Source organism: Streptomyces sp. NPDC058086, from assembly GCF_042885015.1.
Lineage (GTDB): Bacteria > Actinomycetota > Actinomycetes > Streptomycetales > Streptomycetaceae > Streptomyces.
The window spans coordinates 1-55,931 of the sequence record NZ_JBHVST010000008.1 but is presented as its reverse complement, the minus strand read 5'-3'; the positions used below and the strand labels follow the sequence as shown (position 1 = coordinate 55,931).

The window sequence follows — 55,931 nt, the reverse complement described above, 5'->3', positions numbered from 1 at the left end:
CGCCGGACGTGATGCGCCGGGCCGCCGAGCGCTGCGGACTGCCCATGGTGGTGCTCCACCGGCCCTTCCCGTTCGCCGAGCTGACGGAGGAGGTCCAGTCCCGGCTCGTCCGCAGCAAGTTCGCGGCCGTGAGCCTCTCGGAGGCGGTACGGACCGCGCTCACCGGGCTCATCACCACGGGCGCGCCCCTGCAACGGATGCTCGACGAGATCGCCGTGCACGCCGCGTGCCCGGTCGTCGTCACCAACCTCGCCCACCGCGTCCTCGCCACGGCGGGGGAGCGGTCCGCGGTTGACGACGTGCTGCGGGACTGGGAGCGCATCGCCCGGCAGGCAGGCGGCAGCGAGGGCGACGGCTGGATCCGCGCCGAGCTGGGCGGGCGCGGCGAGAGATGGGGCCGCATCGTGCTGTGCGGCTACCGGGGCGATGCCGCCACCGGGCGGCTGCTCGCCGACCGTGCCGCCGAGGCCCTGGTCCTGCACCGGATGCTGGGTGGCTCCGTGCACACCTGGGAGGAGGAGTCCGCGCAGAGCCTGCTGACGGACCTGGTGAGCGGGGTCGTACCCGCGCGGCAGCTGCTTCCGAGGGCCAGGGCGGCCGGGCTGCCCGTCAACCGGCGGGCCTTCGTGCCGCTGGTGGTGCGGGACGGCGAACCGAGCCAACTCGATCGCGTGCTACGTCTGCTGGGGCTGCCCGGACTGGTCGCCGAGCTCGCCGACGGGGCCACCGCCGTGCTGCTCAGCCTCGCCCGCGATCTGGACGCGGAGGCGCTGGCCGCCCACTTCGCGCTGCGACTGCGCCATGAGACCGGCATCCGTACGACCGTGGCGGCGGCCGCGCCCCGTACCGCCTGGGACGACGTCCCCGGCGGCCTGCGCGAGGCCCTGCACGTCGCCGAGGCCGCCGCCGACGCACCCGCCGACCAGGACCAGCCGGTGCTCGTACGACTGCGTGACGTCCATCTGCGGGGCCTCATACGGCTGTTGCGCGACGACCCGAACGTCCAGTCCTTCGCCGAGCGGGAGTTGGACGGGCTGCTGTGCGGGGCCGATGCCGAGTCGGAGCTGCTGCCCGTGCTGCGGACCTACCTCGCGACCGGTCGCAACAAGTCCCGCACCGCGCAGCTCCACCACGTCAGCAGGCCCGCGCTCTACCGCCGGCTGGAGGCCATCGAGGCCCGGCTCGGCGTCGACCTCGACGACTTCGAGCAGGCCGCCTCCGTACACATCGCACTGCTCGCACACGACGCGCAACAACGGTGAAACACGGGACGGCTCAGGTGAAACATGGGACAACGCGGGGGTGACACCGTGGAACGGCACAGCGTCTCAGACGTGACACGGTGCAACTCAAACCATCCCTCAGGGCTTCCTAGGCTCCTCGCACACCGAGCGACCGGAGGTCCCGATGAGCAGAGTGATCCGCGCCGCCGTCTTCCAGACTGCCTGGACCGGCGACAAGGAGTCGATGATCCAGGTCCACGAGCAGGCGGCCCGCGACGCGGCCGCACAGGGCGCGCAGGTGATGTGCTTCCAGGAGCTCTTCTACGGGCCCTACTTCTGCCAGGTCCAGGACAAGGCGTTCTACGAGTACGCCGAGCAGATCCCCGAAGGCCCGATCGTCCGGCGCTTCCAGGCGCTGGCCAAGGAACTGGGCATCGTCCTCGTCCTGCCGATGTACGAGGAGGAGCAGCCCGGCGTCCTCTACAACACGGCCGCCGTGATCGACGCGGACGGCTCGTACCTCGGCAAGTACCGCAAGCACCACATCCCGCAGGTCGAGGGCTTCTGGGAGAAGTTCTACTTCCGTCCCGGCAACGCCGGCTGGCCGGTCTTCGACACCGCCGTCGGCAGGATCGGCGTCTACATCTGCTACGACCGGCACTTCCCGGAGGGCTGGCGTGCGCTGGGCCTCGCGGGCGCCGAGATCGTGTTCAACCCGTCGGCCACCTCGCGCGGACTGTCCTCCTACATCTGGCAGCTGGAGCAGCCGGCGGCGGCCGTCGCCAACGAGTACTTCGTGGGCGCCATCAACCGCGTGGGCGTGGAGGAGCTGGGCGACAACGACTTCTACGGAACGTCGTACTTCGTCGACCCGGAGGCCCAGTTCGTCGGGGAGGTGGCCAGCGACAAGGAGACCGAACTGGTCGTCCGCGACCTCGACATGGCCAAGCTGCGCGAGGTGCGCGACCGCTGGCAGTTCTACCGGGACCGCCGTCCCGACGCGTACGAGCCGCTGACCGCGCCGTAGCCCGGCGGGGCCCTGGAGTCCGCCGGGTTTCCCGCGCCCCCCGAAAGGGGCGCGGGGCCGTGGCATCGGGCGGCTTTGCCGCTTGGGCGCGACCAGCTACGAGTGACCCGCAGTTTTCAGCGCACGGCAGGAGAGAGAGGGAGCATGAGCAGCCGTACCGTCATCCGTAATGGCCTCGTCATCACCGCGTCCGACGAGATCCACGCCGACGTCCTGATCGAGGACGGCCGGGTCGTCGCCCTCGCCGCGACCGGCACCCCGGCGGCCGAGTCGTGGACGGCCGAGAAGACCATCGACGCCACCGGCAAGTACGTCATCCCGGGCGGCGTCGACGCCCACACCCACATGGAGCTGCCCTTCGGCGGCACCTTCGCCTCGGACACCTTCGAGACGGGCACCCGGGCCGCGGCCTGGGGCGGCACCACCACCATCGTCGACTTCGCGGTGCAGAGCGTCGGCCACTCGCTGCGCGAGGGCCTCGACGCCTGGAACGCCAAGGCCGACGGCAACTGCGCCATCGACTACGCCTTCCACATGATCGTCTCCGACGTCAACCAGGAGACGCTCAAGGAGATGGACCTGCTGGTCGAGGAGGGCGTCACCTCCTTCAAGCAGTTCATGGCCTACCCCGGCGTCTTCTACAGCGACGACGGCCAGATCCTGCGCGCCATGCAGCGCTCCGCCGAGAACGGCGGCCTGATCATGATGCACGCGGAGAACGGCATCGCGATCGACGTCCTCGTGGAACAGGCACTGGCGCGCGGCGAGACCGACCCGCGCTACCACGGGGAAGTCCGCAAGGCGCTCCTGGAGGCCGAGGCCACCCACCGCGCCATCAAGCTCGCCCAGGTCGCGGGCGCTCCGCTGTACGTCGTGCACGTCTCGGCGCAGGAGGCGGTCACCGAGATCGCCCGAGCGCGTGACGAGGGCCTGAACGTCTTCGGCGAGACCTGCCCGCAGTACCTGTTCCTGTCGACCGACAACCTCGCGGAACCGGACTTCGAGGGCTCGAAGTACGTGTGCAGCACGCCCCTTCGGCCCAAGGAGCATCAGGCCGCCCTGTGGCGGGGCCTGCGCACCAACGACCTCCAGGTCGTGTCGACGGACCACTGCCCCTTCTGCTTCGTGGGCCAGAAGGAGCTCGGCCGGGGCGACTTCTCGAAGATCCCCAACGGCCTTCCGGGCGTCGAGAACCGCATGGACCTGCTCCACCAGGCCGTCGTCGACGGGCACATCTCGCGCCGCCGCTGGATCGAGATCGCCTGCGCCACCCCGGCCCGGATGTTCGGCCTGTACCCGAAGAAGGGCACCATCGCGCCGGGCGCCGACGCCGACATCGTCATCTACGACCCGCGCGCCGAGCAGGTCATGTCGGTCGAGACCCACCACATGAACGTCGACTACTCGGCGTACGAGGGCAAGCGCGTCACCGGGCAGGTCGAGACCGTGCTCTCGCGCGGCGAACCGGTCATCACCGAGCGGGAGTTCACCGGACGCGCCGGTCACGGCGTCTACACCCCCCGCTCCACCTGTCAGTACCTTCTCTGAGCGACTAGGAGTGGCGCCATGGACTTCGGACTCGTCCTGCAGACCGACCCCCCGGCCTCCCGCGTCATCGACCTGATGAAACGCGCCGAGGGCAACGGCTTCACGTACGGCTGGACCTTCGATTCGGCCGTGCTGTGGCAGGAACCCTTTGTGATCTACAGTCAGATCCTTGCGAACACCCAGAAGTTGACGGTCGGGCCGATGGTCACCAACCCGGGCACCCGCACCTGGGAGGTCACCGCCTCCACCTTCGCGACGCTCAACGACATGTACGGCAACCGCACGGTGTGCGGCATCGGGCGCGGCGACTCGGCGATGCGTGTCGCCGGCCGCAAACCCAACACGCTCGCCCGGATCAGCGGCGCGATGAAGGTCATCCGTGCCCTCGGCCGGGGTGAGGAGGCCGACCTCGGCGGCACCGTCGTCAAGTTCCCCTGGGTCAAGCCCGGTGCCGAACTCCCGGTCTGGATGGCCGCGTACGGTCCCAAGGCCCTGAAGATGACCGGCGAGGAGGCCGACGGGTTCATCCTCCAGCTCGCCGACCTCTATCTCACCGAGTACATGGTCAAGGCCGTGAAGGACGCGGCCGTCGAGGCGGGGCGCGACCCCTCCGAGGTGAAGATCTGCGTGGCCGCGCCCGCGTACATCACCGAGGACGACTCGCCGGAGGCCCTCGCCCACGCGCGTGAGCAGTGCCGCTGGTTCGGCGGCATGGTCGGCAACCACGTGGCCGACCTGGTCTCCAAGTACGGCGAGCACTCCGCCGCCGTGCCCGAGGAACTCACCGACTACATCAAGGCGCGCGAGGGCTACGACTACTCCCACCACGGGCGAAGCGACAACCCCGACACCAAGTTCGTGCCGGACGAGATCGTCGACCGGTTCTGCCTGATCGGCACGGCCGAGCGGCACATCGAGAAGCTGAACGCGCTGCGCGCGCTGGGCGTGGACCAGTTCGCGGTGTACGACATGCACGACGCGCAGGAGGCCGTGATCGACGCGTACGGGGCGAAGGTCATCCCGGCCGTCAACGGCTGACAGCTCCGCTCCGGGCGGCCGGCCTCCGGCCGCCCACCGCACCACCGGCCATACCCTGGCCACCGCTCCCCCTCCCCATACGTCCCCTTCCCTCCGTCCGGGGAAGGGGATCACCGCACCACCGCACCCGCACAACCCCCCACGGCGTCACCCGCACGGCCTCTCCCGTCACTCCTCATTTGATTGGCCTGCCCATGACCGAGACCGTCCCCAGCGAGGGCCCGCCCGTCGCTCAAGTCACGCTCACCGACGGCCGGGTGGAGATCGCGCCCGACACGCCCGCGCCCAGCGGCCCCTACGCCAACGAGGACCTGCTGCCGGTCCCGGTCGAGAAGCGCACCTGGACCACGTACAACTTCTCGGCGCTCTGGGTCGGCATGGCCCACAACACCGCTTCCTGGACCCTGGCTTCCGGCCTGATAGCCGTCGGCATGGACTGGAAGCAGGCCGTGTTCACCATCGCGCTGGCCAACCTGATCGTGCTGGTCCCGATGCTGCTCACCGGGCATGCCGGGCCGAAGTACGGCATACCCTTCCCCGTCTTCGCCCGCGCCTCCTTCGGTGTCCGCGGCGCCAACCTGCCCGCTGTCGTCCGGGCGTTGGTGGCCTGCGGCTGGTTCGGCATCCAGACCTGGATCGGCGGCGAGGCGATCTACTTCCTCGCCGGGAAGCTCTTCGGCGACAGCTGGGCCAACGCCTCGAAGGTCGGCGGCTACGCCTGGACCATGTGGCTGTCGTTCGCGATCTTCTGGGTGCTCCAGGTCGCCATCATCTACCGGGGCATGGAGACGATCCGCCGCTTCGAGAACTGGGCGGCGCCCTTCGTGCTCGTCGGCGCCGGTGCGATGCTGTGGTGGATGAGCAGCAAGGCGGGCGGCTTCGGCCCGCTGCTCGACCAGCCCTCGAAGCTCGGCTGGGGCGGCGACTTCTGGAAGCTGTTCTGGCCCTCGCTCATGGGCATGATCGGCTTCTGGTCCACGCTGTCGCTGAACATCCCCGACTTCACCCGGTACGGCAAGAGCCAGAAGGCGCAGACCTGGGGCCAGGCGCTCGGTCTGCCGACCACGATGACGCTCTTCGCCTTCCTGTCGGTCATGGTCACCTCGGGCTCGCAGGCCGTGTACGGCCAGGCCATCTGGGACCCGGTCCAGCTGGCCGCCAAGACCGACAACGTCTTCGGCCTCCTCTACGCGCTGGTCACCGTGCTGGTCGCGACCCTGTCTGTGAATATCGCGGCCAACCTGGTCTCGCCGGCCTTCGACTTCTCCAACCTCGCACCGCGCAAGATCAACTTCCGCGCCGGCGCACTCGCCACCTGTGTCCTCGGCGTGCTGATCTTCCCCTGGAAGCTGTACTCCGACCCACAGGGCTACATCTTCACCTGGCTCGGCCTCGTCGGCGGTCTGCTCGGCACCGTCGCCGGCATCCTCATCGCCGACTACTGGATCCTGCGCCGCACCAAGCTCGACCTCGCCGACCTGTACCGCACGGGCGGCCGCTACTGGTACGACGGCGGCTGGAACTGGCGGGCCGTCGTCGCCTTCGTCACCGGAGGCGTCCTGGCCGTCGGCGGCGCCGACTTCCATCCGCTGATCGACGGGCGGCCCATCCCGGCGCTGAAGTCCCTGGCCGACTACGGCTGGGCGGTCGGACTCGGTACGTCGATGGTGCTGTACCTGGCCCTGATGCTGCTGCGGGGCAAGGAGAAGACCGCCGTCTGACACGTGAGGGAAGGCGGCCGTCGGAGAACGGCTGATGGAGAACAGCTGTCGGATCAGCGACGCGGTTGGAGAACGGTCAGCCCTTCTGGCCGTTCTCCAGCGTCGCCACCACGTCCTTGGCGGCCTTGATGGCCCCCTTGTTGATCTCGTCCGTACTGGGCGCCTTCTGCGTCTCGAAGTTGCTGCCGTTGTACGTGACGACCACCAGCGCGTTGGACGCGCGGACGATCACCACCCCCTCACGGGTCTGCTGCTTGTCCGTGGTGGTGAGATTCACGACGGAGTAGGCCGAGTCACCGAGGCCGGGAACCGCACCTCCGCCGCTCTTGTCCGCGACGCGCCCCGTATAGGACTTCTGTGCCGCTTCGTCCGAATCCTTGATCTCGTACGAGACGTCCAGCCAGTGGTAGTCGAAGCCCTTGAGCGCGTTCCAGGAACAGGTGCGGCGCACCGTCCTGTCGGTCGACGGAATCTCCTGGCCGGCCGTCTTGGCGCCCGGGACTAGGGCCTTGACCGTCTTCTCCGTCACGCCGGTGCAGGGCGCGGGGGCCGCGGTGTACGTCTTCGCGACCGCCGTCGCCGCGGGGCCCGACGGGGACTGTGTCGCCTGGGGCGACTTGTGGTCGGTGGCGGCCGGAGTCGTCGTCGACGTGCCGGACGACATGGCCCAGCCCGTGCAGGCGAGGACCGCGACCGGCAGCAGGCGCGCGGTGAGGGCGAGTGGCAGAGGAAGAGAATGCACGGCGCACTTCTCGTGGGGGACGGTGCGGAGGGAGTCCACACTGCGGACGGAACGCCAGTCTCACATGACTCCCTGTGGGGCGGAAGTGCCAACTCACTCCGTGGCTGTGTGGTGACTGTGCCTCATTGGGGACCGTCCGTGCGCCACTTCGCCTTCACCAGCCACACCGCCGCCCGGAGTCGAACACCGCGATCCGTCTCATAAGGGCGCAAGGTGTCCTGCAGGGCCGCGCGCGTGTCGGCGTCGACCGTCCGGCCGGGCGCGCGGGAGAGGATGAAGCGGACGGCGTCCGCGGCGTCGCGCCCCCATGTCGTCTCCGTCGCGACCGGAGTCACCGTCACGTCGTCCCACCCGTGCAGAACCTCGCGGATGCGCGCCGGGTCGGACAGGGAGGCCATGGCGGCCTGGACGGCGACCGTTGCGGCGTCCGGTTCGTCCAGGAGTTCTCCGAAAAGGCTCAGGGCGCGTGACTCCTCCGCCTCGGGACCGGCGTGCTGCGGACAGACGAACGCGAGCCGCCCTCCCGGCCGCAGCGAGCGCGACAGGTTCCGGAACGCCGCCGCGTGGTCCGAGAAGAACATCACCCCGCCCCGGCTGATCAGGACGTCGTATCCGGCGGCCGGGAAGGGGTGGATCTGGGCGTCGGCGAACTCGTACGCGACGTTGGTGACCCCCTCCGCGGCGGTCGTCGCCCGGGCCCGGTCGAGCAGAGGTGCCGAGATGTCGACCCCGACGGCGTGCCCGTGCGCCGCCAGCCGGCCCGCGATCCGGGTCGTCGCACCGGCCCCGCAGCCGACGTCCAGGACGCGGTCGCCCGAAGCGATCGCCGCCGCGTCGAAGAGCGCGGTGTTCAGACCCGACACGAGCGTGTCATAGCGCTCGTGGTGGCTCGCCCAGTGGTTGCCGAGAGTGCCGTTCCAGGCCCGCGCCTGAGCAAAGTTGGCGATCTGTGTCATGAGGTCTCCTCGGCCGTGCGGGCGGGAAGCGTGCTCTCGATCCGGTCGACGGCGGCGAACGCGCCGTACGCCACCAGATGCACCAAACAGTGGTCGGTATGGACGGGTTTACGCCAGGCCGTCACGTCCTCGTCCGTGATCCGGTACGGGGCCAGCGCGGCCAGCAGCGCGAGCCGCGCCCCGGGCCGCGAACGGTCGGGGAGTCCGTCCCACGCGAGTGGCGGGTGCGAGCCGTCCCAGTCCCGGAGCGTCTCCCGTACGAGGATCCGGTCGGCCTCGTCGAGAAGGCCCTCCCCCTCGGTGGCGGCGGCCCGCAGCGCGGCGTAGGCAGGGCCGACGGTGGTCCCGCGCGCCCAGTCCGGCCCGGGCCCGGGGTCGTCGAGGAGTTCCAGGCCCGCACCCGGCGCGGGTCGCCGCCGCACCGTCCGGGCGACGGACCGCCCGGCCAGACTCCGCACCGCCCGGAACCGTTGCGCGTTGCCGGGCAGCAGACTCTCGGTGAGCAGCGCCGACACCACGCGGTTGATGAAGTGGAAGGACAGCGCCGTGCCGATGTACGCGGGGGCGTGTGCGACGGGGAAGGGATACGGCGCCAACTCCGCCGCCCCCGGGATCCGGGTCGCCCCGCCCCACGCCAGCACGCGCGCGTGCTCCTCGTCGGCAGGGGTCCCCCCGCGCGCCACCGTCTCCGCGAGCCGGTGGTCCCCGGTCGCGTGCAGCAGCATCGTGTGCGCGTCGACGCAGAACGGGCACCGATTGGCCACGGACACCCCGAGCGCCGCGAGTTCCTTCCCCGTCCGGCTGCCCGCGCCCGCGATCAGCGACTCGCGCATCAACGCCCAGGCGGAGGCCATGAGATCGGGAGCGGGCGAGAGCACGACGAAGGTCACCGCGCGCTCGATGCCGAAGTCGTCGGCGAGCTGGGCGTAGACGCCCGCCACACGGCCCGTGGCCGACTTGGGCGGAGACGGGGTGGTGTAACGGAAGGGACTTGGCATGGGGCGCCTCCTTGTAGGGAAAGTGCGCGGGGCCGCCGGCTCGGCCGCCGTTGCCACCCTCCTCCGGGGATCCGTCCACGGTCGTCGTCCACCGGAAGACAGTCCGGTCTACGCCCACCCGGCCCGCGCGCGCCGTGATCTACTCCAGGCGGAGTACGCCGGGCCCCCTCCACAGGTCTGACGCCACTGTCCGAGCGGCCGTCTATCGTGCGGAACATGGCGCTGGACCAGGTCACCCGCAGGCACCTGGCCGACGCGGCCCTCGGGGTCGTGGTCGGTGCCCTCGTCATGACCGCGGCCGCGGTGGGCGACGGCGCGACTCCCGCCGACTACGCGCTGATCACCGTGGGCTCCCTCGCCCTCGCGGCCTACCGCCGCGCCCCGCGCAGGGTACTCGCGGTCAGTACGGTCACCTCGACGGCGTACGTCCTGCACGCCCACCCGGGCACCCTCGCAGCCCTCCCCGTCCTCGGCGCCGTCCACACGGCGGCCCGAGCGGGTCACCGAGGGGTGGCGGCGCTCGCGAGCGCCCTGTTCCTGGCGGCATTCGTGACGACGGACCTCACGGCGCGCGGAAGCGCCGAGCGCTCTCTCTTGCTCGCCGGCTGGTTCCTGTGCGCCCTGGTGACAGGCCTCGCGGACCGCAACTGGCAGGCGTATCTGCGCCAGACGGAACAGCGCGCGATGGAGGCGGAACGCACGCGCGAGGAGGCGGCCCTGCGCCGCGCGGGCGAGGAACGGCTGCGGATCGCCCGCGAGTTGCACGACTCGCTCACGCACAGCATCTCGATCGTCAAGCTCCAGGCGGGCGTCGCGGTCCATCTCGCCCGCAAACGCGGTGAGGAGGTCTCGCCCGCGCTGCTCGCCATCCAGGAGGCGGGCGGCGAGGCGATGCGCGAACTGCGTGCCACTCTGGAGGTGTTGCGCACCGATGAGCCGACCGGCACCCCCGCGCTGCTCGTGGAGCGGGCCCGCGCGGCCGGCCTCGCCGTGGAGCTGACGGTGAGCGGCGAGGAGCGTCCGCTCACGGCGACCGTGGACCGTGCCGCGTACCGCATCGTCCAGGAGGCCCTGACGAACGCCGCGCGCCACGCGGGCCCCGCCAAGGTGGCCGTCCAACTCGACTACAGCGTGGACGACCTGACGATATCCGTCGACGACGACGGCGGCGCCGACCCGTCCCGTCCGCCCACCCCGGGCATCGGCCTCACCGGCATGCGCGAACGCGTCATGGCCCTCGGCGGCACCCTGCACGCCGCACCGCGCACCGAGGGCGGCTTCTCGGTGCGCGCCGAACTGCCGCTGGGCATACCGGAGGAGGTGCCGTGATCAGGGTCGCGCTCGTCGACGACCAGGCGCTGATGCGCGCCGGTTTCCGCGCCCTGCTCGACGCCGAGGACGGCATCGAGGTCGTGGGCGAGGCCGCCGACGGCGAGCAGGGCCTCGCGCTGGTGCGCGCGTCCTTGCCGGACATCGCCCTCGTTGACGTACAGATGCCGGTGATGTCGGGCATCGAGGCCACCCGCCGTATCGCCGCCGACCCGGAGCTGTCCGCCGTACGCGTCGTCATGCTCACCAACTACGGCCTGGACGAGTACGTCTTCGAAGCGCTGCGGGCCGGGGCCAGCGGCTTTCTGCTCAAGGACACCGAGCCCGCCGACCTGCTCCAGGCCATCGAGGTCGTCGCACGGGGAGAGGCGCTGCTGTCCCCGTCCGTGACCCGCACGCTGATCGGCGAGTTCGTCGCCCGGCCCCCGGACCGGGCCACCGCGCCCGGCCTGGAGTGCCTCACGCGCCGCGAACGCGAGGTCACGGCACTCGCCGCGCGCGGTCTGACCAACGAGGAGATCGCCGCGCACATGGTCATCAGCCCGTTCACCGCCAAGACCCACATCAGCCGGGCGATGACGAAGCTGGGCGCCCGCGACCGGGCCCAACTGGTCGTGTTCGCCTACGAGTCGGGCTTGGTGACGGCGCGGGGGAGTGCGAACTGAGGGGTGCGTCGGAGGTGGTCCAGGCGGCAGGGAGCGCAGGGGTGGCGTGGGATGATCGCTCGGTGATCGCGACAGACCTGGGACCGTTACGCGCCGCCGCCCTCGCCGGTGCGCTGACGCTCGCCTTGAGCGGCTGCGGTCTGTTCACCGAACCCGCCCACAAGCCCAAGGCGGCCCGCTCGCCCGCCGTCACGGTCCAACAGGCGCACGGCTGCCCGCCGTCCGGGGTACGTCTCGGCACCGGCCCCGTCGACGGGGCCATGGGATTGAGGGCCATGACCCTCACCCTCACCAACTGCTCCGAGCGGCCGTACGAGGTGAAGGGCTACCCGGCCATCCGCGTCCTCGACGAGAAGGGCGCCCCGCTCACGGGCGTGCGGACCGTCGAGGGGACGGACGAGGTGTTCATGGCGCCGCAGGATCCCGGTGCGGCGCCGCTCACGCTCGCCCCGGGCGCGAGCGCGCGGGCGGGCCTGTACTGGCGGATGGCCGCCGAGGACGGCACGTACCTCCGGGTCGTCCCGCAGCAGGGGCGCGAGGCCCTGAACGTACGGCCCGCGGAGCCCCTCGACATCGGTCCGCAGAACACGCTCGGGACGACGGCGTGGGTGTCCGTGTCCTGAGAGAACCGGGCCGACTGTTCCTGAAAGACCCCGACCGGCTGTCCTTGAAGACCCGACCGGCCGCTCCTGGGAGCGCCCGTCCGGCTACGGCACCCTCGCCGTCCACTCCTCGGACCCGAACTTCGTCCGGGCCAACTCCTCGGCACGGTTCAGTTCCTCCGCGGTCACCTTGCCGTCCGTCAGCCCGTACCGGCCGCGGAACGAGTCGATCATCCGCCCGATGACCGCCTCGCGCGCGAGCCCGGTCTGCCGGCGCAGCGGATCCACCCGCTTCTTCGCGCTCCTGGTGCCCTTGTCGGAGAGCTTCTCGCGGCCGATGCGCAACACCTCGACCATCTTGTCGGCGTCGATGTCGTACGACATGGTCACGTGGTGCAGCACTGCGCCGGGTCCGCCGCCCGGCCCGACCATCCGCTTCTGGGCGGCGCCCGCGATCTTCCCCTGCTCCGTGGCGATGTCGTTCAACGGCTGGTACCAGGCCTTGATCCCCATGTCGCCGAGCGCGCCGAGCACCCAGTCGTCCAGATACGCGTAGCTGTCCTGGAACGACAGTCCCTGGACGAGCGCCTCCGGCACGGAGAGCGAGTAGGTGATGGTGTTGCCGGGCTCCACGAACATCGCGCCGCCCCCGGAGATCCGGCGCACCACCTCGATGCCGTGCCGCGCGGCGCCCTCCGGGTCGACCTCGTTGCGCAGGGACTGGAAACTGCCGATGATCACCGACGGGGCGCCCCACTCCCACACACGCAGGGTGGGCGGGCGGCTGCCCGCGGCGACCTCGGCGGTCAGGACCTCGTCCAGGGCCATGTGCAGCGCCGGGGACTGCGGGCCCTCGTGGATCAGCTGCCAGTCGTAGTCCGTCCAGTCGGTGGCGTGCGCGAGCGCCCGGCGCACCGCGATTCCGATGCCCTCAGAGGTCAGCCCGTACATGACGGTGCCCTCGGGGAGCGCGGCGTCGACGCGAGCCGCGAGGCCCGTCGCGTCGGTGTCCGCCGGGGCGCCGTTCAGCGCGTGGTTCACGGCGTCCAGCGCCTCGTCCGGTTCGAGGAAGAAATCGCCCGCCACGCGCGTGTGGCACAGCACTCCGTCCTCGACGTCCAGATCCACCACGACGAGCTTGCCGCCGGGAATCTTGTACTCACCGTGCACCGATGCGCCTCCGTTCCGTCCCAGGAGCGGCAACGTCCACCTGCGGTGATTGATTCCGGTCGGCGCGGGCCCAGCTCCGCGGGGTTGGACATGTTCGACATAACCGATCGACACCCTGATCGTGATGGCGTTGGCTGGACGGCATGCCAGAACTGCGTACCGATCGTCTCCTGCTCCGTCGGTGGCGGGAGTCCGACCTCGGACCGTGGGCGGCGATGAACGCCGATCCCGAAGTCCGAGAACACCTGGGGGAACTGCTGACGCGGGAGCAGAGCGATGCCGTGGTGGCCCTCATGCGGGCCCAGTTCGACGAGCGAGGCTTTGGATGGTGGGCGCTCGAAGCACGGGAGACCGGTGAGTTCGTCGGCCGCGTCGGCTTGGACGAGGTGGGCGAGGACATGCCGTTCGCGGGGGTGGATGTCGGATGGCGGTTGACGCGCTCGGCGTGGGGTCACGGATACGCCACCGAGGCCGCCCTGGCCTGCCTGGCCTTCGGCTTCGAGACCCTGGGGCTGTCGGAGGTCGTTGCGTCGACGACCGTCAACAACCTTCGTTCCCAGGCGGTGATGCGCCGGATCGGCATGACCCGGGACCCGGCGGACGACTTCGAGGATCCGAGCGTGCCCGAAGGGCCACTTCGCCAGTGTGTGCTGTACCGGATCCCCGTCCTCAGGGTCCTCGGAGGTGGGTCATGACTCGGGATGCCGATCGCACCGGAGGAGATGGCCGGCTGGAGGCTGTGCGGTGAGATGGTCGTGCCGCGTGGGGCTTTTGGCCACGTAGTGAACGTACTCGCGCTCCAGTCGGAAACCGGCGGTCCAGGCGAGCAGGCGGCTGGGGCGATTGTCGCGGGAGCAGGACCAGCTCGCGGTGTGGCCGCGGGCGGCGATGTCCGTGCACAGGGCGGTGACGCAGGCGATGGCGAGGTGTTCGCGCCGGTGCTCGGGGACCGTGACGCAGGCGATGTCCTCGTATGTGCTGCTCAGCAGGTAGGCACAGGCGACGGTGAGGATGCGGCCTTTGTGGAGGGCGGCCCAGCCGAGACCGGAGGCCGCGAGAGCGGTCGGTCCGCCCCATGTGCTGTGGATCCACGCCATGTCGGTGCCGAGTTCGGCGAGGGCGGGGGCGTGCTCGGGTGTCAGCCGCCGCACTGTCACGCCCCACGGGAGACGGGGTGTCGAGGACGGCGGCGTGCGCTGTACGTACACCATGCGCTCCCACGGGGTGACCTGGCCGAAGGTGGTGGCGAGGGCGGGGAGAAAGCGGTCGGGTGCGTCGATGCAGCAGTCGGCCAGCGGCGTGAGGTCGCCGGCGCCGAGGGCATCCGGGTCACCGCGCAGCAGGGCGTGACCGGCACAGCGTACGGCGACGGTGCGTGGGTGTACCGCCCGGTCGGCCCACCATTGCCCGGTCCCGGTGGCCAGGGCGTGCTCGGCGAGGGCGGCCGGGCCGGGCGCCGCGGCGGGGAACCACCGGGAGAGGGCGGGAATTTGGTGGGGGAGGAGCTGGATCACGGGGTTGCCTTTCACCGGGTGGGGGCGACCCCGGTGTGTGGTGGGGTCGCCCCTGGGACTCAGCGCTGACCGGCCTTGCGGCCGTGGTTCGCCTTGTTCTTGCGGCGGGCCTTCTTCTTGCGGGTGCGCTTGGACATGGGCATCAACTCCGGGGCGTGAAAGGGAGGTTCAAGCGGTGCGGCCGACGAGCAGGTCGGCGAGTTTGTTGAGGCGCTTGATCGTGCGGTCCTCGGTGGCGGCGGGGGCCGGTGCGACGCGTTCGCCGCGGTCGTAGTAGGCGCCGTTGACGATTTCGACGTCCGGGTCGCAGAGGCGGACCACGTAGGCCGCGCCCTCCGCCGGCGTGGCGCCTTCGTGGGCGTACAACGGCCGCAGTGCCGTGTCGCAGACGCCGGGGTGGACGGAGACCGCGGCGACACGGGGGTCGGCGGCGAAGACTGTGAGGGCCAGCTGCGACTGGGCGTAGGCGGCGAGCCGGGAGTAGCGGCGGGCGCGGTTGGGGTCGCTCCACTGGATGTTCGCGGTGCGGTGCAGGGACGACGAGACGTTGACGACTCGGCCGCCGGGGTCGCTGGTGAGCGCCGGTTCCAGCAGGCACGTCAGGAGGTAGTGGGCGAGGAAGTTGACCTGGAAGGCGATCTCGTTGCCGTCCGTGGTGACGGTGTGCCGCTCGGGCGCCGCGATCCCCGCGTTGTTGACGAGTACGTCGAGGTGCGGGTGCTGGGCGACGACATGGTTCGCCAGGGACTCGACCTCGTCGAGGTGTGTGAAGTCGGCTGCCACAGGGCGGAGTCGGTCGGCGTCGAGGCCTGCCGTGGCGATCAGACGGTCGGTGGCGGCGCGCGCCTCCTCGGCGGTGCGGCCGTGCAGCAGCACGGTGGCACCGCGTTCGGCGAGCTGTCGGGCGGTCTCCAGGCCGATGCCGGAGGTGGCCCCCGTGACGAGGACGGTGCGGCCGGGAAGAGGGGAGACGTCGTGGTCAGACATGGTCCATCCAGGGTTGCGGGCACGTCGGCGGCCCCTGCGCGGGGACGCCGGACATGTGCGGATACGAAGGACGGGGCGCCGGAACGAATCACGGCGCCCCGAGGGCTACGGACGACGCGTCGGCGTCAGCGGAGAGCGGACGCGGGCGTTTCCGGGCAGCGAGGCGCACGACGGGTCGCGCCGGGACTCGGCGGCCGGTCGAAGAGAAGCCATGCGCTGTTCACAGGATCCATGGAAGCCGTCCCGCAAGTCCCGGACAAGCACGACTCACCTTCCCTTACACGCCCCTGACGTGCACGGACGTTTCCTTGACGGGCTCCGCTCGGCCGGCAGGAGCCTTTCCGCCTGTGCTTTGCCACGGCCCTCGGCGACGGCCTCCGCGAGGTTGGCGAAGATCACCGTCAGCCACAGCCAGGCACTGATGACCCAGGTGAAGACGGCGGGGTGGAGTAGCGCGGACAGGGTCGTGAGGACGGCTCCCACGGACACGACGAACAGCACCGGGTTCTTCACCAGGACCCGCGGGTGCAGTTTGCGCAGTGCCTCGGGGAAGGACTGCACGAGCTGTGCGGGTTCGAACAGACCGCTCGGTGCCCGGCGTCTCGCCCCTCCCTCCGATCCGGGCCGGGGGGCGCGCTGAGGGCGGGACGGCGGGGGTTGGTGGGGAGCGGCGGGAATCATCGGGACCTTCGTGCCTCGGTGGGGAACCGGGCCCACGCGCACAGGGGCACGCCGGCGACCGGTCGGGCTGACAGAGCGTGTGGTGGCCGCCGGGCTCTGCGGTGCCGGGGTCACGGCACCGCAGAGCTGAGCACGGGCGTCGGCGGCGCGATGACGACGAGAACGCCGCCGCGTGCTCGGCCGCCGGGAGGCCATTCGGATGCCTTCGGGCGAGGAAGGCATCCGAGGGTGCTTCCGGGGTGAAGCCGTCATGCCACTGACGTCCGAGGCCTCTCCGGCGGCCGAGGGGAAATCTAGCCCGGCCGCACCCGAGAACTGCCTGGTCGAGCGTGGAATTTGCGCCTCTCTTACGGCCGGTCGAAGGGCGCCATCAAGGCCCCGTCAAGGTCACCTGAGAAAGCGTCAGGAGAACATCAACGGACGACTCCGGTGTCCGAAACCGGTTCCAGACTGAGCGGCGCGGGGACACGGGCGACCGTTCCGTGGCGTGATGTTGGAGGGCTCGTGACTGTCACGGCCGACACCACGCGTAGTCCTGAGGCGGGGGCCCGGGATCAGCGCACAGCCACAGCACGGACCGGTCGCCCGGCCCGGGGGTGGACCCGGCCCGCGGCCCGGAGGGGGGCCGCGGCCGGGTGGCCCGGGGCGTCGCCTCCGTCGCGAGACCGTGGCCGCGTGGGCCGCTCTGCGCCGCCGCTACCGGGCCTCCCTGCCCGCGCGGCCGCGTGTCCTGCGCGTGGCCATGGTCTCGCTCGCCGCCGCGCCGGCCCTGTCGCTCACGCCGGCCGGGCTCGCCACGACCAGCATCTGGAACACTGTCGCCCGGGTGCCACGGGCGGTGCTCGGCGTTGGCGTGCTCGACGCGGATCCGGCGGGGACTGCCGGCGCCTCACCTCGTGCCGGCCGTACCGCTCGGGCGGTGGCCCGTCGTCATCGTCGAGTCGCTCGGGTTTCCTGGGCGGCGCCCAGACCTGGTCGGGGAACTCGTCGGCCAGGCCCAGGCAGCCGTCGTCGACCTCGGCCCGTCGGTCCTCGACGTGGACCGCTCCCGGAGCAGCCCGTTATCGGGAGACGACGACAACCCGGCTGAACAACCGGCCGGCGAGGTCGGCCCCGGTGATCGCACCGCTCTCGTCGCGGGTGAAGAAGCCGCGTTGCCCCTTCAGGCCGCCGCCGGTGACGATGTACTCGTCCGCGTCGCCGGGCAGCAGGCCGAGACCGGCCGGCGGAAGATCGGGTGGCAGTTCGGTGTCCGCCGCCGCGCGGATCTCCGGCTTGATCCCGCATTCGATCGTCAACCCGGGCCCATCCGTGGCGATGGTGAGCGTCATCAAGTCGTTCGCGTAGCTCCCGACGGCTTCCCGGGCCCGCTCCTCGTCGTGGGGAAGCGGCTCCGGGTCCCGGTCCACGACCCCGAGGTAGTGTTCGAGCGCCCACCGGACGGCTGCCTGGTTGAAGGCGAGGCCGCCTTCCGGGCCCGCGTTGGACAGGGCGACAGCTGCGAAGTCGCGTTCGGGCACGATCAGCAGTTCGGCGAACTGGCCGTTGGCCGATCCGCCGTGCCCGATGGTGCGAACGCCGCCCACGTCGCGCAGGAACCAGCAGATGCCGAACGCGTCGCCGAGCGTGCTGCCCCGCAGTTCGACCGTCTGCTCCCGCATCTGCAGCAGGGCCTCGGCGGGCAGCACCTGGGCACCGTCCTGTGCGCGACCGTCACCCAGATGGAAGCTGGCCCAGCGAAGCATGTCCGCGGCCGAGGACGCGCCGCCCCCGCCGGGGTTGTTGCCGCGGCTGTCCTTCCACTTCCGCGCGACGGCCGGCGTCCCGTTCTCGCTGACGTTGTGCCCCACCGCGAACCGCCGGGTCATGACGTCGTTGGTGGCGAAGGAAGTGTGCGAAAGGCCCAACGGCTCGAACAGCAGCGAGGCGATGGCCCGCTCGTAGGTCAGGCCCGTGACCGTTTCCATGATCCGGCCGGCCAGGTTGTACCCCATTTGGCTGTAGGAGGCCCGGGTACCAGGTGACGCGATCAGATCCGACTCGGACATCCTCGCCACATACGCCGCCAGGGCATCGTCCCCCTCGCCGGTGTCGACACTCATCCTCCAGTCAAGGCCCGCGGTGTGGTTGAGCAGTTGCAACACGGTGATCTCCGCCGCGGCCCGCTCGTCCCGGAGCGCGAGCTCGGGAACGTACCGGCGTACCGGCGCGTCCAGCTCGACCCGCCCGTCCGTGACCAGGCGCATCAGCGCGGTGGCCGTGAAGGACTTCGTGACCGAGCCCAACACGAACAGCGTGTCCTGATCGACGGGCAGCGGATTTTCCGCGCTTGTCACGCCGTGGCACCCGTAGACCTCCCGGCCGTCCGCCCAGACCCCGACGGCAACTCCGGGCACACCGAACTTCGTGGCCGTCGCCTCGACGAACTCCGACAGCGTCTCCTGCTCATGGCCCATGACAACTCCCTCATCGAGGAAGGGGAGGGGGTTCCCCCGTCTTCAGCCACGATCCTTGCCCGTCCACGGCGTCCCCCGCCAGGAGATCGGGGATGCTGAATCACCCACCAGCCCGAACCCCCGGGCCGGCACACCCCGGGATCATTCGCGGGGCAGCCCGCGGGCGCCCGCGAGTCGTGCCTCCTCCAAGTCCGGCGGGCCGCTACAGCAGGCCGTCGGCGATGGTGCCGAGGGACAGCGCCGGAAGGAAGTTGAGCAGTGCCAGGATGACGGCCGCGGCGGTGGCCAGGACGACGAAGTTGACGCCCTGGGCGCGCAGCGTGCCGACCGTGACGACGCCCGGCTGCTGCTTGGCGAGGCGTCCGGCCAGGGCCAGCACGGCAACCATCGGGAGATACCGCCCTGCCAGCATCGCGAACACCATCAGCAGGTTGTGGAAGTCGGTGGCGCCGTTGAAGCCGGCCATCGCGCTGCCGTTGCTGTTGGTGTTGCTGGTGTAGGCGTAGATGAGTTCGGTCAGGCCGTGTGCTCCAGGGTTGCCCATGGAGGTCTGGCCGTCGTCGAAGGCGAGCGCGACGGCCGTGCACGCGAGAATCACGGTCGGCGGGATCAGCGCGTACACGACCACCCACCGCATCTCCCCGTACCCGATCCGCTTGCGCAGGTATTCGGGCGTGCGGCCGACCATCAGACCGCCGATGAAGACGGCCACCAGGACCACCATGATCAGGCCGTAGAGCCCGCTGCCGGTGCCGCCGGGGGCGATCTCGCCGAGCATCATCGCGGACAGCAGCACACCGCCGCCGAGGCTGGAGAAGCTGTCGTACGAGGAGTTGGCCGCGCCGTCCGCGGAGCCCGTGGCCCCCACGCCGAAGAGCGTCGAGCCGGGGATGCCGAAGCGGGTCTCGGTGCCCTCGTACGGTCCGCCGACGGCCTGGGTGACCGTGCCGGTGTGGGCGCTCTGCGCGAGCGTGCCCGCGGCGAGGAGCAGGCCGAAGAGGATGCCGACGACCGTGAGCAGGGTCCAGCTCTGCTTCAGGCTGCCGATCATCCGGCCGAACATGCGCACGCAGGCCGTCGGGATGAGCAGCATCAGCACGATCTCGAAGGCGTTGGTCCAGGCGCTCGGGTTCTCGAAGGGGTGGGCGCTGTTGGCGTTGAAGACGCCACCGCCGTCACCGGTGAACAGCTTGATCGGTTCCCAGGAGCCCACAGGACCGTCGAGAATCGTCTGCTTGCCGCCCGCGACCGTGGTGAAGGTGTGTCCGCCGCCGAGGCTCTGGATGACACCGCCCGCCATCAGGATCAGGCCGCCGACGACCGCCATGGGCAGCAGGATGCGGAAGATCGTGCGCAGCAGGTCGACCCAGAAGTTGCCGAGGTCGTCCGTGGACCGCCGGACCAGGCCCCGGACCAGGGCGAGGGCCACGCAGATGCCGACCGCCGCCGACGCGAACGCCTGCACGCCCAGGCCGGCCATCACGGCGAGATGTCCGGTGGTCGACTCACGGGCGTAGTTCTGCCAGCTGGTGTTGGTGGTGAAGGAGACGGCGGTGTGCAGCGCGAGCCGCCACGGCATGCCCTCGTGCCCCGTCGACCAGGGCAGCTTGCCCTGAAGGGTGAACAGGGCGAAGAGCGCCGCGACGCTCATGACGGAGAAGGCGAGCAGCGCGGTGAGGTAGTGCCGCCAGGTCTGCTCCTTGTCCGGGTCGATTCCGCAGACGCGATAGAGGGTCTTCTCGCCCCTCCAGTGCTTCCCGCCGTCGAGGGCGCGGGCCATGTAGTCGCCGAGAGGGACGTGCAGCCCCACGACCACGGCGAGAATGATCGATGCCTGGATCCAGGCCGCCATGATCAGGCTCCCTGCTTCGGAGACGACGCGGATGTCGCGGTCGTCGGGTACTTGCGGTCGAGCGCGATGTTCAGCTCGACGACGTCGACGCCCGGCTCACCGAGCACACCGAGCGCACGCCCGGTGGTGTACTTCGCGATCAGCCCCCGTACGTCGGCCACGCTCGCGCCCCGCTCATGTGCGACCCGGGGAGCCTGGAGCTTCGCGTACGCCGGACTGATGTGCGGGTCGAGGCCGCTGCCGCTCGCGGTGACCGCGTCGGCGGGGACGACCGGGTTCGTCGGGGCGTCGCCACGAACGGGGACGGTCACGGCGTGGCTGTAGTCCGCGCCGGGCTTCGCGCACGTGACGCGAACTCCCTTGTACGTGGGGAGGAACGGCTGCGCGGGGCAGGCCTGGCCGAGGCTGACCACCTTGGTGATACGACCGCTCGTGCCGCCCTCGTGGAAGACACCGAGGACCGCGCCGACACCGTCGTCCGTACAGTACGGGCGCGAACCGTCGACGCCTTCGAGGTCGCCGACCGCCTTGCTGCGCCCGCACACCAAGGTGAGCAGGCTCGGCTTGTCCAACGCGTCGACGACGGACTCGGGGCCCTGGTTTCCGGCTCCGGACGCCGTGGCGTCGTATCCCGTACCGGCGTTGGAGGGCCGGGACTGGAAGTACTTCTTGACGGGGTTGCCCTTGGCGTCGGTGAAGGACTGGCCGATGAGCGAGGATCCGGCAGGTTCGCCGTCGGCGCCGGTGACCTCCGACGTGCCGTCGAGGCCCGGGACTCGGGCCGCGGCCACCATGGCCAGCGGATAGGCCAGGCCGGTCAGGAGAGTCAGGACGAGGACCACCCGGAGCGCTGCGATGTGCTGGGCGAGCCAGTGCGGGATGCGTGTCATGGTCAGATCCCCGGGATGAACTGGACGAGGGCGAAGTCGATGAACTTGATGGCCAGGAACGGGGCGACCACGCCGCCGAGTCCATAGATCCACAGGTTGCGGGTGAGCAGGGCGGAGGCGCTGCTCGGCCGGTAGCGGACACCGCGCAGGGCGAGCGGGATCAGCGCCACGATGACCACCGCGTTGAAGACGACCGCGGAGAGGATCGCGGACAGCGGCGAGTGCAGGGCCATGATGTTGAGCCGGTCGAGGCCCGGGTAGACCGCGGCGAACATCGCGGGCAGGATCGCGAAGTACTTGGCGATGTCGTTGGCGATCGAGAAGGTCGTGAGCGCGCCCCGGGTGATGAGGAGTTGCTTGCCGATCTCGACGATCTCGATGATCTTCGTGGGGTCGGAGTCGAGGTCGACCATGTTGCCGGCCTCCTTGGCGGCCGACGTGCCCGTGTTCATCGCCACGCCGACGTCCGCCTGCGCGAGCGCCGGTGCGTCGTTCGTGCCGTCGCCCGTCATCGCGATGAGGTGACCGCCGGCCTGCTCCCGCTTGATCAGCTCCAGCTTGTCCTCGGGCGTGGCCTCGGCCAGGAAGTCGTCGACTCCCGCCTCCTCGGCGATCGCCTTGGCGGTCATCGGGTTGTCGCCGGTGATCATCACCGTACGGATGCCCATGCGGCGCAGCTCGTCGAAGCGTTCGCGCAGGCCGGGCTTGACGACGTCCTTGAGGTGGACGACACCGAGTACTTCGGCCCGGCCGTCGTGCGTGGACTGCGCCACGGCCAGCGGCGTACCGCCCGACGCGGAGACCTGCTGGGCGGTCGCCTCCAGCGCGAGCGGGACCTCGCCCGCCCTGCTCGCGCACCCACGCCGCGACCGATGCCGCCGCGCCCTTGCGCAGCCGTTGCCCGCTGGGAAGGTCGACTCCCGACATGCGGGTGGCGGCGGTGAACGGCACCCACTCGGCGCCGTTCGCGACCCGCTCGGTCAACTCGTGCTTCTCGTAGGCGAATTCGACGATGGAGCGGCCCTCCGGCGTCTCGTCGGCCAGGCTGGATAGGAGCGCGGCCTGCGCCAGTCGCTCCATGGGGACCGCCCCGACCGGGAGGAACGCGCTCGCCCGCCGGTTGCCGAAGGTGATCGTGCCGGTCTTGTCGAGCAGCAGGGTGTTGACGTCACCGGCCGCCTCGACCGCCCTGCCGGACATGGCCAGGACGTTGCGCTGCACCAGCCGGTCCATGCCCGCGATGCCGATCGCCGAGAGCAGCGCGCCGATCGTGGTGGGGATCAGACAGACCAGCAGCGAGACGAGGACGATGGCGGTGACACCGTTCGCGGTCAGCGCCGCGGTGTCGTGCGCGGCGGCCATCGCGTCCTTGGAGAAGATCGCCATCGGCTGCAGGGTCACGACCGCGACCAGGAACACGAAGGTCAGCATGACCAGCAGCAGGTTCAGCGCCAGCTCGTTGGGGGTCTTCTGCCGGTTGGCGCCCTCGACCAGGGAGATCATCCGGTCCAGGAAGCTCTCCCCGGGCTCCTGGGTGATCCGTACGACGAGGTGGTCGGAGAGCACCCGGGTGCCGCCGGTGACCGCGCTGCGGTCGCCGCCCGACTCGCGGATGACCGGCGCGGACTCACCGGTGATCGCCGACTCGTCGACGCTCGCGGCGCCGTGGATGACGTCGCCGTCGCCGGGGATCAGCTCCCCGGCCGGTACGGACACGATGTCGCCGCGCCTCAACTCGGAGGCGGCGACGGCCTCTTCGAGGTAGGCGTCCTGAGTCGCCCCGGGCTCCCAGCCCGCGAGCCGCCAGGCGGTGGTCTGCTGCCGGGACCTGCGCAGCGAGTCGGCCTGTGCCTTGCCGCGGCTCTCGGCCACGGCCTCGGCGAGGTTGGCGAAGACCACCGTCAGCCACAACCAGCCGGTGATCAGCCAGCCGAAGAGGCCGGGGTGGAAGACCGCGATGCCGGTGGTGAGCGCGGCACCGACCTCGGTCACGAACATGACCGGATTGCGGAACAGGGTCACCGGATTCAGCTTGCGCAGCGCCTGGGGGAGCGCGCGCCACAGCTGCGTCGGATCGAGCATTCCGGCGCCGACCCGGCGCGGCTGCCCGGCGCCGGGCGGAGCGGAGTCCGGTACGGGCGCGGGCCGGGTCTCGGCGGGAGCGGACATCAGAAATTCTCCGGCTTGAGATAGGGGGTATTCAGTGATCTTTCGGACTGCCCGCGGTGGACAACAGGCAGTCCTCCGCCGAGGGGGAGTTCGGCGGAGGTCCAGGGAAGGGACTCGGTGTTACAGCCCGACGTCCCGGCGGCTCATGTCGTCCAGCGACTCACGCCGTACGAGCACCCGCGCGATGCCGTCCGACACCGCGACCACCGGCGGGCGGCCGACGAGGTTGTAACCGGAGGCCATGGACAGGTGGTACGCGCCGGCCGCCGGGACGGCCAGGAGGTCACCGGGGCGTACGTCGCCGGGGAGGGCGACCTCGTCCGCGAGGATGTCGCCCGCCTCGCAGTGGCGTCCCACGACGGTGACGAGGCGGGGTGGCGCGGAGGAGGGGCGGCCGATGAGCCGGGGGGCGTACCGCACTCCGTACAGCGCGGGCCTGGGGTTGTCGCTCATACCGCCGTCTACGGCGACGAACGTACGCCCCGCTGTCCGTTTGACCGCGAGGACCCGGTAGACGGCGACGCCCGCGGGTCCGACGATCGCCCGCCCCGGCTCCAGGGTGAGCCGGGGCACGGGCAGTCCGGCGCGGGCGCAGCCGTCCTCCAGCTCGGCGCGGACCCGCCCGGCCAGGACGGAGACGTTCAGGTGTTCCTCGCCGGGGCGGTAGGCGATGGCGTGGCCGCCGCCGATGTTCAGCTGGGGGAGGGCGATGCCGTGCTGGTCGCGGATGCGGGCCAGCAGTCCGACCATGCGCCGCACCGCCGCGACGTATGGTTTCACGGCGGCGACCTGTGAGCCGATGTGGCAGTGCAGGCCGACGAGTTCGAGATGCGGCTGGTCGAGTATCCGGGTGACGGCGTGCTGCGCGGAGCCGTCCGTGAGCGACAGGCCGAACTTCTGGTCGTCGGTGCCGGTGCGTACCTTGGCGTGTCCGCCGGCCGCGATGCCGGGTACCACGCGCACCATCACCGGCTGGCGGGTCCCGGCGGGTGTGATCGCGGCGAGCCGGGCGATTTCGGAGGTGCTGTCCACGACGATGCGTCCGACACCGAGCCGAAGGGCTGTGCGGAGGTCCTCGGGGCTCTTGGCGTTGCCGTGCATCACGATCTTTTCCGGCGGGAAGCCGGTGGTGACGGCGAGCGCGAGTTCCCCGGCGGAGCAGACGTCCAGGCCCAGGCCCTCTTCCTGGACCCAGTGGGCCATGGCCCGGCACAGGAACGCCTTGGCGGCGTAGACGATGTCGGCGTCGGGGAACGCGGTGCGATACGTACGGCAGCGCTCGCGGACCTCCTGCTCGTCGAGGACGTAGACCGGAGTCCCGAAGCGGTCGGCGGCCTCGGCGAGGGAGACACCGCCGACGGAGACGTCCCCGTGGGGTTCGGGGCGGGCGGAGCGGGGCCAGACGGAGAGGCCTTCGGCGTCTCGCGCGTCGGCGTGGGCTGCTTCGCCGGATCTGTCGGCCCCGGGTGCCGGGTGCAGTTCCTGAGCGGGCAGTTCCTGAATGGACATGGTGCCTCCTCAGCCGATCAGCAGGTTCAGGCACGCGACGACGGCGGCGGCGCCGGTCACCCGCAGGGCGCCGACGTGCTGGGGATGCCAGCGGCGCCAGGAGTTCTCGCGCTCACGGGCCGTGGCCGCGGTGCGGTCGGCCGAGGGGGCGGAGAACTGCGGGTCGACGGTGAGGGCGGTGACGCCCAGAGGCGCGGCGAGGGCGCGCAGCGCGGGTTCGGAGAGCCTGATGGAGGCCTGGTCCGGGCCCAGTGTTGCGGTGAGTTTCGCCGCCGAGGTGAAGCCGACGGCCGTACGGCTGCCGAGGGGGGTGCGGAAGAGCCGGGCCGTACAGCCCGCGGGCCCCGACCGGACAGGGACGAAGAGAAGTCCGGCCGGGACGCGTTCACCAGGCTCGGGGTCCTCGGAATGCTCGACTGGAGACATGTGCGGCTCCTTGAAGAAGGCGACGTGCGCCGCTCGGTCGGATCGGCCGGGCGCTTCGATGAAGCTATGCCCGCCCGAGCGGGTACGGGGGCCCTCACTGACGGATGCTTGACGGGAAGCCCCCGACCCATAACGCGACGCTGATGGGCAGGAGGATGCCTGGTCAGCGGCGCGTCCGAGGCTGCGGGCAGAACCGCACCGGGGCAGCACCGATGCAGCACTGAGGCAGCACCGGGGCCGCCCTCGGCCGCTGCCGGGCAGGACGGGAGCGGCCGAAGGCGTGTCGGCGCGGGATCGTCAGGCAGATCATCGAGGTGTCACGGCACGGCAAGGCACCCGGCGCAGTGGTCCACAGCGCGTACGGGCGCGTACGGGCGCGTACGGGATCGAGTCGGTTACGTCGTGTGACGCAGTTGCCGCCGACCGGGCAGTCGCGGTTGCCCCGGACTCCGCGAAGTATCCACACGGGCAATCCAAGGGGCGTCACCGAAGATTTCCGTGTGATGCTTCACAGCCGCCGGACGCGCAGCACGCCGGTCAGCATCGGGAGGGTGAACTCGCCGCGGGCGGTCTCCGGTCCACTCGCGAGGAATGCGCGGATCCGGCCCAGCGTGGCCTCTTGTTCCTGTTCTGGCATTACCAGCACCCCCGCGCGTGTCGCGATGGTCGCGACGAGGGAGTCGGCGGTGCGGCGCTGCCCGTGCGGGAACTCGGCCTGCTCCGGCGAGCCGAACCGGGCGGCCACGTCGGTCTTTGGAAGGTGCATGTCTGCCGTCTCGGCGCGCCAGCTGGTGGGCGTGTCACGCGGGCCGATGGCCGCGCTCCCGCTGACCCGCGCGAGCCCGGCAACCCACTCGACCCGGTCGTCCATGACGTTCCACAGACCGGCCAGGATGCCGCTCGGTGCGAGGACCCTGGCGATCTCGGGTCCCGCGACGGCCATGTCGAACCAATGCATGGCGTTGCCGGCCAGCACGGCATCGACGGACGCGTCCGGCAGCGGTATCGCCTCGGCACCACCCGACAGGGCACGGACGGCCGGCAGCGAGCGGCGCAGCTCGGTCAGCATCGCCGGGTCGGGCTCGACTGCAATGACTTCGGCACCCACCGCGACCAGCGTGGCGGTCAGCTTGCCGGTTCCGGCGCCGAGGTCGAGCACTCGCGGGCCGGGAGCGGGCTCGAGCGCCCAGCGCACCGCGGCCTGCGCGTAGTCCGGACGGTGCTCGGCGTATGCGACCGCCGCTGCGCCGAACGACGAGGCGTGCAGCAGCCGTTCATCCTGGTCCACGCGGTTACGCTATCGGCGCTGCCAGCTGTCGGCCACCCCGTCTCACCACTACGGCGACGGCCACCCGATCGGGTCGAATCACGGCGGCGGTCGCCGGTACCAGCGGACACGCCCCGTGCGCCGGGCCCTGCGCGAGTACGCGTGCAACAAGCCGAGGTGCGACGAGGTTCCACAGTGGGAATCAGCCCGCGCGCTCATCTCGCCTACTTCGGATCGCGGTTGAACGACGCCGTCGACCAGCGGTAGCCGAGCACGGTCAGGCCGACGCACCAGGCGATCGCGATCCACCCGTTGTTGCCGATCTCGGTACCGAGCAGCAGCCCGCGCAGGGTCTCGATGGCCGGGGTGAACGGCTGGTACTCGGCGATCGGCTGGAACCAGCCCGGCATCGCGTCGACCGGGACGAAGGTGCTGGAGATGAGCGGCAGGAAGATCAGTGGCAGCGCGTTGTTGCTGGCCGCCTCGGCGTTCGGGCTGATCAAGCCCATCCCGACCGCGATCCAGGTGAGTGCCAGGGAGAACAGCGCGAGCAGCCCGAACGCCGCCAGCCAATCCGGGGCCGTGGCGTCGGTGGACCGGAAGCCGATGGCCACGGCGACGGCGCCGACGAGGACCACGCTGGCGATGCACTGCAGCACGCTGCCGACGACGTGCCCGATGAGCACGGACCCGCGGTGGATCGCCATCGTGCGGAAGCGGGCGATGATGCCCTCGTTCATGTCGGTGGCCACGGACACCGCGCTGCCGATCGTGGTGCCGCCGATGGTCATCATCAGGATGCCCGGGACGAGATACGCGATGTACGCGGAGCGGTCCGCCCCGCCGTCCCCGATGCCCGCGCTCATCACGTCGCCGAAGACATAGACGAAGAGAAGCAGCAGCATGACCGGTGTGAGCAGCAAATTCAGCGTCAGGGACGGGTAGCGCCTCGCGTGCAGCAGATTGCGCCGCAGCATCGTGGACGAGTCGCGCACGGCGAGGGAGAGGGCGCTCATCGGACAGTCTCCTTGGACTGGTTGGGCTGGCTGGGCACGTTGGTGGCGCCGGTCAGGGCGAAGAACACGTCGTCGAGGTCGGGGGTGTGCACGGTCAGCTCGTCCGCCTCGATGCCGGTCGAGTCCAGCCGGTCGAGGAGGGAGCGCAGCTCGCGCTGGCTGCCGTCGCTGGGGATCTGCAGCGCCAGTGCCTCGTCGTCCCTGGTGGCCTCGCGCAGGGCGGAGGCGGCGGACTGGTATGCCGCAGGATCGGTGAAACGGAGCCGGACGTGTCCGCCCGGGATGAGCCGCTTCAGCTCCTCGGCGGTGCCCTCGGCGGCGATCCTGCCGTCGTTGAGCACGGCGATGCGGTCGGCGAGCTCGTCGGCCTCGTCCAGGTACTGGGTGGTGAGGAAGACGGTGACGCCTCCGGAGACCAGCTCGCGGATGATCCCCCACATGTTGTGGCGGCTGCGTGGGTCGAGGCCGGTGGTCGGCTCGTCGAGGAAGATGATCCGCGGGTCGCCGACGAGGGTCATGGCGAGGTCGAGGCGGCGCTTCATGCCGCCGGAGTAGCTCTGGGCGGGCTTCTTGGCGGCCTCGGTGAGGTCGAAGCGCTCAAGGAGTTCGGCGGCGGTACGGCGGCCCTCGCTGCGGGAGAGGTGGTGCAGGTCCGCCATGAGGAGCATGTTCTCCTCGCCGGTGATCAGGCCGTCGACGGCGGAGAACTGCCCGGTGACGCCGATCGCGGCACGGACCCCGTCCGGTGACGTGGCGACGTCGTGGCCCGCGACCTGGGCCTGGCCGCCGTCGGCGGTGATGAGCGTGGACAGGATCTTCACGGCGGTGGTCTTGCCGGCGCCGTTGGGCCCGAGCAGCGCGAACACGGAACCGGCCGGGATGCGCAGATCAATGCCGTCGAGGACGGTCTTGTCGCCGTACGACTTGCGCAGGCCGACGGTGGAGACGGCGGCAGGCGACGGCTGACCGTCACTCCGCCTGGATGTGGGCATGACAGATGAAGGCATGGAGTCCTCCCGTTCGGAGGCTGAAGTGACTGGGGAGCGTGCAAGTTCGCGGGGCCGGCGCTCAGGCTTTGGCACGGAGGATGTCGATGTTGCCCCAATTGGTCCGGGCGCGGATCTTGACGGTGTCCTCGGTCTCCGCCGGGGCCTCGGACGCGGGGAGCGCGTTGTGCACCTGCCCGCGGTTGGAGCTGACGTCGAGCCAGGCGGCCGTGCCCTCGCGGATACCGACCTCGATGGGGCCGTTGGCGGTCTCCAACTGGACGGTGCCGCGGGCGACTTCGGCGACGCGAAGGCCGCCGTTGGTGGTGGTGCCGGTGACCGAGGCCTCGGCGCGCGCGATGTCGATGGCGCCGTTGGCGCCGCTCACCCGCAGCTCGCCGGTGACGGTGCCGACGGTCGTGGCGCCGTGCGAGTTCTTCAGGACGGCGGGGCCGTCGACGAGGTCGACGCGCACGTTACCGGTGCTGCTGGTGATCTCGGCCACGCCTTCGACCCGTTCCACGGTGACCGAGCCGTGCGACGCCTTCAGGTGCAGCGGGCCGGTGGTGTCCAGGCGGACGTCGCCGGCCGAGGTCTTCACCCGGACCTCGCCGAGCCGGCCCTCGCCGAGTACACGGGCCCCGGCGCTGGTCACGTCGATGTTCGAGCCCGCGGGCAGTTCGACCGTCACGTCTACGGTGCCGCCGCGCCCGAGCAGGTTGGCCTTGGGGGTCGTGACGGTCAGGACGCCGCTCGCGCAGGTGACCTCGGTCTGGTCGGCCGTCCGTACGTCCAGGTCCTTCTTCGGGTCGCGTGGCCGCACCTCGACGACGGTGTCGAGGCGGTCGCCCGCGGTGAACCCGATGGAACCGGCGTACACGTAGGCGGTGACCGAAATCGGTTCGGGAGTGTCGAAAGAAGGCATGGCTGTCCCGTCCTCATGAGTCCTTGGGACGTCCCCGCTGGTGGGACGTGGTGTGAGTGAAGTGGTGCGGGCGCGGGCGCGGCTAGCGCACCCAGCCCGTGAAGCTCTGTCCGTTGGTGCGGGTCGTCTCCGTCGTACGCGGCCGCGTGCCGCCGTCGACCGCGGCCGACACGGCGCGCACGAGCCACGCGTTGACCGACAGGCCCTCGCGGCTCGCTGCCTCCTCGGCACGGGCCTTGAGGTGGGCCGGCAGGCGCAGGTTGACGCGGGCGGTGCCGCCCTCGTCGCCCTCGGCCGGGGCCGGGGTCTTGAGTGGTTCGAGGGGCGCGGTCGGCTCCGCGGGGGCGCCGCCGTCGGCGGGCGGCAGCGTCACCACGAAGTCGGGGTCCAGTCCGCGCAGCCGTACGTCTACCGAGCCCGGGGCGAGTTCACGGGTGATCTCGTCCATCGCGGCGGAGAGCACGTTGAGCATGGTCAGCCGGGTCGCCGACTCCAGGGGAGCGGTGAGCCTCTCGGCCAGCTCGCGGGCTTCGTCGCCTCCGGCTTCGGCGGCCACCGCGAGTTCGCGGCGGAGGTTGTCGACATACGGAGTCAAGTCCATGACGCCATCATGGCACCATTGTGGCGCCACGCGCAACTCCGGATGGCACCCTGTGTGGGGAGGCCTTGAGAGAAGCCGCCCTACCTGCGGAAACGTGAAGAGGGTATCCCGAGCCACTGTGGTGCCATGCGTGCTCATGCGCTTTTGGAAGCGTGGAATGGCACCGGATGGCACCGGATGGCACCGGATGGTGTCAAGCGGTGCCACCTGCGCTCGCCAGGGCCGGCCTCATTCCCCCGCGTGTCAAGGGGGCGAGACCTTGGCAGTGGCAGGCGGCACCGAGGGACGGGTTCCATGTGCCGAGGCGCGCGTACGCATTCCTTGTGCTGGAGGCGGGAAAGGAGGGACGCGGGGCGATCGATAGCCTGCTGGGGGAGCGGAGCGAGGAGAGGTCTGACCCGAACTCCCCAGATAGCTCCCCAGGATCGGTCCTGAGCGCCGGTCGATCTGGCGGATGAGCGGAAACAGCGAGGTGAGAGGCCGTATGTTCACGACCCGCCCCACCCTCCAGGGCACCTTCGGCATGGTGTCCTCCACGCACTGGCTCGCCTCGCAGTCGGCGATGGCCGTCCTGGAGGACGGCGGCAACGCGTACGACGCCGCCGTCGCCGCGGGCTTCGTGCTGCACGTGGTCGAGCCGCACCTCAACGGACCCGCCGGCGAGGTCCCGATCATCCTCGCCCCGGCGGGCGGCGAGGTGCGTGTGCTGTGCGGGCAGGGCGTCGCGCCCGCCGGGGCGACGATCGCCCACTACAGGGGACTCGGTTTGGATCTCGTACCCGGCACCGGGCCGCTCGCGGCCGCCGTGCCCGGCGCCTTCGACGCGTGGATGCTGCTCCTGCGCGACCACGGCACGAGGTCCCTCGCCGACGTCATGAAGTACGCCATCGGATACGCGGAGGACGGACACCCGCCGGTGGAGCGGGTCGGCGAGACCGTGGAGTCGGTGCGCACACTCTTCGAGACGGAGTGGACCACGTCGGCCGAGGTGTATCTGCCCGGCGGGAAGGCGCCGCGTCCCGGCGAACTGTTCCGCAATCCCGCCCTCGCCGCGACCTGGCGCCGGCTGCTCGCCGAGGTCTCCGGGGAGTCCGGTCGCGTGGCGCAGATCGAGGCGGCACGCCGCGTCTGGCGCTCGGGCTTCATCGCCGAGGCCCTGGTGCGGCAGGCCCGGCGGCCCACCATGGACACCAGCGGAAAGCGCCACACCGGCACCCTGACAGCCACCGACATGGCCTCCTGGTCCGCGAGCTACGAGGCGCCCGCGACGTACGACTGGCGCGGCTGGACCCTGTGCAAGGCGGGCCCCTGGAGTCAGGGCCCGGTCCTGCTCCAGCAGCTCGCCCTGCTCCCGCCCCGGCTGCCGCTGTACGGCTCCGCGGAGTACGTCCACCTGCTCGTCGAGGGCTGCAAGCTCGCCATGGCCGATCGTGAGGCCTGGTACGGGGACGCGGCCGAGGTGCCCCTCGACGACCTGTTGTCGCAGGAGTACAACGCCGAGCGGCGCGCCCTCATCGGCCACAAGGCCTCCAGCGAGCTGCGTCCCGGCAGCCCCGGAGGGCGCACCCCGACGATCAGCGGCCACGCGCGCGAGGTCGCCGCCGGGGAGCCGGGGTTCGACGCGCTGGCGGTGCCGGGCGCGGGCGAACCCACCGTCGCCAGGGCCGCGGGGGAGCCCGAGGTGGCCCGGGACGGCGGCACCCGGGGTGACACCTGCCACCTCGACGTCGTGGACCGCTGGGGCAACATGGTCGCCGCCACCCCCAGCGGCGGCTGGCTCCAGTCCAACCCGGTCGTCCCCGAGCTGGGCTTCCCGCTCGGCACCCGGCTCCAGATGGCCTGGCTGGACGAGGGGCTGCCCAACTCCCTCACGCCCGGCCGCCGTCCCCGTACGACGCTGACACCCTCGCTGGCGCTGCGCGACGGAGTCCCGGTCATGGCGTTCGGAACCCCGGGCGGCGACCAGCAGGACCAGTGGCAGACCCACTTCTTCCTGGCCGTGGCGCTGCGCGCCGAGGTACGCGGCGGGCTCGACCTCCAGGGCGCGATCGATGCCCCGAACTGGCACAACGACAGCTTCCCGGGCTCGTTCTACCCGCGCGGCATGCGCCCCGGCAGCCTCACCGTCGAGTCCCGCACGGACGAGGCGGTCGTCGAGGAGCTGCGCCGTCGCGGCCATGACGTCCAGGTCGCCGAGGCCTGGTCCGAGGGCCGGCTGTGCGCGGTCGCCCGGGATCCGGAGACGGGTGTGCTGTCCGCGGCGGCGAATCCGCGGGGGATGCAGGGGTACGCGGTGGGGCGCTGATCAGCACGCTCCGGGAATTCACGGCGATTCCACCCGGAGTACACCGGAGGGGTGGGGATTGTCAGTGGCGCGTGTTGTCATGGAGCCATGATCGAAGACATCGAAACCATCGACGAGTTTCTCGCGCACCGCACGTCCGACGTCGAAGAAGCGGTCCGGCAGGCGGCCGCCGCCGAGATCATGCCGCGTTTCAGGCAGCTGACCGCGGACGAGATCGACGAGAAGAGCGGCCCGCACGACCTGGTCACGGACGCCGACCGCAAGGCCGAGGAGTACCTCACCGAGGCGCTCGCCAAGCTGCTGCCCGGCTCGGTCGTGGTCGGCGAGGAGGCGGTCCACGCCAATCCGGCGACGTACGAGGCGATCCAGGGACAGGCCCCGGTCTGGATCGTGGACCCGGTCGACGGCACCCGCCAGTTCGTCCACGGCGACACCGGTTTCTGCACGCTCGTCGCGCTCGCCGTGGGCGGGGTCGTCCAAGCGTCCTGGACTTATGCCCCGGCCCGCGACCAGCTCGCCGTCGCCGTGCGCGGCCGGGGTGCCCGCCTCGACGGCGAACTGCTGCGCCCCGGTGCGCCCACGCCCGGCCGTGACCTCGAGATAGCCACCTCCCACCCCGACTACACCACCGACGAGCAGAAGCGCGCTCTCCTCGGACTGCGCACCGAGGGCGTGCGGCCGCGTCCCTGCGGTTCGGCGGGGCTGGAATATCTGGCCGTCGCCCGTGGCGAGTTGGACGCGACGGCCTTCTCCTGGGAGGCGGCCTGGGACCACGCGGCGGGCCTGCTCCTCGTCGAGGAGGCGGGCGGCGCCCACCTGACCCTCACCGGCGAACCCTTCCGCATCACGGGAGGCAACACGCTCCCCTTCACGGCGGCCCGCGACGAGGCCACGGCCCGACGGGTACGGGGGTTGCTGACCGCCGGCCTCTGACCCCACCGATGCCCGCATGGGCTTGGTCGGGGCCAAGCAGTACGAGCTTGCTGCCGCCGACTGCAACGGGAGCCCGACGGTTTCCGGGAGCGGCGTGAGGCGGTCGGTTCCGAGAGCGGCGGGCGGGTGCCTGGGCCGACGGCGGCGCGCGACGGCCGGTCATGCGGATGGCATGGGGCTGACCGGGTCGACGGCCACGCGAGTGGCCGCGTGTCCCGGGGGTGCCTGAGGGCCCGAGGGCCGTGCGGGGCCGGCCCATCCCGAGGACGGCGAGAGGCCCGAGGGGGCCGACGGCCGCGTGAGCCGGCCGCCGCTCAAAGCGCCGGGAGCGCGACGATACCGATGGCTGCGCGGGGGCAGCCGCCTGGCGCCGACGCCCCGAGTGAACTTGCCGCTGCTGACAGCGGCCGAAGCCCGGCGGCTGCGGCGGAGGTGGAGGTGGAGGCGGAGGCCTGACGTCGCCGACGGCCGCACGAGCGGCCCGAGGCCGACGACGGCCGGGGCCGGTGGGCAACCCACGGCCCCCGACGCGACCGCCCCCGACGCGACCGCTTAGGCGTGGGGGCCGCCGGAATCGACGGTGCCGGACCGGGCGACCTCGGGCCCAAGAACCCCAGACCCAAGCCCTCCGGACCCCGGCGGCCGTCCGGATCCTGGCGGCCGTCCGGATCCTGGCGGCCGTCCGGATCCTGGCGGCCGTCCGGACCCTGGCGGCCGTCCGGACCCTGGCGGCCCTCCGGACCCCGGCGGCCCTCCGGATCCCGGTGGCCGTCCGACCCCGGCGGCCCTCCGACCCCGGTGGGTTCTGGAGCCGCGCGGCCCTTGGACCCCGGCAGGTTATGGATCCCGGCGGCCTTCCGACCCGGGCGGGTCCCGGACCCCGGCGACCCAAGGCCCGCCGGGTCCCCGGACCCGTCGGCGCCGGACCCGTCGGCGCCAGACCCCGCCGAGGACCCCGACCCCGCCGCCTGCTGAAGGCCCCGCCCCCCCGGGCGGCTCCGGGAACCCGGGGTCGGTCGGTATGGGGGATGGCCGGTGTTGTCGGGCAACGGTGCCTTGGTGAAAGCCCCCGTTCGCCGGACGACTCCCCGTCTCCCAACCCCCCGCGCCATCAAGGCTGTCAGTCCCCCGGCATATCCTGATGTCCAGTGGCCGTCGGCTGACAAAGGAGTCCGAAGGTGCCGTCGATGCTCGATGCCGTCGTAGTGGGTGCGGGGCCGAACGGACTGACGGCTGCCGTGGAGCTGGCCCGCCGTGGCTTCTCCGTGGCCGTGTTCGAGGCACGGGACACCGTGGGCGGCGGCGCCCGCACCGAAGAGCTGACACTCCCGGGCTTCCGGCACGACCCCTGTTCCGCGGCCCACCCCCTCGGCATCAACTCACCCGCCTTCCGAGCGATGCCCCTGGAGCGGTACGGCTTGGAGTGGCTGCACGCGAAGCTCCCGATGGCGCACCCCTTCCCCGACGGCACCGCGGCGGTGCTCGCCCGCTCCGTGGCCGAGACGGCGGCCTCGTTCGGCCCGCGCGACGCCGGTGCGTACCGCAGACTGGTCGCCCCCTTCCTCCCCAAGTGGGACACGCTGGCCCACGACTTCATGTCCCTGCCACTGACCACCCTGCCCCGCGACCCGGTGACGCTCGCCCGCTTCGGTCTGGCCGGGCTGCCGCCCTCGACCTGGCTCATGCGGCGCTTCCGCGACGAGCGGGCCCAGGCGCTGTTCGCCGGTCTCGTCGCACACGTCATGGCCCCGCTCGACGGCATCGCCACGGGCGCCGTCGGCCTGGTCTTCGCGCTGGCCGCGCACGCCCGCGGCTGGCCCGTCGCGCGCGGCGGCTCCCAGTCCCTCTCCGACGCGCTCACCGCGTACCTCAAGGACCTCGGCGGCACCGTCCACACCGACTACGAGGTGAAGCGTCTCGACGACCTGCCGCCCGCCCGCGCCTACGTCTTCGACACCTCACCCGCCGCGCTGTCCCGCATCGCGGGCTTCGGGCGGTACTACGAGGACTATCGCTACGGGGCGGCCGTCTTCAAGATTGACTACGCCCTGGACGGCCCCGTCCCCTGGACGGCCGAGGAGGCACGCACCGCCGGGACGGTGCAGGTGGGCGCGAGCCGCGCCGAGATCGCCACCGCCCTGCGCGCGGCCTCGCGCGAGGGCCGGGCGCCGGACGCACCCTTCCTGATCACGGTGCAGCCCAGCGTCGTCGACCCCTCCCGGGCCCCCGAGGGCAAGCAGGTCTTCTGGGCGTACGGACACGTTCCGAACGGCTGGACGGGTGACCTCACGGACGCGATCGAGCGGCAGCTGGAGCGCTTCGCGCCCGGCTTCCGCGACCGCGTACTGGCCCGCGCCACCGCCGGCCCGCGCGAAATCGCCGCGCGCAACGCCAACTACGTGGGCGGCGACATCGGCTGCGGCGCCGCCTCCGGACTCCAGCTCCTGCTGCGCCCCAAGCTCTCCCTGTTCCCGTACAGCACGCCGCACCCGGCCGTCTTCATCTGCTCCTCGGCCACCCCGCCGGGCCCCGGTGTGCACGGCATGTCGGGGCACAACGCGGCGAAGGCCGTGTGGCGGCGCCTGCGCCAGTCCTGACCAGGGGCGGCCGCCAGTCCTGACCAGGGGCGGCGCAAGCCGTCACATCCTTACCTCGTTTCACAGGAAGAAAGCGCTGTCACGCGTCTCGACAACGTTCCGCCACGGCCCGATCATGCGATGGGGCCGTGGCATGACCGTGACAGGAGACTTCCACATGATCAAGCGCAGATCGGTGCTGGCCGCGGCGGGTGGTGCGCTGCTCGGCAGTGCGCTGGCCACGGGCACCGCTCGGGCCGACGCGACCGTCGGAGTCAACCCCGGTACGACGTACGGCAGTTGGGAGGGCTGGGGCACCTCCCTCGCCTGGTGGGCCAATGTGTTCGGCGCCCGGGACGACTTCGCCGACATCTTCTTCACCACCAAGTCCGTCGCGTACGGCGGCAAGACGCTGCCGGGCCTCGGCCTCAACATCGCCCGCTACAACCTGGGCGCGTCCAGCTGGAACACCGTGAGCGGCGCGAGCATGGTCGCCTCCGCCAACATCCCCGCGTTCAAGCAGATCGAGGGGTACTGGCAGGACTGGAACAACGAGGACCCCACCTCCTCCGCCTGGGACTGGACGGCCGACGCCAACCAGCGGGCGGCCCTGGTCAAAGCGACCCAACGCGGCGCCGTCAGCGAGCTGTTCGCCAACTCGCCGATGTGGTGGATGTGCCTCAACCACAATCCGTCCGGCGCGTCAGACGGCGGCAACAACCTCCAGTCCTGGAACTACCGTCAACACGCCTCCCACCTGGCCGCGGTGGCGCTCTACGCGAAGAACAACTGGGGTGTGAGCTTCAGTTCTGTCGACGCGTTCAACGAGCCCTCCTCCAACTGGTGGACGGCGACGGGCACCCAGGAGGGCTGCCACATGGACGCCACCGTGCAGGCGGCCGTCCTCCCGTATCTGCGCAGCGAGCTCGACAAACGCGGTCTGACCGGCACCCTGGTCTCCGCGTCCGACGAGACGAACTACGACCTGGCCCGCACGACGTGGAACTCCTTCAGCTCGACCACGAAAGCCCAGGTCAACCGAGTCAATGTGCACGGGTACCAGGGCTCGGGCGGTCGCCGTGACCTCCTCTACACCGACGTCGTCACCACGGCGGGCAAGCGGCTGTGGAACTCCGAGACGGGCGACTCCGACGCCACCGGACTCACCCTGGCGAGCAACCTCTGCCTGGACTTCCGCTGGCTGCACCCGACCGCGTGGGTCTACTGGCAGGTGATGGACCCCAGCACCGGCTGGGCGATGATCGCCTACGACCAGAGCACCCTCCAGCCGACGACCGTCCAGACCAAGTACTACGTGATGGCCCAGTTCAGCCGGCACATCCGCCCCGGCATGACCATCATCGACACCGGTGTCGGATACGCGGCGGCGGCCTACGACGCGAGCGCGAAGCGCCTGGTCATGGTGGCGGTCAACTCCGGCGCCGCGCAGAACCTCACCTTCGACCTGTCCAAGTTCAGCCAGGTCACCGGGGGCAGCGGCGGACTCGTACGACGCTGGAACACCGCCACCTCCGGCGGCGGCGACCTCTACACCGCCCACTCGGACACCTATCTGAGCGGCAAGACGCTGACGGCGGCCTTCTCCGCCGCGTCCGTGCAGACCTTCGAGATCGACGGAGTGGTCGTCTGACAGTCGGTTATCGCGTGGCGGCCGGAGCGCGATGCGGCGAGGATCGAAGACCGCATACGAGGAAGCCGAGGCCGTCATGACCGCCATCACCCTGGTCCAGGGAGACATCACCCGTCGGAGCGCCGACGCGATCGTCAACGCGGCGAACTCGTCGCTGCTCGGCGGGGGAGGCGTGGACGGGGCCATCCACCGCCGTGGCGGCCCCGCCATCCTCGCCGACTGTCGCAAGCTCCGCGCCTCGCACTACGGCAAGGGCCTGCCCACGGGCCGGGCGGTCGCCACCACCGCGGGCGAACTGGACGCACGGTGGGTGATCCACACGGTCGGCCCGGTCTTCAGTCGTGAGGAGGACCGCTCGGAACTCCTCGCCTCCTGCTACCGGGAGTCGCTGAAGGTGGCCGACGAACTCGGCGCCCGCACGGTCGCCTTCCCGGCCGTCTCCGCCGGTATCTACGGGTGGCCGATGGACGACGCCGCCCGGATCGCGGTGGAGACGGTACGGGCCACGCAGACGGCCGTCGAGGAGGTCACGTTCGTCCTCTTCGACGAGCCGGCGTACGAGGCGTTCGCCGCGCAGGTCCGCTGACCACCCCTTTCTCGCGGCGGGGTCCGGCCCGGTTAGGGTGCGGGGATGCGGCGGATCTTGGTGGTGGGCAGTACCGGTGCGGGTAAGTCCACGCTCGCCCGGAGCCTGAGCGGCCGCCTCGGACTGCCGTACCACGAGATGGACGCGCTGTACTTCACCGGCGCCGGGTGGGCCGTGAACGAGAAGCTGAGCGAGGACGTGCTGCGGATCACCGCCGAACCCCGCTGGGTCATCGACTCCATCGGCTATCCGGAGGTCCGTGACCTGATGTGGGACCGGGCCGACACGGTGATATGGCTGGACTATCCCAAACGGGTCGTCCTGCCCCGCGTCCTGCGGCGTTCCGTCCGCCGCACCGTCACACGCGAGCCGCTGTTCGGTGGCAACAGGGAGACCTGGACCGGCTGGCTGAGCCGGGAACACCCCGTCCGGTGGGCCTGGTCCCAGCACGCGAACCGGCGCCGCGAGATCACCCGCCGCACCGGCGACCCCCGCTTCGCGCCCCTCGAAACGCTTCGCTTCGGTCGCCCCGGTGCCACCGCGGCTTGGGTGAAGTCCCTGTAAGGGAGCCGGGCTACTCGAGCCGTGACACCTGATAGTGGTTGATGTACCAGGACTCCCCCACGCGTCGCACCAGTACGCCGAGTTTGACGTTGAGGGTGGGGCGGTCGGTGAAGGAGAAGTCGACGCTCAGATAACCGAGTACGAGGTCGTCGGTGAGGCGTCTGGTCTCGAGAATCCGGTACGCGGCGGCCATGCCGATGGGCTGGGAGGCGTAGTACGCCGCGACGCCCGGCCTTCCGACGCTGTAAGGGTGCAGCCCCTGGAAGATCGCGTCCTCGGTGAACCGGGCGGCGACCTGGTCCGGCTCGTGCCCGTCGACGGCGGCCTTCCACTGGTCGAGGACGCCGCGCAGGATCGCTTCCGAGTCGCTGTCCGTCGTGCTGTTCATCAGGATTCTTCCCTTGTCGTGTTCCGTCAGTGACCGGCGCTCATGCCGCCGTCGACGTGGAGGATCTCGCCGGTGACGAACGGGGCGTTCTCCAGGTAGATCACGGCATCGACGATGTCGCTCGTCTCGCCCATCCGGCCGACCGGGTGCAGCCCGGCGAGGGCCTCGTGGGTTTCCTCGGCGTGCATCGGGGTCTTTATGGTGCCCGGCGAAACGGCGTTGGCGCGGATGCCGCGCGTGGCGTACTCGATGGCGAGGGACTTGGTGGCGGACTGGAGGCCGCCCTTGGTCAACGAGGCGAGTACGGAGGGCACGTTGGAGTTGGCGTTGTCGACCAGGCTGGTGGTGACGTTGACGATGTGGCCGCCGCCCTGGGCGAGCATGTGCTCGACGGCCAGCTGGGTGATGCGGAAGAAGCCGTCGAGGTTCACGCCGGTCACGGTTGCGTAGTCGTCCTGGGTGTAGTCGCCGAAGGGCTTGGCGACGAAGACGCCGGCGTTGTTGACCAGGGTGTCGATACGGCCGAACCGCTCGACGCCTGCCGCGATGACGCGTTCCGCGGTGGCGGGGTCGGCGATGTCACCCTGAACGGTCACGATGCCCGCGTCGTCGGCGGGAGCGATCGTGCGCGAGGTGGCGACGACGGCGTACCCGAGCTTGCGGTAGGCGTCGACGAGGCCCGCGCCGATGCCCTGCGAGGCTCCGGTGACGACGGCGACCTTCTGGTTCTGAGAGCTCATGGTGATCTTCTCCGAGTTCCGTGATTCCGTGATTTCGCGATGAAGCGGGGCTTCCTCACCGATCGCCCGGGGTGCTAGCCGACCGGTCGACTATTTGGAAGTTAGGCGGGGTGGAGTGGAGAAGTCAAAGGTCGACAGGGGTCTGGCCAGGACCGAAATCCTCCCTGCTGGTAGGCGCGGCCTCCCAGTCCAGGTCAGGGGCCGTGCCCCTACCGGTGCGGATCCCCGTCCGGCAGCCAGGCGCCCGGGGTGCGGATGCCGAGGTCGCCCACGCCGTCGCAGAGGGCGTCGACGACGGCGAGGACGGCCGGGCGGTCCTCGCTCTCGCGCCAGACCAGCGACCAGGTCCAGTAGATCTCCGGTGCGGTGACCGGGCGCTGGACCAGATCGGGCGGCAGCGGGGTGGTCTGGCCCTTGGGAGAGTTGATCACCGGGCGGCTGCAGCGACGGACGTGATCGAAGAACGCCGGTCCGGTGATGCCGCCGTTGGAGATGCGTACCGCGCGGGCCCCGGTGTCCTGGGCCAGCTCTTCGGCGTAGACGTTCCAGGACGACCAGGAGGTGGTGTCGTCGTCGAGGAGGACGGCGGTGTCCCGGGCGGCCACGTCGCTCGTGTCGTCGCCGCCTGCGACGGCGTAGAGCCGGTCGGCGCCGATGAGCCGGGCACGCAGGCCGCGTTCTTCCAGGTCATCGGTCCGCACCCAGCACACCGCGAGGTCCAGACCGCCCGCGGCGACCCGGGCGGCCTGGGTGTGCGAGGGCGCGACCCATGCGTCGAGGTGGAGTTGGGCCACGGTGGCGGTACGGGCGGTGAGGTCCGACGGGAGCCAGTTGACGTAGCCGAGCCGTACCGGTTCTGATCCGGACAGTCGACCGGCCCGCCGCTGGAGGTCGTCGGCCCGATCGAGCAGGGCGCGGGTGTGGGGGAGCAGGGCCGAGCCGGCCGCGGTGAGGGACACGGAGCGACGATCGCGATCGAACAACCGCACGCCCAGGTCGCGTTCGAGTGCCTTGATCTGCTGGGACAGAGAGGGACCCGCGATCAGCAGGCGCTCGGCGGCCCGGCCGAAGTTCAGCTCCTCGGCGACGGCGACGAAATACCGCAGTTGGCGCAACTCCACGCTGGTCATGCTACGTCGGTGCGAGGCCGCGCCTCCCAGCAGGGAGGAAGCCTGTCGTGGCATCGCCCCGGTGGCAGGCGGACGATGGAGCTCATGGAAGCCCGACGCCGGACAACCTCAGCGGTCCTCCGGCCGGCCACCATCACCCCACGCGGCGTTCCGGAGCCCGCCGGACGCCCCATCGAGCGGAGCAGGACGATGCGAGAGTTCCTGGTCGAGATCACCACCACGATCCCCGAGGGCACCACCCAGGACGAGGTCGACCGGCGGCGCGCCGCCGAGGCGGTCCGTGCCCGGGAACTGGCCGCCACCGGCAACCTGGCGCGGTTGTGGCGTCCGGTCGGCGAGCTGCGCAGCATCGGCATCTGGTGTGCCGGTGACGAGGACGAGCTCCACGAGAAGGTGCTCGGCACACTGCCGCTGCGCCCCTGGATGAGCCTCACCGTCACCGCGCTCGAGTCCCACCCCAACGACCCGGGCCGGACCGACGCCGCGCAGTGACGGCAGGGACCGGTGCCTGGCACGCACCAGGACCTGACACGCACCGGTGCCTGGCACGCACCAGGACCTGACAGGCACCAGTGCCTGACACGCACCAGGACCTGACATGGACCAGGACCTGAGAAGGATCACGACCCGACATGGACTTCGTCATGAGCGTACGACCCCTGCGCGCCTCCACGGCCCGAGGTGCCGGCGCGCCGCACTCACCCTGGGGGCACGTGGCCCGGGTGGCCGCGGCACTCGCCGCGGGCATGGGAGTCGGCCGGTTCGTCTACACCCCGATCCTCCCGCTGATGCACGCCGGGGCGGGGCTGTCCGGCGGCACCGGCGCGAACCTGGCCACCGCCAACTACATCGGCTATCTCGTCGGCGCGCTCGTCGGCATCCTGGCCCCCGCGGTGGTCCGCTCGCGGGCCCTGCTGCGCACCTCCCTCGTCGTGCTGACCGGCACCCTGGCCGCGATGCCCGCCACCCACGACACCGCCGTGTGGTTCGCGCTGCGGCTGCTGGCCGGGGTTGCCAGCGCTCTGATCTTCGTCATCGCGGTCAGCTCGCTCCTCGGCCACCTGCGGGAGTACCCGGCTCACCTGCCCGGATGGGCGTTCGGCGGGGTCGGCGCCGGCATCGCCCTGTCGGGTCTGCTCGTCCTCGTACTGCGCCCCGTCGCCGACTGGCGGGCCGCCTGGTGGGCCTCGGCCGCACTCGCCGCGGTCCTCGCCGTCGCCTCGTGGAACCTCCGTCCCGAAGCGCCTCCCACGACAACACAGGCCGCCAAGGCCACCACAGTCACCGCGGCAACCGCGGATTCCAGCCGCGGGCCGCGCACGCATCCTTGGTTCACCGCCCTGTTCGCCTCCTACACACTGGAAGGCATCGGCTACATCATCGCGGGCACCTTCCTGGTCGCCGCGATCGAACAGAGCTCCCCTGGACCGCTCGGCGGCGGCGCCTGGGTGCTGGTCGGTCTGGCGGCCGTGCCCTCGTCCGCGCTGTGGGCCCGGCTCGGGCGCCGTTGGTCCCGCCCCGACCTGCTGCTCGCCGCGCTCGTCGTCCAGGCGGTGGGCATCGCCCTGCCCGCCCTGATCGGCGGAGCGTCGGCCGCCCTGGTCTCCGCGGTGCTGTTCGGCGCGACGTTCATCGGGGTCAGCACCCTGGCCCTCGCCACCGGGGCCCACCTGGAGTTCCCCCGCTCCGTCGCGCTCCTGACCGCCGGATACTCCGTCGGCCAGATCCTCGGCCCGCTGGTGGCCGCGCCCCTGCTCCACCACGGCTACCGGCAGGCCCTGATCCTGGCCGCTTCCGTGGTTCTCGTGGCCGCCGCGGCCGCCGCCGTGCTGCGCATCGGCTTCCCGCACCACATGGTGGTAGTGCGAGCCACCGCCCCGGTACGACAGCCCGCACCGACGGAATCCGCCGCGGACGCGGGCAGCCACCGATGACTCAGACGTGGAGTCCGTCATGACCACACCGCGGGACCTGTTGATGATCGCCATGGACGTCCCGTCCAGCCGGCCCGTCGAGCAGGGCGACCTGTCGCTGGCCCTCGCGGGAGCCGAACTGGTCGACCTCATCGAGGCCCAGGCCATCACGCTGGAGGACGACCGCATCGTGCCCGGCGCGCAGTGGACCATGGGCGACCGTCTGTTGGACGGGGCCGTGGCGTCGCTGGTGCGGCAGACGCCGTACGAGTCCGTGGACGACTGGCTGTGGCGCCGCGGCCGTGGGCTGTCCGCGGCGTATCACGCGGACCTGGAGGCGGAGGGGCGGCTCGCCCGGCCGCGCTACCGCTGGATTCCCTTCGGCGGCGGCCGTACGGAAGCGGCCGACTCGCCGGACCGCAGCCACGCGGACGAACGCTGGACCTCGGGCGAGCCCATCCTGACCGTCCTCGCGGCCGCCGTGGGCATCCACGACGAGTCGACCGAGGAGGCCGCGGGGCTCGTCGACGACTCGGTCCTGACCGTTCTGGCCGCCGTCAACGGCGCGGTGACGGAACTGGAAGCGGTACGGCAACGGCGAAGCATCGAAGACGCGGCCTTCGACAACATCTGGCGAGGCGGCGACGGCACTTGAGAAAGGTGAATGTCATAGACAGGCGCACGTTTTCCCGGATTCTCACCGTTGGAACAGCCGGAGCCTCGCTGCCGGTGCTCCCGGTGATATCGGCATCCGCTTCGGCTTGTCCGTCGGCCCCGGTGGCCGAGCCCGGAACGCACACCTCTTTCGGCCCGCTCAGCAGATCCGTGCCGGAGAGCTGAACATGGGATATGCCGAGGCCGCCCCGCTCACGGCCCCGCGGTCGTCCTGCTGCACGGCTGGCCCTACGACATTCACAGCTATGTCGATGTGGCTCCCAGGCTCGCCGCGGCGGGCTACCGGGTGATCGTGCCGTACCTGCGCGGTCACGGCACCACACGGGTTCCGTTCGGACAAGACGCCAAGGGTGACCCGCGATTCGACCGTCTGGAAAAGCGGCTTGCCGAGAGCCCCGCCATCTCGCTGCCTACGATCACCCTTGACGGCGAACTGGATCCCTTCACGCCGCCGGGAAACGGCGCTTCTTATCGCGGTCGTTTCACGGGCGCGTACGACCATCGGACGTTGAAGGGCATCGGTCACAACCTGCCGCAGGAAGCCCTTGAGGCATTCGCCGAGGCGGTCGTCGACGTCAACGCCGTCTGAAAGCTGAAACCCTCTGAATGGTGTCGTGGCGGGCGTCAGGCGCCTGCCACGGCCTCCTGCGGGGCGCGGGCACCGAGCAGGGCCAGGCAGTTCGCCCACAGGGGGCTGAGCCGCCGGGTGTTGTTGTAGAGCTTGGCGAACAGCACCTGACCCTCCAACTGGGCGACCACCGCCCGTGCCGCTTCCCGGCTGTCGAGGGTGGTGACCTCCTCGCGCTCACGAGCCTCGGTGATGACCGACTCGACCATCTCGACCTGCGCGTCGAAGATCTCCTGCAGGCGGGTGCGGATGGGCTCGGTGTGGTTGCTCATCTCCAGCGTGAGGTTCCCGAACAGGCAGCCGGACACGGTGCCGCAGCTCTGCTGGCCGGCGCGCTGGTCGGCCTCCGTCTCCTCGAACAGCATCGACCGCGACACCCAGCGGCGCGGTCGCGCGGCCGTCCACACGGAGTTCGGACCCGCCCAGGCCGTCGTCGCGGGCAACGCCCTGTTCTTCTCCTGGTTCACGGCGCTTTCCGAGTGCCGTCGCCTGGGAGTCTCCGCCGACCGTGTCGAACGCGCCGTGGCCGTGCAGGCCGAGGCCGGGGTGGCGATCTGCCGGGGCGCCTTCGACGAACTGGCGATGCGCGGTGACCTGGAGCTGGGCGTCGACGCGTATGTGGCGATGGCCCGGGCGAAGACCGCCGTGCTGCTGGCGGCCGCCTGCCGCGTGGGCGCCATCCTCGGCGGTGGTGACGCCCCGACGACGGAACTGCTCGGCGACTTCGGTGACCACCTCGGGATCTGCTTCCAGATCCGCGACGACGTGCTGCCGTACGACCCGATCGCCGCGCGTGCCATGGGCAAGCCCTCCGACAGCGACGTACGCAACCGCTGTCCCACGCTGCCCGTGCTGATCGCCCACCGTCGCGCGGACCCCGAGAGCCGCGCGGTGCTGCGTCACGCCCTGCTCGACGAGACCGAACCGGCGCTCGCCCTGTGCCGGATCCGCGCCGTGCTGGAGCGGACCGGAGCCCTGGACACCGCGCACGCGATGGCCGACGACTACGCCCGCAGGGCCCGTGAACTCCTCACCCGGCTGCCTGCCACCGCCCACGTGGCCCACGTCCGCGCCCTGGCGCTCCTCACCCGACCGGCGCACTGAGGCGTACCGGATCACCCAGGAGCCTGAGAGGGACGCCTGCGCGGAACGACCTGGAGGCATGATCGCGCGTTCAGGATGCGTTCAGGCTGCGGCTGCCGCGTTGATCGGCGTGGCGCGCAGGCATGCGCAACACTGAGCCGATGGACACGCGCCCTCCTTCGGCCGTGGCCTTGGGGGGACGTCGTTGCACCCCCCCAGGAGCAAACGTTGGACAAGACGGAATTCGTCGCCGACCCCCAGGTCGCCGACCCCGGCACCTCCGTGATGAAGAAGCTGCCAGAGGTGACCCTGGCCTTCTGGATCATGAAGATCGCCGCGACGACACTCGGCGAGACCGCGGGCGACCTGTTCGCGCAGACCCTCAAACTGGGCTACTTCCTCACCACGATCCTGCTGTTCCTGGTCTTCGTGGTCACGCTGGTCGTACAGCTCAGGTCGCGCCGGTACAACCCCTTCTTCTACTGGACGGTGATCCTTTCCACCAGCATGGCGGGCACCACGATGTCCGACTTCATGAACCGTGACGCCAGCACCAAGTACCTCTCCGGCGGGGCCACCTCGCTGGGCTGGGGTCCGCAGGGCCTGGGACTCGGATACCCCGCGGGCGCCGCGATCCTGATCTCGCTGCTGGTCGTGATCTTCACCGTCTGGAAGTTCACCGGGATGACGTTCGTCATCCGCGACATCGTGACCTTCAGGGCCGAGGCCCTCTTCTGGTCGGCGATCCTGGTGTCGAACACCCTCGGCACCTCGATGGGCGACTTCCTGTCGGACAGCTCCGGGCTCGGTTACGCGGGCGGCGCGCTGCTCGTCGCCGGGCTGCTCGCGGTGCTCGTCGCGCTGATGCCCGTCGCTGCGGTGCCGAACGTGGTGCTGTTCTGGATCGCCTTCGTCCTCACCCGCCCGCTCGGCGCGACCGCGGGCGATTTCCTCACCAAGCCGACCGCCAAGGGTGGGCTCGACCTCGGTACGGCGGGTTCGTCGGCTGTGCTGTTCGCGCTGCTCGTCGGTCTCATGGGCTACGCCCACCTGCGCGAGCGCAGGACGCTCGCCACCTGAGGCCCCCTCCGCTACCCCGGCAGGCTCTCGCCGAGCAGGCGGAGCAGATCGCCGGTGGCGTCCAGCGCGCCGAGCGCGGGCAGGGCGCCGAGGGCGAGGACGGCCACGCCGATGGGCCACAGGTTCGGCGGCGGGGGAGTCTGCAGGGCGGCGATCCGGCGGGTGACCGCGTGTTCGGAGAAGCTCAGGGCGCAGCCCGGCCGGGCGCGTTGGGAGACGAGGGCGGCCCGGGCGAGGGCGCGGGCGGTGGTGCGGCGGTCCCCGACGCGCCGCGCGGCCTCCTCGTCGGCCCAGCGCTCCATCAGGAAGGCGACGATGGTGCGCACGGGTGCGAGCACCGGGTTGGCGGCGGCGGCCAGCGTCACCGCGGTCGACAGTACCGAGTGGCGGTGGGCGAGATGGGCGCGCTCGTGGGCCAGCAGTACGCGCCGCTCCGCCGGTTCCAGCGCGCCGAGCATGGCGGCCGTGACCAGGATCCGCCCCGGCGTGCCGGGGATCGCGAAGGCCCGGGGCGTCGAGGAGGCGGCGACGATGAGTTCGCTGTCGGGCGGATGTCCCTCGCACAGCCGCTCGAGGACGCGGCGGGTCGCGTAGTGGGCGCGCAGGGCGCGAACAAGCCGGAAGCCGATCAGCCACAGGAGCATGATCGCGGCGACGGCGATCGCCACCGGGACCGGTTCGGGCAGCCGCCGCCCGTCCTCGCCGGCCTCCGTGGCCACGTGCGGCGCCTCGTTGACCAGGGTGGCGGCGAGCAGGAGCAGCGCCCAGGTGGAGGCGGTGGCGGCCAGTACGGCGGCGATGGTGAGGACCCGGGCGGCCAGCGCGGGGGAGACCTTCAGGCCCACCTGCGGCGCGACGGCCGTCAGCAGCAGCGGCAGGATGAGGGGGATGTAGACGTCGATCCTCACGTCCCGCTCCCCCCGAGGAGATCCCGCAGGGCCTCTTCCTCGTGGGGGCTCAGGCCGGTGACGAACTGCTGGAGGGCCGCGATCGGGTCGGGCCCCCGGTTCAGCGCCTCGTGCATGGCCTCGGCGGTCAGTTCGGCGGCGTTCTTGGCGGGCCGGTACGCGCCGCGCCGGCCGTCGACGTCACGCAGGACCAGACCCTTGTCGTACAGGCGTTTGAGGATGGTGTGAACGGTGTTGTAGGCGAGGTTGCCGCCGATCTCACCCTGGATCTCGGCGGGGGTGAGGGCCTCGTCGGTGGCCCAGAGGGCGGCGAGGACTTCGCTCTCCAGCTCGCCGGCGCTGCGTCGTTCCGCTCTGCCGTGGGGGCCTGTGCGAGCCATGTCCATCACCTTACAGCGCGTAGGGGTGCGGGGGTGGTGGGGGCGTACGAGTGCGCCCAGGGCGGTACCACGGCGTGCCCCCGGGCCGCATCCCTGGCATCCCCTGCGTCCCCGCTCGATCCACGGTAACTTGGCCGTGTTTTGCGCAACTTCCTCCTCCACCCTACGTCTTGTAGGGTGGAGGGCCCTACAGATTGTAGGGTGAAGGGTGGATGATGGCCAAGACTGTGAACCGTCCGTTCGTCGGCGTCGATCGGCACAGTCCGACCTCGACGGGGCGCATCTCCAGACGGCCGCACGGTCAGCAGTGGCTGGCCCTGGTCGCGGGCGCCTTCACCCTGGCCCAACTGCTCCTCGTACGGCCGGGCATGGGGCTCGGCTGGGACGAGAGCGTCTACGTCAGCCAGGTCGGCTCACACGTCCCCGCCGCCTTCTTCAGTGCCCCGCGCGCCCGCGGAGTGTCGCTGCTGGTGGCACCGATCGTGTCCTGGTCCTCGTCCACCGCCCTGCTGCGCGTCTATCTCGCGGTGCTCTCCGGGCTCGGCCTGTTCGTGGCGCTGCGCGTCTGGCGCGGACTGTTCCCGATGCGGGTGCTGGCGGCGGCGGGCGCCCTGTTCGCCACGCTCTGGGTGACCCTCTTCTACGGCCCACAGGCCATGCCCAACTACTGGGTCGCGCTCGGCGCCCTGGCCTGCGTCGGCTGCTTCGTGCGCGCCCAGGCCGACCGCTTCGACCGGGCGGCGCTGTGGGGCGTGGGCCTGAGCGTCGCGCTGATGGCGTTGATGCGGCCCACCGACGCGGTCTATGTGACCCTGCCGCTGCTCTTCCTCGTCGTGTGCGTACGCCGCTGGCGTCGCCCGAAGCTGCTGGTGGCGCTCGTCGCGGGTCTGGTCGCCGGCGCGGGCGAGTGGGTCGTCGAGGCGTACGTCAGCTACGGCGGCCTGGCCCAGCGGCTCTCCGACGGCTCGAAGGTCCAGGGCGGCCTGGGCTGGAACATCGCCGTCGACGACCAGCTGCGCAGCCTCGGCGGGCGCGTCCTGTGCCGTCCCTGCACCGGAGCGATGCCCGCCCCGCCGGTGATGCTGTGGTGGTTCGCGCTGCCCGTCGTGGCCGTCCTCGGAGCGGTGATCGCCGTCAAGGCCCGGCGCGGGGTGAACAGCCTGCTGCTCCTGGCCTGCGCCGCGACGGTTGGCTTCCCGTACCTCTTCCTGATCGGATACGCGGCGCCGCGCTTCATGCTGCCCGTGTACATCCTGCTGGTCATCCCGGTCGCCGACGCCCTGATCCACCTGGTGACCGCGCCCGGCGGCGGTCGGCGACCGGTGGCCGCCACCCTGGTGGCGCTCGGCCTGGCCGGGCATCTCGCGGTGCAGTTCGCGGTGCTGGAGCACACCGTGCACGGCACCACCGTCTCCCACCAGGACTGGGCCGACACCGCGACGCAGCTGCACCGACTGGGGGTGAAGCCGCCCTGCATGCTGACCGGCAACGAGGACGTCCCGATCGCCTTCTACACCGGCTGCTCCTCCGTCGACACCGGCGGAAACAACGCCAACACCACCGCCGACGCCATAGTGCGGGCCGGACAGCGGATCCCGGTCGGCGTGCTCACCACACCGGACGCAAAGCCACCCGCGTACGCCAGCACGTGGGAAGCACACCGCGTCGGCCATCTGATGGCGTACGTCGCCCCCGCCGTCCAGGCAGGCGGGTGACATGACCATCCTTCCGCCCGGCGCCCCGACGACAGCCGTGACAGCCGCGAGCAGGCGGGTCTCCCTGCATGCCGCGGTGACCCTCGCCATGGTGGTGGGCGCGGTCTGGCTCGGCCGACGCCACTGGCCGGTGATCGCGACCGGCGCCGGCCGGCTGGCCGTCGCCGACCGCGGCTGGCTGCTCGTGGCGGCCGTCGCCACCGTGGCGACCTGGGTGTGTTCGGCGCTCGCCCAACAAGGGGCGGTGACCCGGCCGTTGCCCGCCCGGCAGCTGGTGGCCGTGCAGTTCGCCGCCTCCGCCGCCAACCATGTGCTGCCCGCGGGCCTCGGCGCGGGCGCGGTCAACCTCCGCTTCCTGACCCGGTGCGGTCTGCCGGTCGTCCGGTCGGCGACCGCGCTCGGCGTGAAGGCCACCGCCGGGGCCGTCTCGCGCGGCTTCCTGATCGCCGTGCTCGCGCTGGCCTGCCCCGGCCTGCTCCGCCTGCCGCACATCTCGGCGACAGCGGTCGCGATCGCGCTCGCCGTGCTGGTCACGGCCGCTGTACTACTGCGCGGACCGTTGCTGCGCGCACTGCGGGCCGTGCTGGCCGACGTCCGCGCCGTGCACGAGGTCCCGGCGCGCGCGGCCGCGCTGTGGGGCGGCTCACTGGCCTTCGCCGCGCTGCACGCCACTGTGGTCGTCGCGGTGGCCCAGGCCCTCGAACTGCCGCTGCCCCCGGCCCAGGTGGCGCTGGCCTACCTCGCCGCGAGCAGCGCCGCCGTGCTCCTGCCCACGCCCGGTGGGTTCGGTTCCCTGGACGCGGCGCTCGCCGTGACACTCACGCTGGCCGGAGCGCCGGGCAGAGCGGCGGCGTCGGCAGTTCTCGGCTACCGGCTGCTGACGGTGTGGCTGCCTCTGATCCCGGGGCTGCTGGCACTGGCCGTACTGGCCCGCCGCAAGGTCCTCTGACCCTTCGGCGCGGCCCCGCTGTCTGCGCTCGCCGAATGCCTTGGCATCTCAGGGCGGTTCAAGCCGGTAACCGTGCCCCCGCAGGGTCGTGATGCGCGGTGTCCGGGACGGACGGGACGCCGTGTCCGTCAGCCTGCGGCGCAGTCCCGCCATGGTGACGTCGAGGGTCTTCGTCGAGCCGAACCAGTTCTCGTCCCACACTTCGGCCATCAGCGTCTCGCGCGAGACGGCCGCGCCCACGTTCCGGGCGAGCACGGCGAGCAGTTCGAACTCCTTGGGCCGAAGCGGGATCTCGTCCTCGTGCAGGGTGCAGCGGCGTGCCGTGATGTCGACGACCAGGTCGCCGAGCCGGATCGGCTCCTGCGGCGGCTCGGCGATGGCCCGGCGGCGCAGATGGGCCCGGAGCCGGGCGAGCAGCACGGTCAGACTGAACGGCTTCACCAGGTAGTCGTCGGCCCCGGCGTCGAGCCCCGCGATGACGTCGATGTCGTCGGTGCGGGCGGTGAGGATCACGATGAGCAGCTCGGGAAAGCGGGCGCGCAGCGTGCGGGCCACATCGAGACCGTCCATGTCCGGCAGCCCCAGATCCAGCAACAGCACGTCGTACGACGACCGCGCGGACTCCGCGAGGGCGCCCGCGCCGGTCCGGCTCCACGTCGGCGCGTAGTCGTTGCTGCGCAGGCCCGACTCCAGATGACGGCCGATCGTGTCGTCGTCCTCGACGACGAGGACACGGAGGCGGCTGCGGTCCGGTGCGGCGGGCGTTCGCATGAGGGGCAGCGTAGAGCCGGCGGAGCGCGTGAAGCCGCAGGGAACGTTCACAGGTCGCGGAGCTCCTCCACCGCGGGTCGCCCGGCGGCCCGGCGTACCCCGTTCAGGGCCGCCACCAGCACGGCTGCCGCCGCCGCGAGGGCCGTCAGCGTCAGATAGCCGCCCGGGACGGCGAGACTGGCCGGCGGTGGGTCGAAGACACCGGTCAGGACCTTGACCAGCATCTCCGACAGCGCCCAGCCGATCAGCGCGCCGCCCGCGAGGCCCCCCACGGTCAGCAGGATCGCCTCGGTGAGGACCATGCCCCGCAGCTGCCGGGGCCCGGCGCCGAGCACGGTCGCGATGGCGAAGGTCCGGCGGCGTTCGGCGAGCCCGAGCGCCAGGACCAGCCCGCCCGCCCCGGCCGCGAGCAGCACCGCGAAGGCCAGCTCGATCCGGGTGAGCCCCGCCAGGTCGACCGAGGTCAGGCTGGTGCCGACGGTGCCACGGGTCTGGGTGAGGTCGGTGACGGTGGCACCGGTGCCCAGCCGGTGACGCAGCCGCGCCGCGACCTGCCTCTGGTGCGTACCACCGGTGTCCAGCAGGAACGCGCCCACCGCGTCACTGCCGGTCGCCTTCGCCACGTACGAGGCGTTGGCGACGAAGAAGCTGTCCTTCGGCGCGGTCGGGAACTCCTTGGCGACGCCCACGTAGTGGAAGGGCACCGTGCGCAGCGCCTTGGTCCGGGCGTCCTGGATCCGCAGGTTGACCCTGTCGCCGGGCGAGAGCTGGAAGTCGTTGACGGTCTCCGCGCTGACCAGCAGCCCGTCCGGCCGCTGAGCGAGCCGGTTCATGAGGGTGCGGGCGCCGCCGCCGGAGAAGTACGCGTCCTGGAGGGAGGTGGCCGAGGCGATCGAGTCGGGGCGCACCCCGTAGAGGTCCTGGAGGTCGGAGCCGACGTACGCGAACCGGTGCTGGAGCGGCTCGACCCGGCGTACGCCGGAGATCTTCAGCGCGTCGGCCGCGCTCGGCGGGGTCTGCGCGCCGGGCGGTTCGGTGACCGTGACGTCGGCGCCGTTGGTGAGCCGTGCATCGACCTCGGCCTGCTGCTTGTACGTCGAGTTGAAGGTCGCGGTGGAGATCGCGAACGACACCGCGAGCGCCAGCAGCACCACCGAGCGGGCCAGGGGACGGCGTCGTCGGGAGAGGACGGCGGCCGTTGTCCCCGCCAGGTTCGAGGCGAGCGGCCGCGACAGCCGGGTCAGTACGGGACGGCCGTACGTCAGCGCGAGGAGCGTGAGCCGCCACAGCAGCAGGGCGGCGCCGATCCACAGCAGCGCCGGGCCGAGGAACGCCCAGTACGACACGGAGATGCTCGGCACGCCCTCCGGGGCGAGCACCAGGGCGTACTGGTTGCCGGACGAGGCGCGGAAGACCAGCCAGGAGCAGATCAGCAGGACGAGGTCGAGGCCGTACCGCATCCACCACACCGAACCCGGGCGCCGCTCCTGTCTGCGGGTGTCGGCGACCGTCACCGTGCGCAGATCGCGCAGCGCGGGGAGGAGGACCGCGCCCGAGGCCACGGCGGCGCCGAGCACGAAGGCGAGGGTGTACCAGAGGATCCACGCGCCCCCCGTCGTCCCGAACGAGGCCGATCCGAAGGCGACGCGGCCCGTCAGAGCGGCGATGCCGAGCCCGGCGACGCCACCGGTGACGGCCACCAGGGCGGCTTCGAGGCCGGAGAGGGAGGCGATCTGGCGGGGGCGCATCCCGCGCAGGCGCAGCAGGCCCTGCTCCTGGCGGCGGCGTTCGCCCCCTGCCGCGGCGACCGCGGCGGTCAGCGCGGCGGCGAGGATCGCGCCCGGCACACCGAGGAAGAGGAAGAGGATCTGCGCGTACAACGCGTCCTGGCGGGCGGAGTCGAGGGCGGCGCCGAGGTTGTCGCCGACGATCACGCCGCCCGAGGCGCGGGCCTCCAGGTTGTGGGCGGCGCGGGTCACGGAGGTGAAGGCGGAGGCGGGGTCGGAGGGAAGCCTCGCGTCGCGGGCCGCGTGGATCTGGGTGGTGGCGGGGGCGTGCGCGGTGACGGAGGCGAAGACGGCGGAGGGGAGCAGGACGACGTTGTCCGGGGGCGCGGTGGGCTGGGTCTGGCCGGGGGCGCCGACCCGCTGGAAGAGGGAGTCGGCCTGCGGGAGGTCGACCACGCCGTCCACCCGGACCTGGCGCACGGCGGTGCCGGGGAGCCGGATGCCGATGGTGTCGCCGGGGGCGACGTGCAGGTTGGAGGCGGTCTGCTGGGCCAGCAGGACGCCGTCGGTGCGGCCGGTGAGCGGGCGGATCTCGCCGGGGAAGGCCTGCTGATAGCCGTCGGGGAGGCCGAGGACCATACCGGGGCCGGTCGTCTGTGTGCTGCCCTGCACGGTGGCCGCGAACGCGCCGCTGTGCGCGAAGCCGACCGGGAGGGCCGTCCTGATGCCGGGCGTCTTCCGCACCAGGGACAGGGAAGCGCCCGGGTCGGCGCCGGGCTGGACCTCGACCTGCCAGTCCACGGCGACCGAGCGCACGGCACGCTGTGTCATCGTCGCCTTCGACGCGGTGAGGAAGGAACCGAGCGAGGCGATCAGGGCCACGGCCAGGGCGATTCCGGCCAGGGCGGCCAGCAGCCGGCCGGTGCGGTGACGGGCGAGACCGCCCGCCCAGGCGGTGATCATGAGGCTTCCTCCGTCGTGTCCTGCGGGTCCTCGGTGGTCTGCGCCGTGAGCAACCGGCCGTCGCGCATGGTCAGCCTGGTGCTGAGCCGTGCGGCGACCGCCGGGTCGTGCGTGGTGACGACGAGGGCCGCGCCCGTGCGGTCGGCCGCCGTGAGCAGGGCGTCCAGGACGTGGCCGCCGGTGGTGTGGTCGAGCCGTCCGGTCGGTTCGTCGGCGAGGATCAGCCGTGGGGCCTGGGCCAGGACGCGGGCGGCGGCGACGCGCTGGGCCTGGCCGCCGGAGATCTCCTCCGGCAGCCGCTCGGCGAGGTCTTCGGCGCCGACCTGGGCGAGGGCCGCGCGGGCCGTTCGCCGTGCGTCGGGGTCCGGCACCCCGGCCAGCACCAGGGGCAGCGCGGTGTTCTCGACGACGTCGAGGGCGGGGATCAGGCTGTCCCCCTGGAAGACCAGTCCGATGCCACGCCTGATGCCGGACTCGGGAGCCGACCTGCGATCGTCGGGCTTCGTGCCGGGGCCGATGTCCCGCGCACCGGTCAGGGCGGGCCAACCGACGGTCCCGCTGGTGGGCTGTTCGAGTCCGGCCAGCAGATGCAGCAGCGAGGACTTGCCCGACCCGGAGGGGCCGACGACAGCGAGCCGGTCCCCGGCCCGCACCCGCAGGTGCGCGCCGTGCACCGCCACGACCGCGTTCGCGCCCCGCCCGAAGGTGAGAGCGGCGTCCCGGCAGGCGACGAGTACGTCGCTCGGGACGGCCGTCGGCTCATCCGGAGACATCGTGGGCCCTCCCGTCGTCCAGCTCGATCACCCGGTCGGCGACGCGTACGGCCTCCGCGCTGTGCGTGACGATGAGCACCGCGCAGCCCAGCGCGGCGCGGTCGCGCAGCATCTGGAGGATCAGTCGCTCCGTGCCCCCGTCGAGCTCGCCGGTCGGTTCGTCCGCCAGCAGGACGGCGGGGGAGTTGGCGAGGGCAACGGCCAGCCCGGCCCGGGCCAGCTCACCGCCGGACAGCTGACGGGGCAGCGCGTGCGCCCGCCCCGCGAGCCCCACCTCGTCCAGCAACTCCCGCGCGGACACGGTGGGACGGCCGCGTACGGCGCTGTGCGCCAGCCGGACGTTGTCGCGCACGCTCAGATGGGCGACGAGGTTGCGGGTCTGCAGGAGTACGCCGATGTGCCGGGCCCGCAGCCGGGCGCGCTCGGTCTCCGGCCGGTGGCTGATGCGTACGCCGTCCACCAGCACCTCGCCGCCGGAGGGCTCGTCCAGACCGGCCAGGCAGGACAACAGCGTGGACTTGCCCGCGCCGGAAGGTCCGACGACGGCGACGGTCTCGCCGCGCCGCACCCGCAGGGACACCCCGCGCAGCGCGAGCGTCTCCTCCTCGCCGGCCCGGAAGAAGCGGTACAGCTCCCGGGCGGTCAGGGCGTCGTCGCGGGATGCCTCGCTGGTGCGGACGGGCGAGGTGCCCGGCCGGGTCGGTATGGCGCTCACGGTCACTTCCACGAGAAGGAGTCGGAGACGATGCGCCACGGGTCCACGTTGTCGGCGTTCACGGGCCCGGACAGGGTGAGGTCCACCTCGTGGCCCTGCCGGTAGAACGCGTACCGCTCGAAGGCGTCGCGCACGACCTTGCCGGTGACCGGGTCCGCCGCGGAGTCGCCCTGGTACTTCAGCAGCACCGCGCTTCCGGCGTGCCGGTTCACCTGCGACACCTTGGGTCCGCCGAATTTCGGTACCTGGCCGCGCAGTCGGGGCACGACCCCGGAGTCGACCGAGGTGACCGTGGGCGCCGAGGAGGCGGACGCGGCGGCGATCTCGACGCGGTTCAGCTTGTCCGCGAAGACGGTCGTGCCGCCCTGGCCGGTACGGGCCCAGCCCTCGGGCACCTTCACCGTGAAGGCGCCGCCCGACGGCCGGAAGACGACGTACGCCTGGTTGTCGGGGATGTCACCGGGCGGATTGGACTCGGTG

General features: G+C 71.4%; 51 protein-coding genes and 2 pseudogenes (1 of these 53 running past the window's edge). 23 read left to right on the top strand and 30 right to left on the bottom strand.

The features are described 5' to 3' along the window. The 5 genes from ACFVWD_RS08665 to ACFVWD_RS08645 all read left to right on the top strand — a co-directional run. A protein-coding gene (locus ACFVWD_RS08665; protein ID WP_389594588.1) for a PucR family transcriptional regulator crosses the window boundary here: on the top strand, window positions 1-1,262 show its 3' portion. It extends 301 nt beyond the left edge of the window; only the last 1,262 of its 1,563 coding nucleotides appear in the window; the start codon falls outside the window, past its left edge; its stop codon occupies window positions 1,260-1,262. Window positions 1,263-1,407: 145 nt separating this feature from the next. Further along, window positions 1,408-2,250 carry a nitrilase-related carbon-nitrogen hydrolase gene (locus ACFVWD_RS08660; protein WP_168512928.1) on the top strand — a complete coding sequence of 281 codons (843 nt, stop codon included), beginning with the start codon at window positions 1,408-1,410 and terminating at the stop codon, window positions 2,248-2,250. Window positions 2,251-2,394: 144 nt separating this feature from the next. Continuing rightward, window positions 2,395-3,798 carry a dihydropyrimidinase gene (gene hydA, locus ACFVWD_RS08655; RefSeq protein ID WP_389594587.1) on the top strand — a complete coding sequence of 468 codons (1,404 nt, stop codon included), beginning with the start codon at window positions 2,395-2,397 and terminating at the stop codon, window positions 3,796-3,798. An 18-nt stretch (window positions 3,799-3,816) separates the two neighbouring features. After that, a complete protein-coding gene (locus ACFVWD_RS08650; protein WP_389594586.1) occupies window positions 3,817-4,836 on the top strand; it encodes a TIGR03842 family LLM class F420-dependent oxidoreductase in 1,020 nt (339 codons plus the stop codon). Between the two features lie 194 nt (window positions 4,837-5,030). Then, window positions 5,031-6,557 carry an NCS1 family nucleobase:cation symporter-1 gene (locus tag ACFVWD_RS08645; RefSeq protein WP_389594585.1) on the top strand — a complete coding sequence of 509 codons (1,527 nt, stop codon included), beginning with the start codon at window positions 5,031-5,033 and terminating at the stop codon, window positions 6,555-6,557. Between the two features lie 76 nt (window positions 6,558-6,633). Here ACFVWD_RS08645 and ACFVWD_RS08640 read toward each other — a convergent pair whose 3' ends face one another. The 3 genes from ACFVWD_RS08640 to ACFVWD_RS08630 form a co-directional block, all read right to left on the bottom strand. Further along, window positions 6,634-7,299 carry a hypothetical protein gene (locus ACFVWD_RS08640; RefSeq protein ID WP_389594584.1) on the bottom strand — a complete coding sequence of 222 codons (666 nt, stop codon included), beginning with the start codon at window positions 7,297-7,299 and terminating at the stop codon, window positions 6,634-6,636. A 122-nt stretch (window positions 7,300-7,421) separates the two neighbouring features. Next, a complete protein-coding gene (locus ACFVWD_RS08635) occupies window positions 7,422-8,255 on the bottom strand; it encodes a class I SAM-dependent methyltransferase (RefSeq protein WP_389594583.1) in 834 nt (277 codons plus the stop codon). Then, a complete protein-coding gene (locus ACFVWD_RS08630; protein ID WP_389594582.1) occupies window positions 8,252-9,253 on the bottom strand; it encodes a carboxymuconolactone decarboxylase family protein in 1,002 nt (333 codons plus the stop codon). The genes ACFVWD_RS08635 and ACFVWD_RS08630 overlap by 4 nt, the downstream gene beginning before the upstream one ends. 216 nt (window positions 9,254-9,469) lie before the next feature. Here ACFVWD_RS08630 and ACFVWD_RS08625 point away from each other — a divergent pair, with 216 nt between their 5' ends. The 3 genes from ACFVWD_RS08625 to ACFVWD_RS08615 all read left to right on the top strand — a co-directional run bounded on the left by ACFVWD_RS08625 (window position 9,470) and on the right by ACFVWD_RS08615 (window position 11,870). Continuing rightward, window positions 9,470-10,582 (top strand): sensor histidine kinase, encoded by a 1,113-nt coding sequence (locus tag ACFVWD_RS08625; protein WP_389594581.1) that lies wholly within the window; start codon window positions 9,470-9,472, stop codon window positions 10,580-10,582. Beyond that, on the top strand, window positions 10,579-11,247 hold the full coding sequence (locus tag ACFVWD_RS08620; RefSeq protein ID WP_384910599.1) for a response regulator: 669 nt from the start codon (window positions 10,579-10,581) through the stop codon (window positions 11,245-11,247). The genes ACFVWD_RS08625 and ACFVWD_RS08620 overlap by 4 nt, the downstream gene beginning before the upstream one ends. A gap of 62 nt (window positions 11,248-11,309) precedes the next feature. Beyond that, window positions 11,310-11,870 carry a DUF4232 domain-containing protein gene (locus tag ACFVWD_RS08615; RefSeq protein ID WP_389594580.1) on the top strand — a complete coding sequence of 187 codons (561 nt, stop codon included), beginning with the start codon at window positions 11,310-11,312 and terminating at the stop codon, window positions 11,868-11,870. Between the two features lie 84 nt (window positions 11,871-11,954). On the opposite strand, the gene ACFVWD_RS08610 is transcribed toward ACFVWD_RS08615, so the two are convergent. Further along, window positions 11,955-13,019, bottom strand: a complete 1,065-nt coding sequence (locus ACFVWD_RS08610) for a biotin/lipoate A/B protein ligase family protein (RefSeq protein ID WP_389594579.1) — start codon at window positions 13,017-13,019, stop codon at window positions 11,955-11,957. Window positions 13,020-13,162: 143 nt separating this feature from the next. Here ACFVWD_RS08610 and ACFVWD_RS08605 point away from each other — a divergent pair, with 143 nt between their 5' ends. Beyond that, a complete protein-coding gene (locus tag ACFVWD_RS08605; protein WP_389594578.1) occupies window positions 13,163-13,714 on the top strand; it encodes a GNAT family N-acetyltransferase in 552 nt (183 codons plus the stop codon). Here ACFVWD_RS08605 and ACFVWD_RS08600 read toward each other — a convergent pair. The 15 genes and pseudogenes from ACFVWD_RS08600 to ACFVWD_RS08530 all read right to left on the bottom strand — a co-directional run bounded on the left by ACFVWD_RS08600 (window position 13,709) and on the right by ACFVWD_RS08530 (window position 30,298). Further along, window positions 13,709-14,533, bottom strand: coding sequence for a GNAT family N-acetyltransferase (locus ACFVWD_RS08600; protein ID WP_389594577.1), 825 nt, complete (start codon window positions 14,531-14,533; stop codon window positions 13,709-13,711). The genes ACFVWD_RS08605 and ACFVWD_RS08600 overlap by 6 nt on opposite strands. A 59-nt stretch (window positions 14,534-14,592) precedes the next feature. Continuing rightward, window positions 14,593-14,670 carry a 50S ribosomal protein bL37 gene (locus tag ACFVWD_RS08595; RefSeq protein WP_373306503.1) on the bottom strand — a complete coding sequence of 26 codons (78 nt, stop codon included), beginning with the start codon at window positions 14,668-14,670 and terminating at the stop codon, window positions 14,593-14,595. A gap of 31 nt (window positions 14,671-14,701) precedes the next feature. Next, window positions 14,702-15,520 (bottom strand): SDR family NAD(P)-dependent oxidoreductase, encoded by an 819-nt coding sequence (locus ACFVWD_RS08590; RefSeq protein ID WP_389594576.1) that lies wholly within the window; start codon window positions 15,518-15,520, stop codon window positions 14,702-14,704. Window positions 15,521-15,787: 267 nt separating this feature from the next. Beyond that, the gene (locus ACFVWD_RS08585; RefSeq protein WP_389594575.1) at window positions 15,788-16,081 is read right to left on the bottom strand and encodes a hypothetical protein; all 294 of its coding nucleotides are present in this window, start codon (window positions 16,079-16,081) and stop codon (window positions 15,788-15,790) included. A gap of 1,181 nt (window positions 16,082-17,262) precedes the next feature. After that, complete coding sequence (locus ACFVWD_RS08580; RefSeq protein ID WP_389594574.1) at window positions 17,263-18,657, bottom strand: serine hydrolase domain-containing protein; 1,395 nt, start codon at window positions 18,655-18,657, stop codon at window positions 17,263-17,265. A 202-nt stretch (window positions 18,658-18,859) separates the two neighbouring features. Beyond that, window positions 18,860-20,509 (bottom strand): potassium-transporting ATPase subunit KdpA, encoded by a 1,650-nt coding sequence (gene kdpA, locus ACFVWD_RS08575; protein WP_389594573.1) that lies wholly within the window; start codon window positions 20,507-20,509, stop codon window positions 18,860-18,862. 2 nt (window positions 20,510-20,511) lie between these two features. After that, window positions 20,512-21,399, bottom strand: coding sequence for a potassium-transporting ATPase subunit C (locus ACFVWD_RS08570; protein ID WP_389594572.1), 888 nt, complete (start codon window positions 21,397-21,399; stop codon window positions 20,512-20,514). A gap of 2 nt (window positions 21,400-21,401) precedes the next feature. Continuing rightward, a pseudogene (gene kdpB / locus ACFVWD_RS08565) lies at window positions 21,402-23,568 on the bottom strand (potassium-transporting ATPase subunit KdpB). Between the two features lie 120 nt (window positions 23,569-23,688). After that, window positions 23,689-25,077 carry a diaminopimelate decarboxylase gene (gene lysA / locus ACFVWD_RS08560; RefSeq protein WP_389594571.1) on the bottom strand — a complete coding sequence of 463 codons (1,389 nt, stop codon included), beginning with the start codon at window positions 25,075-25,077 and terminating at the stop codon, window positions 23,689-23,691. Between the two features lie 9 nt (window positions 25,078-25,086). Beyond that, entirely contained in the window at window positions 25,087-25,503 is a 417-nt protein-coding gene (locus tag ACFVWD_RS08555) for an SAV_915 family protein (RefSeq protein WP_389594570.1), read from the bottom strand. 508 nt (window positions 25,504-26,011) lie between these two features. Continuing rightward, window positions 26,012-26,791, bottom strand: a complete 780-nt coding sequence (locus tag ACFVWD_RS08550) for a class I SAM-dependent methyltransferase (RefSeq protein ID WP_389594569.1) — start codon at window positions 26,789-26,791, stop codon at window positions 26,012-26,014. 203 nt (window positions 26,792-26,994) lie between these two features. Continuing rightward, complete coding sequence (locus ACFVWD_RS08545) at window positions 26,995-27,786, bottom strand: ABC transporter permease (protein WP_389594568.1); 792 nt, start codon at window positions 27,784-27,786, stop codon at window positions 26,995-26,997. Continuing rightward, on the bottom strand, window positions 27,783-28,778 hold the full coding sequence (locus ACFVWD_RS08540) for an ATP-binding cassette domain-containing protein (RefSeq protein WP_389594567.1): 996 nt from the start codon (window positions 28,776-28,778) through the stop codon (window positions 27,783-27,785). The genes ACFVWD_RS08545 and ACFVWD_RS08540 overlap by 4 nt, the downstream gene beginning before the upstream one ends. 76 nt (window positions 28,779-28,854) lie before the next feature. Continuing rightward, a complete protein-coding gene (locus ACFVWD_RS08535; protein WP_389594566.1) occupies window positions 28,855-29,697 on the bottom strand; it encodes a DUF4097 domain-containing protein in 843 nt (280 codons plus the stop codon). A gap of 82 nt (window positions 29,698-29,779) precedes the next feature. Then, complete coding sequence (locus ACFVWD_RS08530; RefSeq protein ID WP_389594565.1) at window positions 29,780-30,298, bottom strand: toxin-antitoxin system HicB family antitoxin; 519 nt, start codon at window positions 30,296-30,298, stop codon at window positions 29,780-29,782. Between the two features lie 484 nt (window positions 30,299-30,782). On the opposite strand from ACFVWD_RS08530, the gene ACFVWD_RS08525 reads away from it, so the two are divergent. The 6 genes from ACFVWD_RS08525 to ACFVWD_RS08500 all read left to right on the top strand — a co-directional run bounded on the left by ACFVWD_RS08525 (window position 30,783) and on the right by ACFVWD_RS08500 (window position 38,913). Beyond that, entirely contained in the window at window positions 30,783-32,603 is a 1,821-nt protein-coding gene (locus ACFVWD_RS08525; protein WP_389594564.1) for a gamma-glutamyltransferase family protein, read from the top strand. A gap of 87 nt (window positions 32,604-32,690) precedes the next feature. After that, entirely contained in the window at window positions 32,691-33,536 is an 846-nt protein-coding gene (locus ACFVWD_RS08520) for an inositol monophosphatase family protein (protein WP_384910565.1), read from the top strand. Between the two features lie 1,187 nt (window positions 33,537-34,723). Beyond that, window positions 34,724-36,133 (top strand): phytoene desaturase family protein, encoded by a 1,410-nt coding sequence (locus ACFVWD_RS08515; protein ID WP_389594692.1) that lies wholly within the window; start codon window positions 34,724-34,726, stop codon window positions 36,131-36,133. A 157-nt stretch (window positions 36,134-36,290) separates the two neighbouring features. Continuing rightward, window positions 36,291-37,763 (top strand): beta-1,6-galactanase, encoded by a 1,473-nt coding sequence (locus tag ACFVWD_RS08510; protein ID WP_389594563.1) that lies wholly within the window; start codon window positions 36,291-36,293, stop codon window positions 37,761-37,763. 76 nt (window positions 37,764-37,839) lie between these two features. After that, a complete protein-coding gene (locus ACFVWD_RS08505) occupies window positions 37,840-38,349 on the top strand; it encodes an O-acetyl-ADP-ribose deacetylase (RefSeq protein ID WP_389594562.1) in 510 nt (169 codons plus the stop codon). 45 nt (window positions 38,350-38,394) lie between these two features. After that, complete coding sequence (locus ACFVWD_RS08500) at window positions 38,395-38,913, top strand: AAA family ATPase (protein WP_389594561.1); 519 nt, start codon at window positions 38,395-38,397, stop codon at window positions 38,911-38,913. Between the two features lie 10 nt (window positions 38,914-38,923). Here ACFVWD_RS08500 and ACFVWD_RS08495 read toward each other — a convergent pair whose 3' ends face one another. The 3 genes from ACFVWD_RS08495 to ACFVWD_RS08485 form a co-directional block, all read right to left on the bottom strand. Further along, window positions 38,924-39,301, bottom strand: coding sequence for a hypothetical protein (locus ACFVWD_RS08495; protein ID WP_101401757.1), 378 nt, complete (start codon window positions 39,299-39,301; stop codon window positions 38,924-38,926). A gap of 26 nt (window positions 39,302-39,327) precedes the next feature. Next, a complete protein-coding gene (locus ACFVWD_RS08490) occupies window positions 39,328-40,041 on the bottom strand; it encodes an SDR family NAD(P)-dependent oxidoreductase (RefSeq protein ID WP_389594560.1) in 714 nt (237 codons plus the stop codon). A gap of 209 nt (window positions 40,042-40,250) precedes the next feature. Continuing rightward, a complete protein-coding gene (locus ACFVWD_RS08485) occupies window positions 40,251-41,171 on the bottom strand; it encodes a LysR family transcriptional regulator (RefSeq protein ID WP_389594559.1) in 921 nt (306 codons plus the stop codon). Between the two features lie 189 nt (window positions 41,172-41,360). On the opposite strand from ACFVWD_RS08485, the gene ACFVWD_RS08480 reads away from it, so the two are divergent. The 4 genes and pseudogenes from ACFVWD_RS08480 to ACFVWD_RS08465 all read left to right on the top strand — a co-directional run bounded on the left by ACFVWD_RS08480 (window position 41,361) and on the right by ACFVWD_RS08465 (window position 44,348). After that, a complete protein-coding gene (locus tag ACFVWD_RS08480) occupies window positions 41,361-41,663 on the top strand; it encodes a muconolactone Delta-isomerase family protein (RefSeq protein ID WP_389594558.1) in 303 nt (100 codons plus the stop codon). A 152-nt stretch (window positions 41,664-41,815) separates the two neighbouring features. Beyond that, on the top strand, window positions 41,816-43,105 hold the full coding sequence (locus ACFVWD_RS08475; protein WP_389594557.1) for a YbfB/YjiJ family MFS transporter: 1,290 nt from the start codon (window positions 41,816-41,818) through the stop codon (window positions 43,103-43,105). 19 nt (window positions 43,106-43,124) lie between these two features. Continuing rightward, on the top strand, window positions 43,125-43,739 hold the full coding sequence (locus ACFVWD_RS08470; protein ID WP_389594556.1) for a GPP34 family phosphoprotein: 615 nt from the start codon (window positions 43,125-43,127) through the stop codon (window positions 43,737-43,739). Between the two features lie 5 nt (window positions 43,740-43,744). After that, a pseudogene (locus ACFVWD_RS08465) lies at window positions 43,745-44,348 on the top strand (alpha/beta fold hydrolase). A 35-nt stretch (window positions 44,349-44,383) separates the two neighbouring features. On the opposite strand, the gene ACFVWD_RS08460 reads toward ACFVWD_RS08465, so the two are convergent. Then, window positions 44,384-44,854, bottom strand: a complete 471-nt coding sequence (locus ACFVWD_RS08460; protein WP_389594555.1) for a TetR family transcriptional regulator C-terminal domain-containing protein — start codon at window positions 44,852-44,854, stop codon at window positions 44,384-44,386. Here ACFVWD_RS08460 and ACFVWD_RS08455 point away from each other — a divergent pair. Both ACFVWD_RS08455 and ACFVWD_RS08450 read left to right on the top strand, forming a co-directional pair. Further along, window positions 44,751-45,491 (top strand): polyprenyl synthetase family protein, encoded by a 741-nt coding sequence (locus ACFVWD_RS08455; protein ID WP_389594691.1) that lies wholly within the window; start codon window positions 44,751-44,753, stop codon window positions 45,489-45,491. The genes ACFVWD_RS08460 and ACFVWD_RS08455 overlap by 104 nt on opposite strands. 207 nt (window positions 45,492-45,698) lie before the next feature. Next, on the top strand, window positions 45,699-46,550 hold the full coding sequence (locus tag ACFVWD_RS08450) for a hypothetical protein (RefSeq protein ID WP_389594554.1): 852 nt from the start codon (window positions 45,699-45,701) through the stop codon (window positions 46,548-46,550). 11 nt (window positions 46,551-46,561) lie between these two features. On the opposite strand, the gene ACFVWD_RS08445 is transcribed toward ACFVWD_RS08450, so the two are convergent. Then, window positions 46,562-47,458: a M56 family metallopeptidase gene (locus ACFVWD_RS08445; RefSeq protein ID WP_389594553.1), complete on the bottom strand. Its 897-nt coding sequence runs from the start codon at window positions 47,456-47,458 to the stop codon at window positions 46,562-46,564. Continuing rightward, window positions 47,455-47,838, bottom strand: a complete 384-nt coding sequence (locus ACFVWD_RS08440; protein WP_389594552.1) for a BlaI/MecI/CopY family transcriptional regulator — start codon at window positions 47,836-47,838, stop codon at window positions 47,455-47,457. The genes ACFVWD_RS08445 and ACFVWD_RS08440 overlap by 4 nt, the downstream gene beginning before the upstream one ends. A 215-nt stretch (window positions 47,839-48,053) precedes the next feature. Between ACFVWD_RS08440 and ACFVWD_RS08435 the strand changes: the two genes are divergently transcribed. Then, on the top strand, window positions 48,054-49,553 hold the full coding sequence (locus ACFVWD_RS08435; RefSeq protein WP_389594690.1) for a hypothetical protein: 1,500 nt from the start codon (window positions 48,054-48,056) through the stop codon (window positions 49,551-49,553). A 1-nt stretch (window position 49,554) separates the two neighbouring features. Beyond that, window positions 49,555-50,502, top strand: a complete 948-nt coding sequence (locus ACFVWD_RS08430) for a YbhN family protein (RefSeq protein ID WP_389594551.1) — start codon at window positions 49,555-49,557, stop codon at window positions 50,500-50,502. A gap of 48 nt (window positions 50,503-50,550) precedes the next feature. Here the strand turns inward: ACFVWD_RS08430 and ACFVWD_RS08425 are convergent, their stop codons facing one another. The 5 genes from ACFVWD_RS08425 to ACFVWD_RS08405 form a co-directional block, all read right to left on the bottom strand. After that, entirely contained in the window at window positions 50,551-51,273 is a 723-nt protein-coding gene (locus ACFVWD_RS08425; RefSeq protein ID WP_389594550.1) for a response regulator transcription factor, read from the bottom strand. A 47-nt stretch (window positions 51,274-51,320) separates the two neighbouring features. Then, window positions 51,321-53,963 (bottom strand): ABC transporter permease, encoded by a 2,643-nt coding sequence (locus ACFVWD_RS08420; protein WP_389594549.1) that lies wholly within the window; start codon window positions 53,961-53,963, stop codon window positions 51,321-51,323. Next, window positions 53,960-54,736 (bottom strand): ABC transporter ATP-binding protein, encoded by a 777-nt coding sequence (locus ACFVWD_RS08415; RefSeq protein WP_389594548.1) that lies wholly within the window; start codon window positions 54,734-54,736, stop codon window positions 53,960-53,962. The genes ACFVWD_RS08420 and ACFVWD_RS08415 overlap by 4 nt, the downstream gene beginning before the upstream one ends. Continuing rightward, window positions 54,723-55,442 (bottom strand): ABC transporter ATP-binding protein, encoded by a 720-nt coding sequence (locus tag ACFVWD_RS08410; RefSeq protein ID WP_389594689.1) that lies wholly within the window; start codon window positions 55,440-55,442, stop codon window positions 54,723-54,725. The genes ACFVWD_RS08415 and ACFVWD_RS08410 overlap by 14 nt, the downstream gene beginning before the upstream one ends. A gap of 11 nt (window positions 55,443-55,453) precedes the next feature. Next, window positions 55,454-55,931: hypothetical protein (locus ACFVWD_RS08405; RefSeq protein ID WP_389594547.1), on the bottom strand; the 478-nt coding region annotated here is incomplete at its 5' end.

What these genes read in the sequence shown, in the direction of transcription:
- ACFVWD_RS08475 (WP_389594557.1), top strand. Translation starts at nt 41,816, where the DNA reads ATGAGCGTACGACCCCTGCGCGCCTCCACGGCCCGAGGTGCCGGCGCG.
- ACFVWD_RS08480 (WP_389594558.1), top strand. Translation starts at nt 41,361, where the DNA reads ATGCGAGAGTTCCTGGTCGAGATCACCACCACGATCCCCGAGGGCACC.
- ACFVWD_RS08625 (WP_389594581.1), top strand. Translation starts at nt 9,470, where the DNA reads ATGGCGCTGGACCAGGTCACCCGCAGGCACCTGGCCGACGCGGCCCTC.
- ACFVWD_RS08535 (WP_389594566.1), bottom strand. Translation starts at nt 29,697, where the DNA reads ATGCCTTCTTTCGACACTCCCGAACCGATTTCGGTCACCGCCTACGTG.
- ACFVWD_RS08520 (WP_384910565.1), top strand. Translation starts at nt 32,691, where the DNA reads ATGATCGAAGACATCGAAACCATCGACGAGTTTCTCGCGCACCGCACG.
- ACFVWD_RS08650 (WP_389594586.1), top strand. Translation starts at nt 3,817, where the DNA reads ATGGACTTCGGACTCGTCCTGCAGACCGACCCCCCGGCCTCCCGCGTC.
- ACFVWD_RS08525 (WP_389594564.1), top strand. Translation starts at nt 30,783, where the DNA reads ATGTTCACGACCCGCCCCACCCTCCAGGGCACCTTCGGCATGGTGTCC.
- ACFVWD_RS08540 (WP_389594567.1), bottom strand. Translation starts at nt 28,778, where the DNA reads ATGCCCACATCCAGGCGGAGTGACGGTCAGCCGTCGCCTGCCGCCGTC.
- ACFVWD_RS08440 (WP_389594552.1), bottom strand. Translation starts at nt 47,838, where the DNA reads ATGGCTCGCACAGGCCCCCACGGCAGAGCGGAACGACGCAGCGCCGGC.
- ACFVWD_RS08515 (WP_389594692.1), top strand. Translation starts at nt 34,724, where the DNA reads ATGCTCGATGCCGTCGTAGTGGGTGCGGGGCCGAACGGACTGACGGCT.
- ACFVWD_RS08490 (WP_389594560.1), bottom strand. Translation starts at nt 40,041, where the DNA reads ATGAGCTCTCAGAACCAGAAGGTCGCCGTCGTCACCGGAGCCTCGCAG.
- kdpA (WP_389594573.1), bottom strand. Translation starts at nt 20,509, where the DNA reads ATGGCGGCCTGGATCCAGGCATCGATCATTCTCGCCGTGGTCGTGGGG.
- ACFVWD_RS08630 (WP_389594582.1), bottom strand. Translation starts at nt 9,253, where the DNA reads ATGCCAAGTCCCTTCCGTTACACCACCCCGTCTCCGCCCAAGTCGGCC.
- ACFVWD_RS08530 (WP_389594565.1), bottom strand. Translation starts at nt 30,298, where the DNA reads ATGGACTTGACTCCGTATGTCGACAACCTCCGCCGCGAACTCGCGGTG.
- hydA (WP_389594587.1), top strand. Translation starts at nt 2,395, where the DNA reads ATGAGCAGCCGTACCGTCATCCGTAATGGCCTCGTCATCACCGCGTCC.
- ACFVWD_RS08435 (WP_389594690.1), top strand. Translation starts at nt 48,054, where the DNA reads ATGGCCAAGACTGTGAACCGTCCGTTCGTCGGCGTCGATCGGCACAGT.
- ACFVWD_RS08570 (WP_389594572.1), bottom strand. Translation starts at nt 21,399, where the DNA reads ATGACACGCATCCCGCACTGGCTCGCCCAGCACATCGCAGCGCTCCGG.
- ACFVWD_RS08605 (WP_389594578.1), top strand. Translation starts at nt 13,163, where the DNA reads ATGCCAGAACTGCGTACCGATCGTCTCCTGCTCCGTCGGTGGCGGGAG.
- ACFVWD_RS08500 (WP_389594561.1), top strand. Translation starts at nt 38,395, where the DNA reads ATGCGGCGGATCTTGGTGGTGGGCAGTACCGGTGCGGGTAAGTCCACG.
- ACFVWD_RS08505 (WP_389594562.1), top strand. Translation starts at nt 37,840, where the DNA reads ATGACCGCCATCACCCTGGTCCAGGGAGACATCACCCGTCGGAGCGCC.
- ACFVWD_RS08645 (WP_389594585.1), top strand. Translation starts at nt 5,031, where the DNA reads ATGACCGAGACCGTCCCCAGCGAGGGCCCGCCCGTCGCTCAAGTCACG.
- ACFVWD_RS08485 (WP_389594559.1), bottom strand. Translation starts at nt 41,171, where the DNA reads ATGACCAGCGTGGAGTTGCGCCAACTGCGGTATTTCGTCGCCGTCGCC.
- ACFVWD_RS08470 (WP_389594556.1), top strand. Translation starts at nt 43,125, where the DNA reads ATGACCACACCGCGGGACCTGTTGATGATCGCCATGGACGTCCCGTCC.
- ACFVWD_RS08590 (WP_389594576.1), bottom strand. Translation starts at nt 15,520, where the DNA reads ATGTCTGACCACGACGTCTCCCCTCTTCCCGGCCGCACCGTCCTCGTC.
- ACFVWD_RS08545 (WP_389594568.1), bottom strand. Translation starts at nt 27,786, where the DNA reads ATGAGCGCCCTCTCCCTCGCCGTGCGCGACTCGTCCACGATGCTGCGG.
- ACFVWD_RS08580 (WP_389594574.1), bottom strand. Translation starts at nt 18,657, where the DNA reads ATGGGCCATGAGCAGGAGACGCTGTCGGAGTTCGTCGAGGCGACGGCC.
- ACFVWD_RS08510 (WP_389594563.1), top strand. Translation starts at nt 36,291, where the DNA reads ATGATCAAGCGCAGATCGGTGCTGGCCGCGGCGGGTGGTGCGCTGCTC.
- ACFVWD_RS08425 (WP_389594550.1), bottom strand. Translation starts at nt 51,273, where the DNA reads ATGCGAACGCCCGCCGCACCGGACCGCAGCCGCCTCCGTGTCCTCGTC.
- ACFVWD_RS08595 (WP_373306503.1), bottom strand. Translation starts at nt 14,670, where the DNA reads ATGTCCAAGCGCACCCGCAAGAAGAAGGCCCGCCGCAAGAACAAGGCG.
- ACFVWD_RS08660 (WP_168512928.1), top strand. Translation starts at nt 1,408, where the DNA reads ATGAGCAGAGTGATCCGCGCCGCCGTCTTCCAGACTGCCTGGACCGGC.
- ACFVWD_RS08495 (WP_101401757.1), bottom strand. Translation starts at nt 39,301, where the DNA reads ATGAACAGCACGACGGACAGCGACTCGGAAGCGATCCTGCGCGGCGTC.
- lysA (WP_389594571.1), bottom strand. Translation starts at nt 25,077, where the DNA reads ATGTCCATTCAGGAACTGCCCGCTCAGGAACTGCACCCGGCACCCGGG.
- ACFVWD_RS08415 (WP_389594548.1), bottom strand. Translation starts at nt 54,736, where the DNA reads ATGTCTCCGGATGAGCCGACGGCCGTCCCGAGCGACGTACTCGTCGCC.
- ACFVWD_RS08555 (WP_389594570.1), bottom strand. Translation starts at nt 25,503, where the DNA reads ATGTCTCCAGTCGAGCATTCCGAGGACCCCGAGCCTGGTGAACGCGTC.
- ACFVWD_RS08635 (WP_389594583.1), bottom strand. Translation starts at nt 8,255, where the DNA reads ATGACACAGATCGCCAACTTTGCTCAGGCGCGGGCCTGGAACGGCACT.
- ACFVWD_RS08420 (WP_389594549.1), bottom strand. Translation starts at nt 53,963, where the DNA reads ATGATCACCGCCTGGGCGGGCGGTCTCGCCCGTCACCGCACCGGCCGG.
- ACFVWD_RS08430 (WP_389594551.1), top strand. Translation starts at nt 49,555, where the DNA reads ATGACCATCCTTCCGCCCGGCGCCCCGACGACAGCCGTGACAGCCGCG.